Genomic DNA, 49,417 nt, shown 5'->3' on the forward strand with positions numbered 1-49,417 from the left:
AGGTGTTACGGATACGGCGATAAGCGTCTGCAGAACGTTTCAGGATTTCATCCGAAACCGTCATTTCGCCTGAATAGTCGGTTGACGCAACCCATAAACGTAAGATGTCACCACCGAGTTTATTCATCACTTCTTGCGGAGCAACAACGTTACCCACCGATTTCGACATTTTGCGGCCCTGACCATCAACGGTAAAGCCGTGCGTCAGTACTTGGTTATATGGTGCTTGTTGGTAAATCGCTACACCCGTCATCAGCGACGACTGGAACCAACCACGATGCTGATCGGAGCCTTCCAGATACAGGTCTGCCGGCCAACGCAGAGCTGACCAACCCGGTTGCTCTGGGCGGCGCAATACGCAATGGTGAGTAACCCCAGAGTCAAACCATACATCCAAGGTATCGGTGACTTTGCGATAGTCTTTGGCGTCTTCGCCCAACAGCTCTTCAGGCTCCAGATCAAACCATGCTTGGATGCCACTTTTTTCAATTCGCTGGGCGACTTGTTCCATCAACTCCAAGGTATTGGGGTGTAACTCATCGGTCTGACGGTTAACGAACACAGCAATCGGGTTACCCCAAGTGCGTTGACGTGAAATACACCAATCCGGACGGCCTTCGACCATTTGTTCAATGCGGCTTTGTCCCCAACTGGGTACCCAGCGCACTTTATCGATTTGGTCCAATGCTTGTTGCCGTAAGCCCTGCTGTTCCATGCTGATAAACCACTGCGGCGTAGCACGGAAGATAATGGGCGTTTTGTGGCGCCAGCAATGCGGGTATGAATGGCGATACGCTTCGTGGTGCATTAAGCGCCCATGAGCTTGCAGAAACTCGATGATGGCGTCGTTGGCTTTGAACACATGCTGACCCGCAAAGTGTTCGACATCGGCTTTATAAACGCCGTTATCGTCCACCGGGTTATACACGTCAATGCCATAGCGTTGACCCACTAAAAAGTCATCCACACCATGACCTGGCGCGGTATGGACACAGCCAGTACCAGAATCGGTGGTAACGTGATCACCTAAGATCATCGGCACATTCATATCACTCACGGGATGCTGTAGCTGCACGCCTTCAAGGTCTGCTCCCTTGCAGAAGCCGAGTTTATGATAGTGGTCGATATTCCACCGTTCCATGCACTCGGTCACCAGATCAGAGGCAAGAATCACCCGTTCTGCCGGGCGTTCATCCGTCGCTTCGATTTGCACTAACGCATATTCCAAGCCTTCAGCCAGCGTCACTGCACGGTTTGCTGGAATCGTCCATGGTGTCGTGGTCCAAATAACTACGCTTAACTCACCTTCACCAACGTGACCTTGGGCGGTGCTAAAGCGCTCAACGGTATCCGCCGTTGCGGCGACCGTTAACCGAACATCAATCGCCGGCGAGGTTTTGTCTTGGTATTCGACTTCCGCTTCGGCCAGTGCTGAACCACAGTCGGTACACCAATGCACCGGTTTGAAGCCTTGTTGCATGTGGCCGTTATCGATGATTTTTGCCAGTGCCCGCACGGCATCGGCTTCTTGTTGGAAGTTCATGGTGAGGTAAGGGTTATCCCACTCACCCAATACGCCCAAGCGTTTGAAGTCTTCGCGTTGTTGGTCGATTTGGCCTTGCGCGTAGCTGCGACATTTTTCACGGAATTCGGCGACTGTGAGCTTTTTGCCCGGTTTACCATGCTTCTTCTCAACTTGCAGTTCAATCGGCAAGCCGTGACAGTCCCAACCCGGCACGTAAGGCGCGTCGAAATCGCTGAGCGTTTTCGCTTTTACGATCACGTCTTTAAGAATTTTGTTGACCGCGTGACCAATGTGAATTTGTCCGTTCGCATACGGAGGGCCATCGTGCAAAATGAAGCTTGGTTTACCATGTTTGGCCTGACGAATCTGTCCATACAAATCGTCCTGATACCATTGCTTCAACATTTCTGGCTCGCGATTCGCCAAGTTCCCACGCATCGGGAACGGCGTCTCGGGCAAATTCAGCGTGTGCTTGTAGTCACTCATGGGTTCTCTATTCCGCCTTCTCTGTCTCACTGGCTGCCAGAATCTCTCTGGCGACTCTCGCATCTTTATCGATTTGCTTGCGTAGCTCATCAAGCGACGCAAAACGTTGTTCATCACGAATTCGGGCGACCGGGTAGACGGTTAACCGTTTCCCGTAAAAATCGCCCTCGCGATCAAAAATATGTACTTCTAATTGCACTTCATCGCCATGCAATGTAGGGCGAACACCTAAGTTTGCCACACCCTGTGCCGCTTCACCTAGTCCGTCTACGCGCACAGCAAAAACACCATGCAGCGGTGATTTAATCCGTTTTAATGGGATGTTAACCGTGGGAAAACCGATGGTCCGGCCATTTTTCCGGCCATGCACAACCCGTCCAGAAAAACTGAAAGGCCGCCCAAGCATTTCCTCAGCGCGGGCAAAATCGGCCGCAGCTAAGGCTTCACGAATGGCGGTACTGCTCACCCGCTGTTGTTTTTGGCGATAACTGCGGGTGTCGACCACGGTAAAACCAAACCGCTCTCCGGCTTGTTGCAACAAGGCGAAATCCCCCTCGCGTTTGTAGCCAAAGCGGAAGTCATCGCCGACCACGAGGAATTTTACCCCAAGCTTACCCACCAAAACGTCCTCAACAAAGGTCATTGCTGGTTGGGCAGCAAATTTACGATTGAACTCAATACACACCAAGCGATCCAGCTTGGCTTTACGCAACTGCAGATATTTCTCTCGCCATTGGGTCAAGCGCGCCGGCGCTTGCTCAGGCTGAAACAGTTCTTGGGGTTGCGGTTCAAAGGTCATCACGGCGGCGGGTACAGCAAGTGCCTGCGCCTGTTGTTTAACCTTTTCCAGCACTGCCAAGTGGCCCAAGTGCACACCATCGAAATTACCAATGGTTAACACACAGCCCTTGTGCTCCGCACGTAAATTGTGGATCCCGCGAACCAATTCCATGGGTGAGAAAATGCCCGTTGCTAAAAAACCGTCAGTATACCCTATGCGCACCGCAGAATCAGTAGCTTCAATGGCGGAAATGACGAATTCTCATACCAACCAGCAACAAACTGCCGACAAATGCCAGTAACGCCACCCCGATCACTTGCGCCAATAGCCACGGTCGGATTAGTACATCGGTCTGACGCCATTCCGCCAATCCCGGCGCAAACCAGATAATTGCGCCTACCATCACCGCTGTTGCAAAGACGACCCGACTAATGAAAAGTATGGTTCCAGGCTGCCATTGCAGGACTTTTTCGCGGTGTAATGTCACCCCTAACAACAACGCATTCAATGCCGCAGAAGCCACGGTGGCAATCGCTAACCCCACGTAACTAAAAGGAATCGCCAAAATAATGTTAAATACCATATTACTCAGCATGGCAATGATGCCGAATTTTACCGGGCGCTTGGTGTCTTGTCGGGAGTAGAACCCAGTTGCTAACACTTTTACTAACATAAAACTGAGCAAACCACTGGCGTATGCCATCAAGCTGTAGGATGCCATTTTTGCATCTTCGCTAGCAAAGGCGCCATGCATAAACAACACCATTAACAGCGGTTCAGCGAGCACAAACAAGCCCGCCATCGCCGGTAATCCTAACAGCACCACCATGCGAATGCCCCAATCTAAGGTTTGGGTAAACTCGGCGGTAGAGCGGTCACTATGGCGCGCAGATAAGGCCGGCAAAATAACCGTAGCAATAGCGATGCCAAATAAGCCGAGGGGAAATTCCAACAAGCGGTCAGAATAATATAACCAAGAAATAGAACCGGTCATTAGGAAGCTGGCAATCAGGGTATCTAACAATAAGTTGATTTGGCTCACCGACACCCCAAAAATGGCCGGCAGCATAAGTTTGCGGATGCGTGTGACGCCCTCATCACGCCAACCCCAGCGCGGTTTCATTAACAGCCCTGCGCGTTTTAAAAAAGGCAGTTGAAACAGGAACTGAATCAGGCCACCAAAAAATACGCCCCAAGCGAGGCCGTATTCAGGCTGAGACAACTGTGGCGATAGCCAAAGCGCCGCGGCAATTATCGCCACATTAAGAAATACCGGGGTAAATGCTGCTACGGCAAACTTTCCCAAGGTGTTCAAAATGGCTCCGGAAAGCGCGGTAAAGGTAATAAACCACAAATATGGGAAGGTAATGCGCAGCAACTCACTGGCTAATTCAAACTTTTCCGCTTGCGGACCCCCTTGCCACCAGTCCACAAACCAGCCCATACCGAATAACGCGGTCACTACCGGCGAAGCAATCATTCCCAGCAGGGTAACCAACGTCACCACTGTACCCAGCGTTCCCGCCACGCGGGCGATCAATAACTGGGTATCAGGCAACGCTTTGCCTTGCTTATATTCCACCAACACGGGAACAAAGGCTTGCGCAAACGCGCCCTCGGCAAATAAGCGCCGCAGAAAATTAGGGATTTTATTGGCAAAAAAGAACACGTCTGCGGCTGCACCAGCGCCCATCAGGTTAGCAATAACCACATCCCGTACTAAACCGAGCACACGGGAAATAAGGGTCATAAAGCTAACAATGAATCCTGATTTGAGTAGTGCTTTTGACACTGAGCCGTCCTATCATGGCGTGTGAATTGAGGTCGATTGTAGCGTGGCAAGATAAAACGGTCTATGGCGGTTTTTTTAACCCTCGACAGTTGACTTTTGCCGCGAAAAAGGGATAATCGGCGACCTTTATAAAAGAAGCGTTCAGTTAACGAATTTTAGGAGTTCACCTTGGCTAACATTAAGTCTGCGAAAAAGCGTGCGGTTCAGGCCGAGAAAAATCGCCGCCACAACGCAAGCCGCCGTTCTATGATGCGCACATACTTGAAAAAAGTATCTGCGGCTGTTGAAGCAAAAAACAAAGAAGCAGCGCAAGAAGCGTTTGCGAAAGTTGTTCCTTTGTTGGATCGCTACGCGACCAAAGGACTTATCAGCAAAAACAAAGCGGCACGTCATAAGAGCCGTTTGAACGCGAAAATCAACGCACTGTAATAGATTGCGTTATCGCGCTCGCTGAAGCATTTATGAAAAACCCGCCAATCGGCGGGTTTTTTAATGCTCATAACCTGTTACTTAATGATATCTCTAGTAACGGCGGTATTCTTCTGCACATCTTGAGAAACACTTTTGCCGATAAGTTCATCATAGTATTTCGGCGCCAAACCATAGCCCGGGCGGACTGAGCGAATGGCATCTGCGGTAATCGTATCTCCAGCTTTCAGCGCTTTAACGAAATACAACGACCGTCGAAATTTCACATTACCTTGCTCGCTAGACTTACGGCCATAATCGACCTGACCAAGAGCCTCCCAGGCTGTTTTCGCACCGACACAAAGTTGCTCTAATTCTGCTGGCTCCAGGGAGAAACTATCATCAGGGCCACCGCCACTGCGATCTAAGGTCACATGCTTTTCAATGATAGCAGCGCCCAATGCCACACTCGCGATAGCAGTGGTGTTATCTAGGGTATGGTCAGACAGCCCAGTCAGCACATTAAAGCGCTTCTTCATATCGGCAAGTGTGCGCAAATTATAGTCGGCTGCAGGTGCTGGATAACCGCTCACACAATGCAGTATCGCTAACTGGGTACATCCGCCCTCTCGCGCAGCTTCGATAGCTTCGCCAATTTCCTCTGCATCGGCCATTCCCGTGGAAATGATCATCGGCTTTCCGGTACTGGCAACGTAACGAATAAGCGGCAGATCGACAGCCTCGAAAGAAGCAATCTTGTACGCTGGAGCATTCAAATCCTCGAGTAGATCAACCGCTGTGTTGTCGAACGGTGAACTGAATAGCGTTAAACCGATTTTCCGTGCATGCGCAAAAAGTGCCTCGTGCCACTCCCACGGCGTAAAGGCTTTTGCATAAAGGTCATAAAGTCGTTGCCCGTCCCATAACCCGCCACGAATCATGAAATCTTCGGTATCTGCGTCCAATGTAATCGTATCGGGCTTGTAAGTTTGAATTTTCGCTGCACTCGCCCCGCGCGCCTTGGCCATATCCAATAGTTTAACAGCGTTTTCTATTGAACCATTGTGGTTTGCCGATAACTCTGCAATGACGTATGGAGCCACTTCATCACTGATCTCTCGACCATCAATTACTAGTTTCATTGTTGGCTTCTCCAAATAAATTGATCGCTTGCTAAACGCTTAAACTTGGCTTTTTCGAAGAGTCGCTGAGAAGCAATGTTTTCTGGTTTAACAGTTGCGTAGATTGTTATTTCCCTGTGCAGTTGTTGTACCGCGCGGATAGCAGTAATTGCGACACCTCGTTGATAAAATTCAGGTGCGACAAAAATCGATATTTCATAACCGCCATTGGCTAAACGATCTAATCGAATCATTCCCGCAGGATCGTGCTCTACATCTATCCGATAAAAGTAGTTAAATGGTTGAGCCAGCTTTTTTTTCATCCACATTTGATGCTCTGACCAACTAGGGGCGGCCGGGTTACGTGCATACCGCCGCGTCTCAGGAAGGTTCTGCCAAACAAATAACTGCTGTATATCAGCCTCGGTGATCTTTCGTAAGTATAGGCAGTCACCCGATGTGGTTTGCGCAGGAAAAAGTTCTTGAAATACTCTGCGGGTGCCATGAGCATCACATAACCTCAAGCTGTTTTCTTTAAGGCTTTGGTAAACATCTGGATGAGAAAACACGCGTGTTAACTGCTGATGCAGTAACTCAGCCGTTAACGACTCGGCAGGCCCTAAACTCAACGCACACCCGTTTCCGACAAGTTGCTTGGCAATCGTTTTTTGATTTTCTGCCAGAGTGACAAGTAACGTTGGTATACCACATGCGCAGCGCTCCCAGCTCGAACCTCCGGGAGCACCGATTGCAATACTATTCGACAGTAAAAAGCCACTGATGTTTTCGACGTGATCAACAATACTAACCTGGTGATTACGGATACCCTCAGCCTGTTTCGCGAGTTCCTGCTTGTGGGCATTTACTGCACCAACGATTACCGTAATATGAAGTGTCCGCTCTGAATACTTTTCCAGCATCGTCAACAACTTACCGCTGACATTATCGCTATCAGCCCCGCCCATGCTAATCAACAACGAAGGTTCAATTGCTCTGACGTTCGGTGATGCAATTGCCGTGTGATGTGCCCGAATGAATTCCTCTCTCAGTAGTGCGTATTGAGTGCCCAGCAATGGCCTACAGGTAGCGTTCAGCAAACCTTTGTAATCCGCTATGCATCGCTGAAAGGTTTGATCTAAGAGTACCGATGCGGAGTGAGGGCGATCAGCTAAATCGTCAATCGCCATAACCCGACTGTGCCTAGCCAAAATTTTTTCCCACGGTTTTGCGAGCGCGTAGTGGTCTACAACAATCCACTCTACGTTATGCTCCCACGCCGCCAACTCAGCTTCAAACTGTTGCGCGTCTTGTGTTTCTGATGTCGGCAACCAGTGGCTGTGGAAATAAGCTGCCGGAGCCAATGCCGTGTTTGGTACTGCGGATTGTTGCCAGCACACAACAGTTATCCCCGCCTGCTGCAGTGACACACTCAAAGATTCAGGGAAGCCATAACCTGCTATTAATACGGGAGACCCTTGCTCCGAGCATTGCAACGCTAATGTCGCACAGCGCATAAAGTGGCCCAAACCAATGCGCGGACCGGCATCAACACGAAAAGCAATGCCTCCGCGCGCTATGGATTGAGACGCTTGAACATCCATTCTGCTATTTCCCAATCTGCTTCAGTATCGATGTCCTGCACCCGCGTTCTAGGTAGCTTATAGCCATAGCTATGACTGCTCATGATAGGTTTGGCTTGCAACCAAGCCTCAACACGGCCCCAATAAAATTGTCCAGCATCGTGGTACGCCTGCGGTAAATCTTGTGATCGTGTTTGCTCAAAATCGGGTTGTAGCAATCCTACGCGGCTGTCAGCGTTCATGGTCACCGCTCGTTGAACCGGAAATGCGTACTCAGCGACCGAAAATATATAGTCCGCAAGCTGTCTCTCAACTAACTGTTGATAAGCATTTTCAAGATCTTGTGAACGAACAAATGGCGCTGTGGCATATAAACAACAAACATTATCAAACGATTGGCCTAACTCAGCCATGCGTTTTATTGCATCGGCAATCACCGGCACTGTTGGAGTGTGATGATCCGCTAATTCCGCGTTCCGCAGAAAGGGCACGTTGGCACCAAATTGCTGGGCAATCTCGGCTATTTCAGCATCATCTGTCGAAACAATTACTTGGTCGACCGATGGCGTCGCTAGCGCGGCTTCAACTGACCATGCAATCATCGGCTTACCACCAAACTCTCGAATGTTTTTTCTTGGAATTCGTTGGCTACCGCCACGGGCGGGAATAATTACCGCATTTATCATGCTAAGAAAGCCCCGCCGACAGGATCGCCACAACCTGTCCTTGCTCAGCCTCTGTTAGCTGCGCGAACAGCGGAATACTGATTGCTCGTTGATAGTAGCGTTCGGCATTTGGAAAATCGCCCGCCTTAAACCCTAACTTTTGGTAATACGGTTGTAGGTGAACGGGAATGTAATGCACATTCACACCAATATTATTAGCGCGACAATGCTCGAATAACGCTTTACGAGATATATCCGTGCGCTGGTCGTCAATTTGCACAACGTACAAGTGCCATGCCGACACTGCCTGCGGCTGACGTCCTGGCAAAATTAATGGAAGCGTCGCAAGTTGTTTGTCATAACGCTCAGCTAAACGATTTCGAGCTGCAACAAACGTTTCCAGCCTTGCCATCTGCGCCACACCCAATGCCGCCTGTAATTCCGTCATTCGATAATTGTAGCCCAAACTGATCTGCTGGTAATACCAATCGCCCTCAGTTTGCCCTTGCATACGGCTTGGGTCGCGAGTTATGCCGTGGCTTCTGGCTTCTCGCATGCGTTCAGCAAGTGTTTCACTTTGTGTGGTTGCTACACCGCCTTCTGCCGTCGTCACAATTTTTACGGGGTGAAAACTGAACACGCAAATATCACTGTATTGGCAACGACCAACGGGCGTATTTTGGTAGGTTGCGCCAATCGCGTGGGAAGCGTCTTCGATCACTCTAACGCCATATTTTTGCGCCAGCTGAGCAATCCGCTCCATATCGCACGATTGGCCACTAAAGTGCACCACAACAATAATTTTAGGTAAACGCCCCAGACGTTCAGCCACCGCTAATTTATCTGCTAAAGCCTCAGCAGATAAATTGTAGGTAAGCGGGTCAATATCTACAAAATCTACATCCGCACCACAATATCGTGCGCAATTTGCGGATGCGACGAAGGTGTTAGGCGTTGTCCAAAGCATGTCGCCTAGGCCCAAACCCAATGCCATACAAGCAATGTGGAGCGCAGACGTCGCACTATTAACAGCTACAGCATGACGAACATCACAATGCGATTTAATCGCTTCTTCAAACGCTGGAACTTGCGGTCCTTGAGTTAAAAAATCCGACCCAAGAACCTCGACTACTGCGTCAATATCGGCTTGTTCGATATTTTGTCTGCCGTATGGAATCATCTTTACTCTCGCTATTTTGACGCTAGTTCGTCAAATTCAAGAATTTCCTCGACTGATAAAAAGTTAGGGTTATTGCCTGAATGGTATTCATAACCCATTGCTACTGGCTTACCCTCTTCGCCGATTATATTGGTGCGATAATTAATTGAGCCACTGAAAAATTTGATTGTTGGCTGAATAACATAATGATCATCAAATTCTAGCGTCAAATGTGAATCATCGGCGGGGCACATGATTTCATGGAGTTTCTCTCCAGGTCGAATTCCAATGATTTCGACATCATGATTAGGAGCATAGGCTTTCGCCAAGTCCATAATATGTACTGAAGGAATTTTGGGGATGAAAATTTCACCACCCTGCATACGCGTGAAATTCTTCAAAACAAAGTCAACACCTTGCTGCAGGGTAATCCAAAACCGTGTCATCTGTTCATGAGTAATAGGAATCGGGCCGTTGCCTTGCTTGGCTATTTTCTTAAAGAACGGCACAACAGATCCTCTAGAGCCTACGACATTTCCGTAGCGGACCACTGCAAAGCGCGTTCTTGCCTCACCTGTCATATTATTTGCCGCCACGAATAACTTGTCGGAGGCTAACTTCGTTGCTCCATACAGGTTTATCGGGTTAGCAGCTTTATCGGTAGATAATGCAATCACCTTTTCGACATTGTTCGCTATGGCTGCTCGCACGACGTTTTCAGCGCCATTGACGTTAGTCTTAATACATTCCATTGGGTTGTATTCTGCTGCTGGTACCTGCTTTAATGCGGCAGCATGAATAACGTAGTCCACCCCTCTCATCGCTTGCATCATGCGTTCGGAGTCACGCACATCACCGAGAAAGTATCGCATGCAAGGAGCATTGAACTCTTGTTGCATTTCATATTGTTTCAGCTCATCCCGAGACAAAATAATTAAGCGTCTCGGCTTATAACGAGACAATATTGTCTTGGTATATTGTCTGCCAAATGATCCTGTACCACCTGTGATCAAAATTGATTTATTATCAAACATACAGCGATGCTCTCCTCCAGCTATTACGCTTGTTCGCCGAAATACTGGCGCAGGTTATCCTTTCCAACCCATGGTGCATTTTTCAAGCCAACTTGTGCGCAGGTCTGTTTTTGCTGTTTTAACAAAATTCAACCACTCGGACATCGCTTTCTGAAATGCTTGTAAACACCGATCTTCATCTTGATGAGCATATAAAATAGACATCATAGGACAATGGAAATACAGCATCTCCCCGTCCAACACGTAGAAAAGGTGGGATAACTTAGTGCCTCTGAACGAGTATAGATATCGAGCTTGGCGGCGCAAATTATCCAGAGCCTCGGCACGAGTGGTTATTGACTCAGAACCGATGCTGACGAGGTGATCGCAGATTTCTTCGAACAGCTCGAATTGCATATAGGGTTCGAAATTATCAAACTGGAACGATTGAAATTGCTCTTGTTTAATAAATTCAACGACGTTTTCTTTATTAATATCGACAAACTCAGGCAGTACGTGCTCGGCTCTTAGCGGCAGCGCATGAGCAATTCTCGCACCGGGTCCAACGTTGTAACATTCAACACCACGAGCTTCTGGAAACTCAAGTAATCGCCCCATCTGACGGCAGGAAATCGCTAAAAAATCCGTAGCCATCACGTCCTCATCGAGGTTTCCGGCTAAGCGGTGTTTAGCTGCTGGGTTTTTGTGACTGGCGAGTTTACCTTTGTAATAATCGCTGTCTTCTGAATGGTGCTTACCATCTAAGGTATATCCGTTATCAACGCCAAATAAATAAACTTTTTTAAAGCCCAAACTTACGGCATACGAAAGCGCAGTATTTGACACTAACGGGTTGCAGGCCATCGGGAACCGTAACGATTGACCCACCTCACTAAGCATCACATAATTGAGCAAGTCACCTGCTGCATCGACACCTTTGCCTCCCATACCAACCCAACCGTACAAATCCACTACATCTGGATAAATCAAGTTCATGGTAAGCAGATTCAATGATTTATAGGCTTCCAGCGGCAATGTAGCGACAAGTACGTCGTAGGTATTCTTTGGTCGCTCAATCAGCACATGGAAATCTGGCTGGATATCATTCTTAAGCAACGTTTGCAGTGCTGTACCTGCCGCAATGATAATCGCTTGCTGCTGCGTGTCTCTTATAAAATCCTTCGCTTCATCCAATGATGGTCCATTACCAACAATATACACAGGCACATCAGCGTATGGGTTATTCTTCTCAGTACCAAACTTGAGTAGGTTCATACCTCGCTTCGCATTTAATACCGTGTGCGCTAACGCCGTGGTAGCATCATTATAAAAGCCATAACCACCGTGAATCTCGAATAGGCGCTCTCGAAACTCTTTTATCACTCGATTCGTTTGTGGTGTCGGTAAATGCTGATAGCAAAAACATTTGGTCAGACAGAATGCGCCAATATTTTTACTAATATTCCAAAGGTCATCCATAAAGTCTTTGTATGAGACGCCCAGATGAAAAAAGAAGCAACCGCCAGCATCATCCACCTTTTTAATCAACGACGCCCAGTCAATACAAAATAGACTTAAGTAAAAATTCTGAAAGCTCGGCTCTAACAGAAAAATATAGTCAAATTGCACTCTATCTAGCAGTTCAGGCAAATGGTAGCCAAGCCCGATCCCGAAAATCACCGCAGTGGGAAAGCGTTCACCAATATCGGTAACGGGGGTTGGGTAGCCAAGATCTTTGACGATATGCCCTAGCTTATTTATCGCAATGGCATGTAAACGTGTGTCACTCGCATCATCGTGCGCATATCCGGCAAAATGTATATGCGTAATTGATGGCTTTGATAACTGCGTATCGACTTGCTGCTGGGACTGTTTAACAGGATCGTCATTGTAAATGGCAATACCGGTCTCACCGTCCATTATGTTGCCGTGCCCCGACTGGGTAACAAAAAGTGGTAGCGCATCGTCAGTCTGGAACTCCGTAATCGCCTTCGCAATATTGGGGTAGTATTTTTCAAACGCCTCTACATTTTGCTGAAAACGTTGTTGAGCGTGTTGGGCAAACACTTGCTCGCGCTCCAACTGTGATTGTGCACTTTGCAATTTTTGCATCGCTTCATTAAGCGATGATCCCACAGATGCCATAGTGAAATACCTTGAGAGCTAAACAGATGCTTAAGCAATTACTATACCGCAATGCGCGGCACTAGCAACTTAAGGCAAGAGAGAGAATTACCGAGATAGGTCTTTTTGATAGGCTTTTACGCCCTGCTGTCCTTTATTTATTTGCCGAAGTGCGTCTTGGGCTTGTTTTTTTTCTTCCTCTACCCTATGCATTGCGGCTTCAAGCGCTTGTGCTAACGCTGAAATAGCCTGTGCTTTTTGTTCATCTGTCCACGAGGCATGAGCGATAATGTCATCGCTCATGCTTGGAAGCTTTTCCACCCAATGTGCCAAACTATGGTCTTCACTACTTAACGTTTGCAGTTGCTTAACCGCATCCTGCACATCCTGTTCGGTGACGCTCATTAAGCACCACTAGCGGCGGCGGGTTCCAACTGTCCCAGTGCTTCATCTCGGTTTGCCTGAGGAATTGCATCCCAAGCAGATTTAATTTGTTGAACCAAGCCTGAAACCTCGTCCAGAATCTCGATATTGCTCGAAACAGAAACATCCGCTAAACGGTCAACCATATAGAGGTATAGGTCGTTTAGGTTTTGCGCGACTTCACCGCCCACATCAAGGTTCAAGCTAGTGCGTAGCGATTCGATAATGGCTTGCGACTTACTTAAATATTTCGCCTTATTTTCCAACTCGCCACGCTGGATTGCCCCTTTCGCGTAGTTGATATTAGCAATCGCGCCCGCCATCAACATTTGAATCAGTTGGTACGGATCTGCACCCGCCACTTGCGTGCGCAAAGAGTCTTGGGTGTATGCTTTAAGTCGATTATTCATGGTTTACTACCTTTAAACGTAAAATTACTCTTTACCACCACCGAAGCCGGGCAGGTTACTTAACTGCTGTAATAAATACGATTGCGTGCTTTTCATTTGTGCGAGCATCACATCTAAACCCGAGTATTTTTCCCGTAATCGAGCTTCTAATTGCTCCATCCGGTATTCATGATCAAGACGATCTTCGTCAATTTGGTCCAAACGCTGGTTCAAGTCTTCTTCACGAAATGTGATAGCACCATTGGATTCGATATAATTATCTAGCAGCGACGAAAATTTTGTCGCAATACCGCCAGAGCTAGAGAAAATATCCGCTACCGCGTTATAATCCTTGTCCAACGCCTCGTCAAAACTCCGCACTAAATTAGACTTTTCCAATTTGCCGTCTTTATTTAGGCTTAAGCCAACATCGAACATGCTTTGGAATGCACTGGTTCCAACTGTCGAGGACAACGCATCAACCATTTGCCGTTGCAACCCCCGCATTGTGGAATCAAATTGCAAAATATTACCTTCACTGGTGGCTTTATCCATAATATCCACCACACCGTTATATGCGCTGACAAACTCATCCACCAGCTTGGTTATTCCCTCGCGGTCTCGAGCAATGGTCACATTCGCTGTTTCGCCAGCTACACTCTCTTTTACGGCGGTAATCGTTGACCCTTGAATAACATCAGCAAATACATTCGAGTCATTCGTTGCAGTGATGCCATCGATGGTAATAATGGCATCTTGCGCTTGGTCTGCCGCAGCAATCGTCATGCCTCCTGCGCCACCAGCGTTAGCTACGGTAGAGAGTGCATCAAGTTCAGCATTATCGTTAGTAACAGCTAAATCGTTTCCACTGCCGGAAACATTTGATGTATACACTAACTTCGCTTCAGAGCCGGTGTTGATAATGTTTGCGGAAACGCCGAAATTATCCGACGCGTTATTAATCGCTTGCCGAATATCTTCTAGTGTCGCATTCGCGGCTACCGCTACTGAGAACGACTTACCGCCGGCACTGAACGAAAGGTTACTATTCGCCGTGGTTATTACCTGACTAGAAGAGGTAAATGCGCCAGCCGTTGAAACGGCTCTCGAGCCTTGAGCTAATTGATCCACGGAAATATCAAAATTTCCCGCGGTCGCATCGGTACCGCTGCTGAAACGAATGATATCACCCGTATCTGGCTGGGTTAGTGTCGCCACACGTTTTTGAAACTGCTCGGGATCCGACAGTTTAGCCAATACATCATCGAGCTTAGACAATGCCGATTTAACTGCACCTAATGCCGATAGCTCCGTTTCGTAACGAGCTTCCAACTTAGCGAATTGTGCTTGTTTGGGTTGGTTTGCGGCAGCAACCGTAGACGAAATGATGGCTTCTAAATCTAGCCCTGAACCAACCCCAGCAGAGGTAAATAACGGCATGCTCTACTCCTTAATTACGCTTGTTGGTCAAGTAAAATACCTGACGAACTCTCTTTGTTATCGACATAATCTTCAATAGCTTTAGCGATCTTCTGCACAACCTCTGAGGGGATCTGACGAATCTCCTCACCGCTGTTTTTATCTAAAACACGCACCACAGGGGGTTCACCCTTTTCGTCGAATAAAAACTGCAAGCTCGTTGAACGCACCAGACTGGATTCGTTTAATTCTTTCACGGTTGCCTTAAGCTTAGAAATTGACTGCACACTCTGTGCCATTTCAACGTCCTTACTGGCATTTTTTGCTTCTGAATGATTTTTTATCGTGCTTACTACATTTACCAATTGCTCACGCACCAAACCTGCATTGTGGGTTTCGGTTTGTTCAGAATGGCCTGCTGGCGGTAGCTGGCTATGAAGCGACGCTGCTGCACTGTCCGTTAATGTGATGTTTGCCATAGTTGTACCTACTTGGTCCACCTTCCACGTGTTGTTACCACGACCTTAGCAACCTGAAACCACTAAAAAGACTGCTACGTGTAGGTTATCGACCTCGCCAAATAGAACTTTAGTCATTTTTTTGGTTTTTTTTGAGCAAAAAGAATTTTAGGCAAAAAAAAACGGTGCTCGAAGCACCGCTTTTTTAACAGGGAGTAACGTTCTATTAGCCAAGCAACTGAAGTGCTGCCTGAGGACGTTGGTTCGCCTGCGCCAAGATGGTTTGGCTGGCTTGCTGCAGGATCTGTGCCTGAGTTAACTTAGCCGTTTCCGCTGCAAAGTCCGCATCTTTGATACGTGATTTCGCTGCCGACAAGTTCTCAGATACGTTTCCTTGGTTACGAATCGTTGATTGGAAACGGTTCTGCACCGCACCCAGTTCCGCACGTTTCTTATCAACCACGGCAATCAATGCATCCATACCCGCCAATACCGCTTGCGCATTATTCTGCGATGATACCGAAATACCTGTTGCAGAGAATACACCTGAGAACGAGTAGCCGCCTCCAGCTGCTGAATAACCGTTAGCAGTTCCAAAGCCATTACTTGAGCTGTAGATTTGGCTCGCATTATCAACAACGGCCGTTGCGATACCGGCGATACCTGACAATGTAAAGCCGCCATCGGCTGTCAAGCTGTTTGTCGCTGCTGTACCACCAACGTACTTCATTGAGAAGTCGATGGTCTGGTTAGCATCAGCACCCACTTGGAATTTGGCATCATAAGAGCCATCTAACAAGTTTTGACCACCAAAGGTGGTGTCGCCTGCGATACGGTTAACTTCGTCCATCAATACGCGAATTTCTTCTTGGATTGCCAGACGGTCTTCGTCAGTGTTGGAACCGTTAGCCGCCTGCTGTGCAAGAGTACGTACACGCTGGAACGAGTTAGTGATCTCATCCAATGCACCTTCAGCAGTCTGTGCAAGTGAGATACCGTCGTTGGCGTTACGGTTACCCTGGGTTAAACCTGAAATCTGAGATTCCAAACGGTTTGAAATTTGCAAACCGGCGGCATCATCAGACGCACTGTTGATCCGGAAACCAGATGATAAACGCTCAAACGCTTCATCCAATTTGTTACCCGAACTAATCAACTGACGCTGAGCATTCAACGAGCTGACGTTGGTGTTTACATATAATGGCATATTATGCCCTCCTCAATTAACGCTGTTGCATCGTTCGGAACTGAACACATGCTCTGGGGGACTCCAACCCCATTAATCAAGTTAACGGCAGGCTTAAAATAAACTTTAGGATTTTTTCAAAAAAAAAGCGGCACCAGAGTGCCGCTTTGATAAATTGAACGTTAATTATTAGCCACCCAGTAACTGAATAGCAGCCTGCGGACGTTGGTTCGCCTGCGCCAAGATGGTTTGGCTGGCTTGTTGCAGGATCTGCGCCTGGGTTAACTTAGCCGTTTCTGCTGCAAAGTCCGCATCTTTGATACGTGATTTCGCTGCGGACAAGTTCTCAGATACATTACTCTGGTTACGAATCGTTGATTGGAAACGGTTTTGTACTGCACCCAATTCCGCACGTTTCTTATCAACCACAGCAATCAGCGCATCCATACCGGCTAATACTGCCTGCGCATTATTTTGTGATGATACCGAGATACTGGTGGCAACGAAAACACCTGAAAATGAGTACGATGCTGTACCAAAACCGTTGGTAGAGCTAAAGCCGTTTGTCGATGAATAAATTTGACTGCCGTTATCAACAACAGCCGTTGCGATACCCGCGATGCCTGACAATGTGAAACCGCCATCGGCTGTTAAGCTATTTGCCGCAGCCGTACCACCCACGTTCTTCATTGAGAAGTCAATGGTTTGGTTAGCGTCAGCACCAATCTGGAATTTGGCATCGTAAGAACCGTCCAACAAGTTTTGACCACCAAAGGTGGTGTCGCTTGCGATACGGTTGACTTCGTCCATCAATACACGAATTTCTTCTTGGATTGCCAGACGGTCTTCGTCGGTATTGGAACCATTAGCTGCTTGCTGAGCTAGCGTACGTACACGCTGGAACGAATTAGTAATTTCATCCAATGCACCTTCAGCAGTCTGTGCAAGTGAAATACCGTCGTTGGCGTTACGGTTACCTTGGTTCAAACCCATGATCTGAGATTCAAGGCGATTCGAAATTTGCAAACCCGCAGCATCGTCTGATGCACTATTAATCCGGAAACCAGAAGACAGGCGCTCAAAGGCTTCGTCCAACTTGTTTCCTGAACCAATTAACTGACGCTGAGCATTCAATGAACTGACGTTGGTATTTACATATAATGGCATGACCTGCCCTCCTAAAACTGTTGAATCAAATACCCTTTAACCTTTTGTTTAATAAAGAGTTATTTGAATTCCCTATACATTCATCCTTCAAATAATGTATCGGCGGTCATGCCATTTTCTTTAGTAAAAAAAGTCTGTTTTAACGCAAATAATCAAACAACGATAAATTGCTGACACGGCTAAAGGTTGACTGAATGGCTTGCAGTCGAGTTTCGGTTTGCGTGAGGTTACTAATTCCCTCCGCAAGGTCTAGTCCCGCCACATCTTCCATGGTTTGTTGGTCAGCAATGTTCTGCGCACCAATAGCACTTTGAATAGATTCTGCTAAATTCTGGCGGGAACCAATTTTTGAACGCGCTCCCGAGATCTGATTTAGTGCCGATTCTGCATGTTCACCAAAGTCTGCGTTAAACTGCTGAAGTTCATCGGCGCTTTTATTACCAGACATTAATGCCTGCGATAGTGCCCGCAAAGAACTCAATACGTTACCTTTAGGTTCACGGAAGCTAAAATTCACCGATTCACCGACCGCGTTGTTCAAGGTAATTTCTGCACCTTGAAATTGAATCGGCTGACCGTCGGTATAATTACCGGTTGCCACCGACACACCATCTTGGAAAATTTCATAGGTATCTGGCGCGCCTGCGGTAATGTCGATTTGGAAATCGTTGTTACCGTTATCACTCGCCACATAGTTATTATCGTAGAAACTATCGAAGGTATTACGGTCGGTAATTTTCACAGATTCAACCGATGCTGCACCAGTGGTTGTTGGTGCAGTGAATCCAGGGCGTAATTCCGCGCTCTCGAAAACTTCTTGTCCGCTGGTAGACACCGCCAGTTTTAAGCTTTCAGAAACTTGTAGTTCCCGCGAACCGTCGTCGCCACCATAAACGTATTGACCGTAGGGGAACTGCCCAGTGCCGGTGCCAGGTACGAATTGCACCGTCTGTTTATCCCCTTGGAAGCCGGAGAACAAATAGTTACCAAACTCATCTTTGGAATTCATTAAATCAAAGACTTCTTGCTCAATCCCCGCTAACTCAGTTCCTACGGCGTTTTTATCTTGCTCTGACAACGCTCCGCTACCCGCTTGAACTGCCAGTGTCTGCGCACGTTGCAGTGCAGAAGTAATACCTTCAAGCACGGCCTCTTGACGACCCAATGAACTCGTTACCTTGTCCGCGTTCTCGCTGTACTGTTCGTTCAAGGCTACCCGTGCATTAAGTCGAAGCACAGTTGCCGCCCCAGCAGGATCATCTGCTGGCGTTAAAATTTTGGTTTGCTCTTGCAGTTTCTGCTCGTCGGTTACCAGCTGCTGTTGCGTGCGTAATAACCGCTGCAAACTACTATTAAAGATTTGGTTAGTACTGATTCTCATACTATCTCACCGACTGTAGCAGCGTATCGAACACCTGTTGCGCGGTAGTAATAATCCGCGCAGCGGCGGCATACGCCTGTTGATATTGAATTAAATTTGCGGCTTCTTCATCAAGGTTGACCCCAGAAACCGAATCGCGCCAGTTTGTTGATTGCTCCAATAAATTCGCTGAAGCTTCCGAGTCGGCTCGTGCCCGTGCCGTTTTCTGACCAACTAAACTGACTAAATCTGAGTACGCGGCATTGAAGGTTTTGCCATTACTCGCCCCGGGCGCTTGTTGCCCACTACGACGAACCACATTTGCATTTTGCAATTCTGCGAACGCAAGACCGTTTTGGTTATCGGTGTAACCGTCTTGGTTATATTCGATGGTAAATTCATCACCCGTTTGCGGCACACCGCTGATCGAAAACTCAAACCCCGGATCGGTAAATAACCCGGCGGTCACCCCCTGATTCACTACATCATCCAACGATGTCGTAGTGAAGGTCCCCAAGTCAGTATTGCTAGCGTCGTATACACGCACCGTGTATTGGCCAGTCGCTGAGTTGTAGGCATCAATGGTAAAGCGCTCGGGCGCGTTAGCATCAAAGCCATCAGAGGTTACATTCACTGCAGAGGTGGCTGGGTCCGTATTGGTCATTTGCAGACCGCTGATTTCGCCACCGCCTAAGTTGTTGGCGTTCTCGATACCACGTACTGGCGATGCGTAGGCTAAATCTTCAGGGCGAATATTCAACAACTGTGCTTTCGCCGCCGCCTCTTTGTTGGGTCGCAGCACATAGGCATCACCGTCGGCATAGTCCGCAGGTGCTGAATCAAAGGTCATGGTACCGCCCAGTTCAGGACCGAAATCCACGCTTGTTCCAGGGCCAGCCATGGTGACCGTTTGGGTAGAGTTAACCACTGGATTACCAGCGGCATCAGTATTCTGATAGCTACCATCGGGATTCAGCAAATACACATTCACGTTATATTCATTGGGGTTACCGGTTGCTTGCAATTCCACGCGCATATCTTCTTGCACAATATTCTGCGACTGGCCTGGATTCACATCAAAACCCAAGTCACCAGTTCCGGTATTAAAATCGTAGTCATAACCACTAAAACTAAATTGGCTGAAATCAAAAATATCACCGCCAATCTGGCCATCGAGGTCCATTCCTAACTTATTTTGCTGATTAAGTTGGTCTGCCAGCGTCATTACAATTTGGCCCAACTTGGCTTGCGATGGTTCTAATACCTCATCGCGGAAATTTAATAAGCCGCCCAGTTTACCGCCCAAGCGATCATTGTCAGGGAAGGCTTTGAGTTCTTTGCCACCTGGCGCAACAATGGATAGCTGCACTTGATTAAGCTGGTTTACCGGATTGCCGTCGGCGCTAATAACGTTAAAAGCACCGTCTTTCATGACCAAGGCTTCGCCGGTTTTGGTGAACACTAGTGATTCACCGCTTTCGCTTTCAACAACATTGACTGATATCAGTTCAGATAGCTGGCGAATTTTCTCTTCCCGTTGATCTAAAAGTTCTAACGGCTCGGTGCCATCGCCTGTGGTTTTCGAACGCGAGGCGATCGTCTTGTTTAACGTCGAAATATCCTGAATCAGTGAATTTGCATCATCAGCATAGATTCGAATCTGTTCATTGACGGTTTCGGTTTGGTCCAGAACTAACTTGGATAGTGTTCCGGCTCGCTCATTCAATCCACCCAGTTCCGATAAAACCAGATCACGACTGGCTTCGGATGTGGGATTGCTGATCGATTCCTGCAACTGGTTAAAGAAGCTCGTTAGCGACGTCGACAGGCTGTTGGCATTTTCGCTGAGCAAACGGTCAATCACGCTCGCCTGTTGTAAATAGGCTTCATCAAACGCGGCATTGGAGGTATCGCGCAATACCAGTTTGCGCGCAAACATATCGGTGACACGGTCAGTGGTTATACGTCCCACGCCGCCTTGCTCTCGCGCAAAATATTCATTGCGCTGACGCGAATAGCCCGGCGTATTAACATTAGAGATGTTATTACTGGTGGTCTGCAAATTCCGGCTTTGCGTTAAAAGCCCTGAAACCCCAATAGAATATAAGTCACTCGACATCTAATCGCCCCTTCACTACCGCTTTCTGGCACTCAGTTTATTGCTCACTGAGCTGCCGCTAATTGTGGTATCGGCAACTGAGCGGCAAAGTTTAGCCGCTTTTTGCCAATTGCTTCTGTCACTTGCCCGCAACCGCGGGGTTGGCCATGACCTTTCTAATCTTCTGTGCATACTGCGGGTCGGTTGCATAACCCGCATCTTGTAACGCCTCTGCGAACTTATCCGGTTGTTTAGCTACGGCTAATGCCGAGGCGTAGCGCGGATCTTTACGCAAGAAGTCCACATAGTCTTGCAGGCTTTGTTCCACATCGTTATAAGAACGGAACGCCGCCTGCTGTTTTTGGGTAATGCCATCGATATGTTCGAGTGTGGTGACGTGTGAACGGTCACCCTCCCAGCGCGGGTCAGCTTTAATGTTGAACAAGTTATTGCTAGAGCCGCCGTGGCGACCCGGCACAATATGTTTGCCCCAACCAGTTTCCAGTGCTGCCTGAGCAATCAGCGCGTCAGCCGATAGACCATTTTTCTCTGCCACTTTCTCTGCGGCTGGACGCAACGATTCAACAAAAGCTTCAGGGCTGGTAAATTGTTGTGCTTGTCCTGAAATCCGCGCTTGGCTAACCCGCTGGCTGCCATAAAACAATCCCGCATCGGTGGGTCGCGCCACGCTCGCTTGGCGCACATCGCCAAGTTCTGCGCCTGGTCTAATATTGGCGCGCGTATTTTCCACCACTCCGCCTTTGAGCTGCTGCACAATCAGGTCAGCTAAGCCTAACGCTTGGGTGTTGGAAAGCTCTGAGGTCAGTTGCTGATCGCGCATGTCACGATACATGTCGGTGTAGCGGCTGTGCATCGGGTTACCCTGCTCGAACACCGCATTGGCTTTGCGCATGCTACTCATCAGCATGTTCATGAATACCGCTTCAAACTGTTGCGCCGCCTTGCGCAATGCGGCCTCGTCATTTTTGTTGGCAAACGCTTGGCGGCGAAGCTGTTCAAGCCCCTGCCCATCCATGACCGATTGCGCTTGCTGTAATGTCTGCTTGCTGAAACTGTCCATTATCAAGCCATCCTAAATAACGATAAGTTCCCCAGTAATGGCTCCAGCAGCCTTTAATGCTTCCAAAACAGCAATGATATCGCCCGGAGCAGCACCGATAGCGTTCACTGCTGAGACTAAGTCATTGAGGGTGGTGCCCGGTTGAAAAACAAACATCCGCGCATCGTCTTGCTGTACATCAATAATGCTGTTTTGGGTGGCCACGGTATCGCCTTGCGCCAGCGGATTGGGCTGGCTTACATTGACGTTTTCCGCGATGGTCACTTGCATATTGCCATGCGCCACCGCCGCTGGTCGCAACAACACGTTTTGCCCAACTACAATAGTACCGGTACGGCTATTCACGATAATCTTCGCCGCCGCTTCGGCAGGCGTTAAACGCAAGTTTTCCAATGTTGAAAGGTAGCTCACCCGTTGATTTACGTCGCGCGGCGCACGAACCTGTATCGACGTAGAGTCTAGCGCTCGCGCGGTTTCTTCCCCTACTAACTGATTAATACTCTGGGCTACGCGCTTCGCCGTCGTAAAATCGGGTTGGTGCAGGTTAAAAGTCACGTAATCCCCCTGAGCAAACCCCGTAGGAACAGACCGTTCAACCATTGCTCCATCTGGAATTCGTCCGACCGTTGGAGTGTTGATGACAATTTTTGAGCCGTCGTCGCCTTCAGCCCCTAGCCCACCGACAATCAAACTACCCTGGGCAATGGCATACACTTCGCCATCAACACCGCGTAGGAAGGTTTGTAACAGCGTACCGCCTGTCAGGCTGTCGGCACTTCCCACTGACGACACAGTTACGTCAATTTTCTGTCCCGGCTTGGCAAACGCCGGAATAGTCGCGCTTACCGCCACCGCCGCGACGTTATTAATTTTCGGGCGTTGGTTCGGTGGAATATTGATCCCGAAGTTGCCGAGCATGGTGCGGAAGGTTTGGTCGGTAAAGGGGGTTTGTTCACCGGTGCCGGGTAAACCGACGACAAGACCATAGCCAATAAGCTGGTTTTCGCGAATCCCCTGAATGTCAGCTAAATCCTTTATCCGCACAGTCTGTTGTGCTGCAGCGGACTGCAACAACAAAGCAAAAACCGCGAACACTGCAGAAACTACTCGAAATTTCATTATCGCTCTCCTAGAACGGCCAGATAGGGCTATTAAAGAATCGGGTTAACCAGCCCTGCTCTTGCACCTGTGCCAACGCTCCCGTGCCACTGTATTCAATCCGGGCATTCGCCACTCGGGTAGAGGGAATAACGTTGTCAGCGGTGACGTCTTGCGAGCGAATAATGCCGGTCAAACGAATAAATTCGTCACCGGTATTAATCCGCATCCACTTCTCACCACGCACTATCAAGTTGCCATTAGGCAGCACTTTAATCACGGTTACTGTGATGTCACCGATCAACGAGTTACTTTGGTCGGCAGCACCATCGCCTGCCGACGTTCGGCTACCGCCGAAATCCGCCGACAATGGATTGCCGCCGACGGTCACTGGACGACCAAACAACGTTGGCGTGGGTAACTGCACACTACTGTCTTTTGTTGTTTCCATAGTGGCCGATTTACTTGCCGTAGTTTGCTCTTGCAGTTGCACAGTAATAATGTCGCCCACTCGACGCGCCTTTATATCGGAATACAGGTTGTCGGAATATTGGTCGCTATAAATCGACCCCGTGGGCCGAATCGGCATAGGCCGTTCTTCGGGCACCACTGGCGCATAATAGGGATCATCAGGCATTGGCTGATAAGGGCGCGAAGCGCACCCGGCGAGTGTTAAAACGGCCAACACTAAGCTGATATTCGATAATTTAGCCATGCCTTAACCCCTTACTTATAGCTGCTGACTAAGGTAGCCAAGCATCTCGTCCACCGACGAAATCACTTTTGAGTTCATTTCATAAGCACGCTGGCTTTCAATCAGGTTCACCAACTCTTCGGTAACGTTCACGTTAGAGGTCTCAAGCGCGCCCTGTACCGTAGTACCCATGCCATCAACACCAGGAACCGCCTCTTGCGGTGCACCACTGACCGCTGTCTCTTGGTACAAGTTCTGGCCAATCGGTTCTAACCCGGCTGGGTTGATAAAGCTGGCGAGGTTCAATTGGCCAACAATGGCGTTATCGGCATTACCTGGCTGGGTAACGGTCACTTCGCCTTCTTGGGAAATACTGATAGACGTCGCATCCTCAGGAATCTGAATGGCCGGTTCTACTGGGAAGCCTGCACCTGAGGTCACTAACTGGCCTTCTTCGTTTAACGAAAACTGGCCGTTGCGAGTGTAAGAAAGCGTGCCGTCAGGCATTAGCACTTGGAAAAAGCCCTTGCCATCAATCATCACATCCAACGAATTATCGGTGGTCTGCACATTACCTTGAGTGTGACTTTTTTGCGTCGCTACCACTTTAGTACCGGCACCTAACATCAAGCCATTTGGCATTTCTGAGTCTTGCGCAGATTGGCCGCCGGGTTGGTTAATGTTTTGGTACAACAAGCTTTCAAAAATCGCTCGGCTTTTCTTAAAGCCAATGGTGCTCGCGTTAGCCAAATTATTAGAAATCACTGAGATATCGCGTTGTTGCGCATCTAGTCCTGTTTTAGATATCCATAGTGCCGGATTCATAGTGTATTCTCCTCACTAACCGAGCCGCATCAGCGATTCTGAACGCTGCGCATTTTCTTCGGCGGTTTTCATCATCTTCACGTTCATCTCGTACTGCCGTTGCAGTGCGATCATGTGCGTCATTTCTTCCACGGTATTGACGTTACTGCCTTCAAGTGCACCTATTTCTAACGTCACCCCTGCATCAGCCAGTGCTGGCTGACCGTCTTTGGTTTGGAACAGACCCGAGTTGGTCTTTTCCAAGTTATTCAATGGCGGGTTAACCAACTTCAACCGATCAACGACTTGCATAGCATTAGCTGGCGCGCCTTGCGGTCGTACCATAATGTTGCCATTTTCGCCGATGGCTAATTTTTCAACGGGGATAGGAATAACAATCGGCCCTGCTTCACCTTGCACTGGATGGCCTGATGCGGTCGTCAATAACCCGGCATTAGAAACGTGCAAGTTGCCGTTGCGGGTATAGCGTTCATTGCCATTTTGATCTTGCACGGCAAGCCAGCCTTGGCCTTTAATCGCCACGTCAAGATCTCGACCGGTGGTTCTGATGGCACCCTCGGCAAAGTTTTGCCCTGGACTCTCGGTCATCGCAAATACCCGGGTAGGAAGTCCTTCACCGTAGGCTTGCATTGAACGAGCTTGCTCCAGCTCAGCGCGAAAGCCGGTGGTATTGGCGTTGGCTAAGTTGTTCGCACGCACGGCTACCGCGTTCATGTTCTCTTTGGCGCCGCTCATCGCGATATACAGCATCTTGTCCATCATTCACTCCAGACAAAAAAATGTCGTTTAAGAATCTATCTGAAACAAATGCAAGGGGTATGCCAAAAACAAGATATAAGAAAAAAGAAAAGGGCGCCGAAGCGCCCCCGATCCGCGTTAATTGAGGAGGAGTCTATTATTAACGGATCTGTAAAATGGTCTGCTGCAGGGTGTTGTTAACTTCTAACGAACGCGAGTTCGCTTGGAAGTTGCGCTGAGCAGAGATTAAGTCCACTAACTCTTTGGTAAGATTCACGTTGGAATTTTCCAATGCCGACGCTTCAATACTGCCGTAGGTACCGGTATTTGCTTGACCCGCCAAAGGCTCACCAGAGTCAATACTTTGCCGCCACTGGGTGCCGCCAATTTGGGTTAACCCTTGCTCATTCGCGAAGCGTACCAAGGCCACTTGCCCTAAGTAGCGCACATCACCGTTTGAGTAAGTCGCCGCAACCAAACCTGATTTATCGATATCAACGTTGGTTAAACGCCCAACCGTTGTACCATCTTGGTCTAGCGTGGTGACCTCAAAGTCCGACGCGAACTGCGTAGGAGGGGTCGTGCCAGTGCGGTCCTGGAAGTTAAACTGAATAGTTTGCGTAGCATCAGCACCGTTTTCTAAATATGGGGTTCCCGTTGGGTCGTTACCCGCTAGAACAAATGATACCGGGGGAAACGTCACATTTGGTGCAGCAACATTCGGTGTACCATCGGGGTTAAACTGAATACGGCGTCCTACACTGCCAGCTACAGACGTCGCACCACCATTGGCATTTGCTGCGGTTCCCATATCGATTTCTTTACCGTCAAACGTCGCGTAGATGTCCCAAGTATTCGGCGCACGTTTAACATAATAAGTGGTCAAAATGTGGGATTCACCCAGAGAATCGTATACCGTTGATGAAGTAGACGAGTTATAACTTGATGGTGCATTTGGATCGAAATTGGACCCGCCCGCACCATTATCCGGAATAGGTGATAAGCGGGCATCTACGTTAAAGCTCGTGTAAATATTCTGCGTGCTTTGTGGCGCACCAGCAACATCCGGAATTCGAATCGGCTGTGTGGTTGCCAAGCTGGTCGAAGAAGTTGAACCACTGTTTGGGTCAACCTGATAGCCCTGCAAAAAATTGCCTTGGTTATCGACAATAAAGTTGCCATTATTTAATTTAAAAGCACCAGAACGGGTATAGGTCATATCACGAGAGGCTAAATCGTCAGTGGTGGCAAAAAAGCCATTGCCGCTGATTGCCATATCCAAGGCATTTTCCGTAAAATCGAGCGTACCTTGCGAAAACTGTTGGGCTACCGCAGAAGTTAAAACACCGTCACCCACTTTTGTATTACCCGCATTAAAAATGCTTGTCGCATAAACATCAGCAAATTCAGCGCGTGACTCTTTAAAGCCAGTAGTTTTAACGTTAGCGATATTATTCGCGGTCACGTCTAAGTCTTTCTGAGACGCGTTGATTCCGCTTAGTGCAATATTAAATGACATAAGTCACCTCACTTATTAGCTAATCTCGGTTACATCGGACAAGCCAACGCCACCTAGACCTTTCAGATTCAATACAATGCCTTGACCATTACCCATGCTCACGCTCTGTACGCGGGCATTCATTTGTAAAGGCATTTCTTCATTCGTTCCGCCGATTTGGCCAGAAGCGGTAAATTGGTATTTGCCGGCCGGCACAGGATTGCCGCTCGCATCCAAACCGTCCCAGCTAAACTCCGTCATTCCCGCAGTGACATCACCTAACGAGAAGCTATCAACCACTTCGCCAACCTCGTTTTTTACCGTGATCTTCACATTTTGCGCGCTTTGGCCGGTGGCGATGGCGCCGTTAGCCGGCCCTGAGCCATCTACATAGGCTTTACTGGTTGGTACTAGAACATCTCGACCTACCAGAGTTGAAGCTTGTAACGCTTGGTTCGAGGTCATACTCTCAGCAAATTGGGTAAACTGGGTGGACAAATTACTGATCCCCTCAGCCATACTAAAGCTGGTCATCTGCGCAATCATCTGGTCGTTATCAACCGGCTTGCTCGGATCCTGCATGTTTAGCTGCTCGGTCAACAGCTTGAAGAAGTCTTCCTGCTCCAACTTCTGGTCAGCAGACCCCGCTTTCGCAGTCTCTTCTTTCTTCCAGTACATGTCCTGGATGGCTGAGTTGTTGTTTACGTTATCCATCTATCTCTCTCCAACAGGCCAAGATATTTCGGCCAATTAGCTACCTTGTCCTAGCTACCTTGTCCTAATCTAAGCAAACGCTGTACCATGTTTTTCGCAGTGTCTGCGACTTGGACATTTGTTTGGTAGGAACGCGACGCCGAAATCATGTTCGCCATCTCCTCTATGGTGTTCACGTTAGAGCGGTATATATAGCCGTTCGCGTCTGCCATGGGGTGGTTCGGTGCATACTCAACAGTAAGCGGTTTTTGGCTTTCGACAATACCTAAAACTTGTACACCTTGAGCCTCACCTAAGCGGTTATAGGAACCATCTTTGCCGTCTAAAGCGGCTTGAGCTTGCCGCATTGCCGTAGCAAACACTGGACTTCTAGCACGGTAGGTTTCCCCTGCACTGCTGCTCACCGAGTTTGCATTCGCCAAATTACTCGCGGTGGTATTCAAGCGCACGGACTGTGCGCTCATCGCCGAACCGGAAACATCAAAGATTTTAAATAAGCTCATGACTCATTAACTCCCAGAACCTAGCGCTTTTTTCACCGCACCAATCCGACCATCAAGGAATCCCATGGTCATTTGATACTCCAAAGCGTTCTGCATATAGAGGTTTTGCTCCAACTGGACGTCGACAGTATTACCGTCTCCAGTATCCGGTTGTGTCGGAATGCGATACATTTCTTCGCCTTGCGGTTTTATATCAACAGCAAAATGACGCTCGTGAGTGCGCGCAAGATGAAAGCCGTCCATACCACGCTGCGCTTGTTGCAGTGCCTGCTGGAAATTTAAGCCTTTAGCTTTAAAGCCAGGGGTATCGGCGTTAGCAATGTTGTTGGCAATGGTTTCAGCACGCTGACTGCGCACACCGAGGGTGTATTGCTGAATGCCCATGACCTTGTCCATCGAAATAGCCATTTTTTTGTCTCCAGAAAAATGCTTTTCGAAACTTTTGCAAGGTATGTGCCAATTTCTTAGGTGAGGTTAATTTTTCTTCTGATAAATGATGCCGGGGTTGCAGCGGATCATCTGAAAGTCTTCGGTTAATCCAGAGATGGATTCCGAGGCGCCTAAAAATAGGTAACCGTCTGGCGTTAGCGACTGGCGGAATTGGGCAATGATTTTCCGTTTTACTTCTGGGGCAAAGTAAATCAGTACGTTACGGCAAAAAATAATATCGAACTTACCTAACAATGAATAACTGTCCAACAAATTAAGGTGACGGAACTGGACCAGGTTGCGTACAGGCGGTTTTAATTTCATCGAGCCTGGCTTTTCCGCCTCTTCAAAAAACTGGCTGCGACGCTCTTGCGACAAACCACGTGCCAACGACAAGCTATCGTACTCGGCCTTGGCACACTGCTCTAAGACTTTATTAGAGATATCCGTCGCGGTAATTGAAATGCCTGCACTTAACGCGCCAGGGTTCTTTGCTTTGTATTCGAGAAAGGTCATGGCGATAGAGTACGGTTCTTGGCCGGTAGAACTTGCCGCCGACCAAATTTTCAACGGCGTGCGTGAGTTTTTGTACTCAGGAAAGATCTTATCGCGCAGTAACTCGAATGGATAAGTATCGCGGAACCACAGTGTTTCGTTGGTCGTCATGGCATCAATCACCGCCGCGCGCAAGGCACGCTCGTGAATCTGCATAGAACGCTTCACCAATTCCGATAAGGTTTCGACGTCAAACTTCGCCATTAATGGCGCGAGTCGGCTTTTCACCAGATACATTTTACTCTCGCCCAGCACAATACCGCACTGGCGCTCGAGAAACTGCCGAAAAACATCGTATTCTTGTTGACCGAGTTCGCGTTCTGACACTATATCCGCACTACTCTTATTGGGTGATTCGTCAATTAAACGTCTTCTACAACGTCATTAAGCCATTTTTTTACCGCTGTGGCTAACTCATCGGGATGAAATTTTGCAATAAAATCATCCGCTCCCACTTTTTTTACCATGGCTTGGTTAAACACGCCACTTAACGACGTATGCAAAATCACGTGAATTTTTTGCAGGTCAGGATCGGCTTTCATTTCCGCGGTTAAGGTGTAACCATCCATCACAGGCATTTCGACGTCAGACACAATGACGGGCACATGAGGGTGTACCGGTCCATCCACTTCTTTGGCTTTACCCTTTAACCAGTCCAACGCTTCTTTACCGTTTTTGAACACTTCCAGTGGAATATCTAATGATTGCAGTGCGCGTTTTATTTGGTTACGCGCCACGGAAGAATCGTCGGTAATCAGAATGGAAATGTTTTCTTTATTTACGGTAACCGGCTGATTCGCAACTTCTTCACTGACATCGGTATTTACCGGCATAATGTCCGCCAGAATCCGCTCCACGTCGATGATTTCGACCAACTCGTTATCGATTTCTGTGACCGCTGTTAAGTAGGCATCTCTACCAGCACCTTTCGGTGGTGGCATGATGTCTTCCCAGTTAACGTTGATGATACGTTCCACGCCGCCGACCAAGAAGCCCTGCACGGTACGGTTATACTCAGCAATAATGATAAAACGGTTGTTGATGTCAGTAATTGCGGGTCCGCCGGTTGCCAGGCTTAAATCGATGATTGAAATCGCTTGGCCACGAATATGGGCAACGCCCCGAACCAAACGGTTGCGCTGCGGCATGGCAGTGAGTTTTGGACACTGGAGTACCTCACGAACTTTGAACACGTTAATGCCAAAGCGTTGTTTGCCGCTTAAGCGGAATAACAGCAGCTCCAGTCGGTTTTGCCCCACCATTTGGGTGCGCTGATTGACTGAGTCGAGAATACTCGCCATCGAAAACTCCTTGTAAACTCACAAACAGGCATAAGGCTTGCATCATCCCTCTTAATTCAGGGTCGTGCCTGTTTATTGAAACGCTTGCTTTTATTGGCTTACAGCACCATTGCTGTGGTCCTGTAGCGATAAGCAAAGCTGGAAAACAGAGTATAGCTAATTTTTGCCAATCACAACTGTCGATTTATTGACGCGACAGAAACGGTGGCGGCTGACTCTTATTTCGGCGCGGCGAAGAAAAACCTTAGACCACTCTGTGATGATTAATGGAAAAGGATAATACTATGTCTCTGCGCAATTTGCTGGTTTTCATCGTAGCGACAACGATATTTTTGCCTGCGGCGAGCGCAGCCGAAGCCGTCAAACAGCGGCGCTTTGACTATAAAAGCTTACAACAGCGAGCAGCCGATTTTGTTCAACAGCAAGTTACGGCGCCAGAAAACGGACGCATCGAAGTCATCGCCTCGGGTTTAGACCCGCGCATGCAGCCCAAGCTGTGTGCCAACGATTTACAATTGAGTATTGCAGGGAACAACGAGCTGGATAGTTATTCCACCGTGGAGATCCGCTGCGAGGGGCAACAGCTTTGGCGTACCTATGTACCGGTCCGCATTTATGAATACCGCCAGGTGATCACCGCAGCAGGTAGCATGATGAATGAACACGTGATTTCAGCGGGCGATTTGCAATTGCGTGAAGTGAATGTGAATAACTTGCGTAGCCAGTATTATACTGAGCCCGACCAGCTTATCGGGGCACGAATTAAACGCCGCGTTTCTGCGGGCGACGTGATCAGCGCCCGCGATACCTGTTTGGTTTGCGAGGGCGAAGCGGTTACAATTACTGCAACAAGTGGTAATCTTACCATTACCGCTACCGGAGTTGCCCTAGCCGATGGACTACAGGGAGAAGCTGTCACGGTACGTAACCAACGCTCAAACAAAGCGTTGCAAGCGCATGTTTCAGGACTCAATGAAGTAAAAGTAGGAAATTAACTTTATATAATTCAATAAGTTGTAAAAAAGCGGCAATTTTTTTCCGTTTTTACTAAAGTTCTGCCACAGCGCGCCGATAGAAAGGCTGGGTCAATAAAAAGAGCGAGGCAAATCATTATGCCAATTAATATTACTAACAATGGTGTGAAAAATACCACCGTTGATACCAAACAAAGCACACGTAAAGAAGACGTTGCTGAGAAATCTTCAAGCGCCGTTGCTGGTAAACCGAACGACGCAGTGTCGATTACTGACGAAGCGCAACAACTGCAATCGCTGCAAGCAAAAGCGAAAAACAGCAGTGGCGTTGACCAAACCAAAATCGACCAGATTAAACAAGCCATCGAGAATGGTTCATACAAAATTGATGTGGAACGCTTAGCGGCTAAATTAGCGAAGTTTGAGTCGGACTTATTCGACCCGCAAAGCGAAAGCTAATCCCCTAGCGTATGACCCACTCGCTCGATACGTTATTAGATGATCTCTGCACAGCCTTAATTGACTTACAGGCTGTGCAAAGTCGTGAACTAGAAGCGGTAGTGCAGCACCAGCACAAACAAGTCGCCGCCCTAGCTGCAGAAAAAGCCTCTCTCACCGATAAAATTCAAGCACTCGATAACCAAGTGGCGCAACACTTTACCCAACAGAGCGTGAAAGACGACCCCGCGTTGCAAGGCAAAGTAAACCGCGCACAAGAATTGTTGGATACCTGCAAGCAGCAGAATGCCGTAAACGAACAAGTCGTGAACACCACCTTGAATAATATCGAACAGCTAAAACAACAAATCCTCAAATCGGCTCGTGGCGATACCATGACCTACGACAGCCAAGGTAAATTCCGTTAAAGATTTCCGCTCTGCCGCCGTTATAAAGCTATACAAAGTAAGCGTTATTTAGGAGCGGCTATGCGACGCCTTGCATACAAACTGGCACTGATTGGCATGATGGCAATGCTGTCTGGCTGTAGCACATTCTACGACCAGCAATATGTAGAGTGGGAAACGCAAACGCCTGATCAATTTCCTGTGCTAACCGCTGTCGGTTATGCCCCAATCGCCAAACAACCCGGCGACAGTGACTCAGAAAAAATGCTGGCGGCGATGCGCGCATCGAAACTCGCCGCTTACCGTGAACTGGCTGAACAAGTGTATGGGCAACGGATTAACGGTAACAGCGCAGTGTCCGACTGGGCGCTGCAGTCCGACAGTTATGAAACCTCGATTGACGGCGTCATCCGCGGTGCTGAGGTGGTGAAAACCTATTCCGTCGGCGAGTTCTATGCCACCGAACTGAAACTCGACTTTGCTCGAGTTCACCGCTTGTACGAGAGCATCAGTCGCCCTCAGAAAATCAAAAATGTGACGTATTACTAAAACAAGCGACTAAATCAAGCACTGGCAAATATCTTGCATAACCGTGAAGCAGTAGATGTTTCACGGTTTTTTTGACGGACTTGATCATGCGAAGCTTAGTTGCGCTAGTAATTGTTACCCTCGCTGGGCTTTCCAGCCTATATGCCAGCCCCGCCTCCGCGCGCTGGGTTGAAGCCCATGGCAGTGCTCGGATCATTAACGGCGACTTCCAAGCGGCACGGCAAAAAGCCATAGAAAATGCCCTCCAGCAAGCGCTGGTGTTGTCCGGTGGTAACCTTCAAAGCATGCAAAAAGTGGTTGATGGTGTACTACAACAACCGCAAACGGCGTGGCGCAGCGACGGTGATATCGATCAAGTCTCCATTGTTCGTGAACAAACCCGTGGCGGCCGCGTTGAAGTCACTATTCGCGCCGATATCTGGCTGCGCAGTAAACAATGCAAAGAAGCCAGCTATAAAAAGTCTTTAGTGGTCGTACCGTTCGAATTGAACGACCGTCAACAAGCCCGTTACGGCCAAATCTGGACGATTGGCGAAGTCAGTGCTGAACGCTTTGCCCGGGAAATGGGCTCGACCCACGATAGCCTTTATGTGTCACACACCCTGCAGCAACCGGCCGGCATGCAACAAGCGCTGCGCCAAATTAACCTTGAACAGCTCGGTGAGATAGCTCGCGAGCTAGGCCGTGCAAACGATTCTCAGTTTGTATTAATGGGCTTTTTTGACGACCTGTCTATGACCCAGCAAGGCACCACTGGCTGGTGGTTTTGGGGCAATACCCGCGGTCAACGCCACTTTGCACTGACGCTTTATTTACTCGATGCCTATAGCGGCGAAGTGATTACTCGGGCCCGCGTAGAAGACGATCAACCCTGGACCTTCGAGCGCAATGCTAGCGTGGATGTGGGTGCGGATTACTTTTGGAAAGAACCGTTCGGCATGTCCTTACAGCAGGGTTTAGATGACTTAAGCCAAGGCATTGCCGCTAAACTCCGTTGTGAAGATATTCGCGGGCGTATCGTGCGTACCGACGACAACAGCATTCAAATCAATTTAGGTCGAGTACACGGTGTAAAACCGGGCGACACCCTAACGGTCGTGCACGAAGCCAACTTTATTGATGATCAAGGCCAGTTCCGGCAAAAGTGGAACATCACCGCTAGCCAAGTAAAAGTGACTCAGGTGACCCACCAGACCGCGACTGCGACCCTGCCGGATGACGACTACCTAGGCAATATCCAAGTGAATGACTGGGTGATCCCGGCTTCATCTTCTGGCATAATTTCGCCTCGCTAATGCGTGAGACGCGTCCTCGTAGCTCAGTTGGATAGAGCATTCGCCTCCTAAGTGAAAGGTCGCAGGTTCGACTCCTGCCGGGGACGCCAGTGAACTCAGCTGAGAGGTGCGCGCCAGAGGCAAATCTATTGATTCAAACACAATAGAGCTAATCAATAAGCTCAAGCAATTTTACGCTACCATGAGTTTTAATGGTAACTCGACAATAATCCACATCAATATGCAAGTTGCGACACTCACAAAATCCTGCCTATCTTATATTTACAGTTGAAAGGCGAGTGCCGCATAACTCACATTCATAGTATAGGCTTTCGCCTATCGGGAAACCTTTTGATTCATCAAAATAAATTTCTACAAATTTCATTCCGTTTTAAAAAGGGGGCTAATACAGGCGCGTCGATTACTCTGCTTTTACTCCTAACCTCTTTTACAATCTCATCAATACTAACCATATCAATTCTTCTCTTTTAGATAACCATTATCAATATCCCCCTATCGCGCAAATTTGGTAAAATTTGTTTGCCTTTACTAACGGCTGGAGCGTAAATGTCGCAGCGCGGCGTTTATCTGACCGTTTTCGCGCTACTCAAAAGTGCTGCTTAAAATGGGGGGATTACAGTTTAAATTTCAAAAGAATTCTTTGATATTACAAGCTATACCACTGCTCTTTTCGGTGCGAGTCTCATAGTCAAAAATTGATTAAATTATCAATATGTTACAATTTTAAATTTTCCAGAATCTCTTTTACTGACTCATCAGTCAGCTCCACTTTTTTAAGAATAGAACGGACCTTTCCAGTATTTTTATTCCTAGATTCAACTAATAACTGCAACACTCGCTCATAGCCTGTTGCAATTGCTCTTTAAAAATTATGTCTGGCTGAATAAACCCCAAAGTTTTCCTGGGTCTTAAATTCAAACGCTGTTGATATTTAGCCATCAGTTTGTTGGTTACAGTGCGTAAGTCAGTGCCTTTTGGCACGTATTGACGCAATAACCCGTTCGCATTTTCGTTCGCGCCCCGCTGATATGAAGCATACGGATCCGCAAAATAAACGTCGGTATCGAGCTCTTCTGCAATTCGCTCGTGGTCTGCGAATTCTAAACCATTATCGGCCGTGATGCTGTGAACCAACGCCTTAAAAGGCTGCAGCATTTCTATAGTGGCGTCAGCAACGGCATCAGCGTGTTTGCTTGTGACTTTTTTCACAAGGTAAAAACGGCTTTTACGCTCTAACAGCGTGACAATAGCACCGGTTCCACGCTTGCCGATAACAGTGTCGATTTCCCAGTCGCCGTAGCGTTCCCGGTCATCAATAATTGCTGGCCGGTCGTGTATCGAGCGACGCCCTAAAATCCGACCTCGTTGCTTATGCAGGCGCTTTTTATAGCGTCTTAACCGGTGGCGAAGGTGAGTAAATAAACCACCGCCGCCGTGAAAATCAGCCAGAACATATTTGTAAATCCACTCGTGACTGACTGGATAGCCTATTCGCGTGCAGACAGCCGATACCTGCTCCGGGCTCCAGTCCATCTCGAGCATAAGCTCTACAGCGTTGCGAGTATTCTCGCAAACCCGTTTGGGCTTTGGCTTGGAGCGCCGTTTTAACGTGCGCTCTTGAGCTTTTTGAGGGTCATAAGACCCGCATAAATTGTTGTTACGTCGCAACTCTCGATGGACGGTCGAGGGCGCAATGTTCAGCTTTCTTGCAATCTCTCGTTGTGAAAATTCTTCTGAGAGCAACGCAGAAATCTGGTATCGTTGCCCCTCGGTCAGCTGCCGATAACTCATGTTGGAACTCACTTTTTTTGGTCGAAAAGTAAGACTACCACATGTTGGTAGCTGACCTCCTTCCGACCTATCCCATTACATGAGTGTTGCGGTTATTATCTGAATTCAGGATTCTCAACGGCTTCATCGAATTCATTGAGCAATCCGCTCACATAAAGACGCTCATTTACTGTCATACCTGAATATTTATTTTCCATCGGTTTAACCTAAGGTTTAATTACTAAAAAATCAGTTATACTTACGTTTTTTGGGTCAATTACAAATTCTGGAAGGCCACCTTTATTTCCATTTAACGGAAGTGCAGACCTTGACTTAATAATATCTGAAAGCTTAGCCTCACCTTTAATAAGAAAGTCAGCCGTATTTGTTGATCCGCTCGTTCCGCCAGATGGCAAGCCGGCGGCATCTCTAAAGTTACTCACTGTCTGAGGATCTGCAGTTGTCCACGAAAACCCTTGTGCTCTCGCATCTCCACCAAAAACTCGAAAAATATCAACGTTGTCATTTTAGCTCTTAACAGCATACCTTGCATTATCAGCTTTACTGTACAAGTCCAGCTCCCCCTCGATTTTCGTACTTTCATTTACAGTGGACGTCTCCGAACCTTTCTCTTTGACCAGTAGATTCTTCAGTTTTTGGTAAATCGGCCTTATGACTTCGTTACCGCCTTCTACAATGTCCTTACTCGCCGTAATAACCAGCTTACGCGTTGCAACCGGTAAACCTGCCATACCTAGCGCATCGGATAGCGCCGTTATTAATCTGAAAGACTCAACTCCCTCTTCCTGTGAAGCCAAGATTTAGATTGTCTTCTAATTACGCTTACATGCGAACAGGGCTGTTACCAGTCGCCAATAAAAAGTATCCCCAAAAAAGCAATCACAGCCATTACAAAGATGCAGGTGCGGCCTACTTGACCTTTTATATTCTCTACTTCGAACTCCACATTTAAAGGATTCATAGGAATCGTCCTATTAAATAAGTAATTCCAAATAACTATCAATGGATAGAGTCCAATTAGTTGAAGTATCCCACCCACATGAAAAACAACGTATTTCAAATACGACAAAATAAGCCATAAAACCCAGGCAACAATAACCACTGAAACCCTAACTCCAAAAGACATCCATTTATCCGGCCAAATAAGATCACTCGCTTTCATTGTCATCCTTATTGATCAAATTATTTGCACCCTCTGACCTTTCCCCAAAAGCAAAGCAGATTTTATCTTACGGTATAATATAAATCTGTCATATAACTCTTAGCTGAATCAGGGAGCTTCTTTAAGCAAACTTGTTCATTAAGCCAAACAAAAATCACCTTGGCATCCCCTTGGCTAAATAAGCTATAAAACTTATCTAACAAGGGATTATTTTCCTTTTCTAACTCTAATTTTATATCTAACAGTATCTTTCTCTGCATACTATTCATATCAATCACCACCTTGGCCTTTTCCCAATAAACTGACATCTTCCGGATTGACTTTAATTGGAGAGTTTGTGACTGCTTGACTTGCTCCTCCTGGACCCCACTCTGGGAATGTTATCGTTATTGGCTCAGGAATATTGGTAGTGTTCCATCGCCCTGTTGGTATCGAGATATCGTCCAAAATCTGCCCTGTGCTAAACTCAACAACATGCCTAGGAAGATAATTTGGATCCGTTTGCAAAAATTTTTGAGCTTCTTCAGATGTTAAATTACTTACATTATCAAATGTAAAATAAGTTGGATTCCTAGGAGCTATTTCACCTGCCATACCTAGCGCATCGGATAGCGCCGTTATTAATCTGAAAGACTCAACTCCCTCTTCCTGTGAAGCCAAGATTTAGATTGTCTTCTAATTACGCTCACATGCGAACAGGGCTGTTAACAGTCGCCAATAAAAAGCATCCCCAAAAAAGCAATCACAGCCATTACAAAAATGCAGGTGCGAGCAGCTTGAAGTCTCACATTATTAGCATCAAAATATGCACTCCCAGGAGCCATTGAAAGCGATCTATTAAACAAATAAGTCCAAATAATTAAAATAGGATAAAACCCAACAAGCTGAAGCACACCATCCACATGAAAAACAAAGTATTTCAAATACGACACAATAAGCCATAAAATCCAGGCAACAATAACCACTGAAACCCTAACTCCAAAAGACATCCATTTATCCGGCCAAATCAGATCACTTACTTTCATCGTCATCCCTACTGATTAAAGTATTTGCGTCCTCAATTAACTTTGAGTCTTCAGGAATAAAGTCTGTGTTCTTGTCATGGAAACCGGATAAGTCGAGCAACGTATTCACCCTAGTTCCTGTGCGTTTGCCTAACATGCTCTCCAGTCCAACCTGAAATACTTCCGACAAACCATATTCTCCCGCTTCGTTTATCAATTCCCCTTCTAAGTATGCCGAGCCAAATCCTGTTGTTACACTAACTCCATTAAGCAGTGCGGCCGTACCACCAACCGGGTTGAGAAGAAGCCCCGCCGTAGCAGCCGTAGACGCATCATCCAGAGCTTTTGCATTCAACGCTTTCTGGTACAACTGGGCTTCTGGTGTGCCCCAGCCTATATTGGCACCCACAGCTATATGGACATCACGCGGAACCTCAACAGCAGTCGAATCCTGAATTCATATAAAAGCACCGAGACAATACCAAACAATTCATATAAAAACCGCATTTTGAGTAGCACAACGAACAATCAATCTATGTCGCATTTTGCTTCATCATTCGCTTTCTCCTTTTGCGGTTCCAGGACGCTTTGAGGGAATTACGAAGCAGGCTACGAGAAGCGAAGAAAAAACACCAAGAAGAAACGATAAATCAGTCTCAAATAAGCTTTTATGATTGCTACTCCAGATAAACTCCCATATATGGGCATTTACTCCCCCTAAAAGCATTACAAATAGATAGCTATACCATGTCTTATAAAGTCGAAGTCTGGCATAAATAAGAGCAGCAATACTTGCTGGGATACAAAAAACAACGAAACCTACTAACGATGTAAAAATTGGCCCCACTAAAGCGAACCTCATAATATCTGAGACCTCATATGCTTCGTCAGACGAAAGCCCTTCAAAAATTATTACCCCCCCTAGAAAAAATCCAGCAACCGCAGGGCAGAGTGTAAAGCCGATAATGACTTTCCAATATGGGTAATTAACCTTCATGGTTTACATCCTTGGCTTTCTGAATAGCCCATTAGCTTACATCCAAACTTAATCCGCGATTGTCGATCAAGTATATCAATACCTCCTGGCTGCCCCTGTTGCTCAGATCCCCAAGGAAGTGTCTCTACATTAATGAAATTATCTGTATCCGTTATCGATTTTGAGAACCCGGTGAAAAAAGTACGTTCTCCCAAATACTTCTCATTAACCGGTTGCAATACTCGTTGTTCACTTTTCAACTGATTAATATCCTAGGCAACCGGGTCTGACACGTCTTGATTATACAAACTTTTAAAGTTATCAAAACCAGCATTCATAAGGGTATTCCCGGCTTCACTTCGCCACTCATATAGCTCGGAGCTCGTTAACGGGTTATACGTGGATGGAAATAAAGCCGCACCAGCGGCAAAACTTGCCCATGAGCCATTCTCATCAGCTCCTAGCCCTGTCCAGGCTGCCCGACTCACAAACTCAGCACCACCGAACCATTGCGCCCCAAGACCAATATTCTGCTCGTATTGGTCACTCGCGCCAAAGAAGTCAGCTCTGTTATCAATCGTATTGTAATACACGTCAAAGTTCTCTTTTGCGCCGTCACTGTTATACACATAGTCAAACGTATTTTTGGAAGAGCGGCTAACATCGTCTTCCAGAATATCCCACGCATCTTCCATACCAATATACTGAGTCGCTGTATTAACAGACGTCCGGCACGCATCACTGGTTGGATTGTCGCGGCAAACATTGTTGAGTTCATTGTCCAGCATAACACTCAAATTCTCCGCGTCTGCCACAACGGCAGCTTTTTGCTCTGCGGTGGTACAGGTTATACCGGCTAGGCAGTCTTTTACTTTGTCGACGGTTTCTTTCGTTAAATAGTAATCGAGTGCCTGCTCATCCTCCTGACGGAAGCTGGTATTATTTCCATTAACCAGAGCCTTATTTCTGTCTCTCTCTTCTGTCGTTGCTCCCCAATTGTGGCTATTCCCGTCCGCCAGGCTGGTGCCATTCTGTGAAAAGTTAAAACCGAGGTAATCTTCCGTCGCATCGCCCATTATCCCGGCGTATTCTTCACGGTTATCATGGTAGGTTTCGGTCTGCTCTGCGTCTGGGTTTTGTTGGTTATCCAGATAATGCTGGGTTTCATGGCCCACGATGTTCACGGCATCTGACGCGTTGTCGTGAGCGGCGTCGTTCACATAAACCGTGTCGGTGTCGCGCGAGTGGGCACCGGCTACCTCAGCAAAACGTGGGTCTTTCGCCATCAGCACTTTAGCTTCGGTGGGGTCAACGCCCATCTGGACGTAAGTATTGTCAAAATTACGAGGCAATCAAATGAATGGCAGATAGTGAGTCCTTCTGATCAAACTCTAAATTCATATAGATTCCATCAAAATTATATCTCACCCATGGGTTGATATAACCACTGAGTGATACCTCTCCTCCTCCCTGAGATTTTGGTTCCCCGAGTAAAGAACGGATAAAACTCCAATCTAGTCTTTCAGGTTTCTTAATATCAAATACCTCGCCTCTGAACGACCCATATTCACGAAATGGCGTTAAATATATCGAAATTTGAGTTAAACAATCTTTTTCAAAGTTAAAAGAAACGCCTTCAGTAAAAAACTCGAAAAAATAATTACCTTCAATCACTGATGGAGTCTCGACAAAACCCGCTCCAATTACTTTAATACCCTCAAGTATTTTAGGTGAAGGGTGGGCCTCCCCAAGAGCATCATTCAATATTTTTAATGTGTCAGAAATCAAGCTATTCTCCTAAACCTTCATTTCTCTTAATAAGAGTTTTAATTGTCTCATTTACGAGATCAGGGTTATATCCTTTATTAAGTAGATTTTCTTTCAAGGCATCGGTGTCTCTACAGACCGGCCCACACAGATCCTGAGCATCTTGAGATATTTGCTCCTTTGTATTCTTGCCTCCATAGGTACGTCCGGCTTGATGGACATCACGCGGAACCTCAACAGTAGTCGAATTGTTATATAACGTTCGCTCTTCATTCGGAGTCAACTTGCGACCAAGTTTCGTCTCTTCTGCTGCTATCAATGCGGCATAAATATTCTATGATATGACTGTGTTATAAATGGGGTATTTACAAGGGGAGTCTACATAAAAAACAGGTTGTATAGACGCCTCTATATTCTCATTGATCCATATTTGATTTTCTCTAAGAAGATGAAACCGAACGACAGCTCCAAACTCATCACATGAAACTATCGCTCTTATACTTCTGTTATCAAAAGTATGCCAAAAAGAGAATAATCTATCCACAAAACATAATGAAAATATTAAAAAATCATTATCTATATAATCATCAATATGAAGACTATTCACAAAGCACTCGTATCCGGTTTTATCTGGAAATTCATTTTCCGAGCTATTACGATTCGCAGAATACAATCCGGACAAAAACACACATCCATTTTCATATGTAAATCCTAGTTCAATAAGATTCTCAAGCTTTCTAGGTAACTTTTTAAAATTAAAGTTTATGTTTTTTAAGATGTTTTTCATTTTTTTATTAGCTGAAATCAAAGTCATTCTCCTAAGTATCTCATGCCTTTATTAATAGCTTTTTTGAAATTATTATTTAATAGATCATTAACTGCTCTTGGAGCATTAGGGAAAGAATCAGTTTCTGGGTCATATATATATTTGTTTCCCTTTTTATCTTGGTACTGGACTTAGCCTGGGCGTTGTCCTGGATTAGCATTTTCTACGTCAATTCTTCCCTTATCTTTTCCTTTACTATTCCACAAAGTTAGTGACGGGATAGTCGGACCATTCTCTCCAAGCACCCGGCTATGAGACGAGTTATTTGAGCCCTCTACTCCTTTCCCTTCAACTTTTTTTGCGACCCCTATCCCCGTCCCAAGGCCAATCACCTCAAGCCCAAACTCGGAGCCTGTCTGCAAATCCGTTGAGAACCCGTTGCCGCTCTCAACCTCGATTAAGCCCTCATGAGTGCCAACGTCAACACCGGTAGCTCCGGCCGCAACAACTTTCGCTACGTTTTGCTGCAAATCTCTGATTTGTGCACCGAGTGCGGTATCCACAACGGTATCTTTGGCCACATCTACAGCGGTTTTAACCACGCCACCAGTCAGTAACCCCAGCCCTATCATGGCCGCCTGTGCTTCTTCAGCAGGCAACCCGGAGACGAACCCTTCTACGTCTTTCAAACCAAGCAGGACGTTTTGCACCGGCGTGGGACTGAGACCTTTTGTAATGGTGATGGTAAGCGGCTGCCCAGGAGTATAAGACGACTGCCCAGTGTTATCAGAAGTATCTGAAAGTCGCTGATTCCCCTCCCCTAGAGCATCGCCATTGGCTAGAATGGAAGCAACCGTGTTGTAGAATTCCGGATTCGTTAACAGTGCCTTTGCTACCGCCGGGTCAACATCTGAAGCAATCAGCAGGTCCAGCGTTTCTTCAGCATTATCTTTAAGGGCTGCGGAGATATTCGCATCGTCAATGTCGTACAAAAACTGTGTAACATCATCAGCGCCTAAGCTATATGCCACATCCCCAGCCGTCTCCTGAACAACTTCAGCATCTTTGGCTATTTGCTCTCGCCCTTCTTCACTCAGCAGCCGGTGGTCAACCGTCAGGTCAATGTTGCCCTGCTGGCGGTCCACGTCGTAAATCTCTTTGTTCACTTGCGCGACATCACGGTTAACACCCTCGGATGAGGTCTCTTCGCCATTGACTGAAACACTGCCTTCGCCGATGGTGGCTAAGCTTTTGTCCAGGCTTTGGCTGCTTTCATTCTGATAGCTGTAATTGCTGCTATTCAGCGCAAGATTTGTATCACTCTGGTTGGGATCTGCTGGGTTGGCAGCCTCGCTGATACCCACACTGGTATTCACACCGAAGCTTTGGTTACTGCTGTAGCTGTGGTTGTTTAGGTCGGTGGTGGTTAAACTGCCAGTGCTCAGGCTTAAGTTACCGGTGTCGTTGCCTTCAGCATCCACAGCGGCCAGTAAGGCACCGGTTAACCGCGTATTACCGTCAACAGAGACATCAACTGTGCCGCCGGTAAGAATGTTCAGGTTTTAAAAGAGCGGAGAGCAGTCAAAAGGAAAGAATTTTTTAACCGCCAGAAACTTAGCTTTGCTTAAATAATAAACAAAAATAAGCTGGTTTTTAGTGCATCCCCATGCGAACGATGTGAATGGGACATCAGGTACGACTGACTAACGGAGCCTTTCTACCACGCAAGTATTCGTAAGATTCCAGTACCGCTTTAATATCCAAGCTTGAAGAAGTTTTTACCGCTTCTTCACAATGGGTAATTAACCAATCTGTATCGCATACCTTCAAAAACGCCTTCTTATCGTCAGACAACAATTGATAAGGTCTAAAACTGCCACCAACACCTGCCATACCTTCCCCTTCAGTCAGCCCTATCGGAGAAGTTTCATTTTCCGTATTAAGAAGTACTTGCAATAAAACCTTTTTATCATTTTTAAACCCTTGCCCTAAAAGATACAACATAATCCCTCCTAATCATTAGTAGCCTATCCCCCCAACTAAAAAATCACGATTTTAGAAACCTGCCCCGCACTCTATTAACATCAAGAAAAAAAAGGCTCTAAGTAAAATTTAACACCATCGGATTTAATAAAATTAACGTTATTTTGATCATCTTTAACTTTCAGATAATCAAAGGGAGGCTCGATAGATAAAGCATTCCCATTTTTTGAGATAAAGCTCAAAAACAAATACTTATTTTCACTATTGAACTGACTACACATAATCTTATGACTAGGGTTAGTACCAGTCTTTTTGTATCGATTACTAGTGTCTGCTTCATAACCATACGATGGCAATAGCACTCCATCCACACCAAGATGCTTTTCCACTAAAAGCTCCCAGTTTGCTTGTAACCAATCCTCAATAAAATATGGCTCATTATCCCAATCCAAATCCCGCATTATGCAATTTAGATGAGGCCAGCATGAGACAATGAAATTTTGAAAATTTAAAATTAGACCGGTTTCGGACATATTCAATTATACTCTTTTTTATATGATAATTTTCTCTTATCCAATTGAACTTTATAAGTTTTTAATCTATTAACGTCGATATGATTAGGCTCAGGGTATTGTAGTGGTCAAGAAAAACTGGCCACCGGTTTATAGTTAATCCAATATTTTTGCTCTGCCTGATTCGGACTTAAACCGTTGTTATGCTGATGCGGCCGAAGCTGGCTGTAATATCCGATTAAATACTTCAATATGTGATTTTGCGCCTGCACAAATGAACGATATCCATAAGTCGGCATCCATTCTATTTTCAGACTTCTGAAAAAGCGCTCCATTGGTGCATTATCCCAACAGTTACCACGTCGACTTAAGCTTTGCTTTATCTGGCACTTCCAGAGCGTCTGGCGGAACTTCCTGCTCGTATAATGGCTGCCCTGATCGCTATGGAACATCACGCCTTTAGGACGTCCACGGCTTTCATAAGCCATCTTTAATGCGTTGCTGGTTAACGTACTGTCCGGTGACAGCGACATTGCCCAGCCGACGGGTTTACGGGCGTATAAATCAATCACCACAGCCAGGTTGCCCAACGGCTACCGGTCCAGATATAGGTCACATCGCCACAGGCGGTTCGGTGCACTAACGCCAAATTGACGCTCTAAATGATTCGGTATCTCAACATGTTCATCGCCTGTCTTTTTGTATGTATGTCCGGGAACCTGACAGCTGATAAGCCCCAGTTTTTCCATGAGCCGACCGGCACGGTAACGGCTTAATGGTGTGCCCTGGTTGGTCGCCATCTCTGAGATACTGCGGGCTCCCGCAGAGCCTTCGCTCTTGCCGAAAAGCTCCTTAACAAGCGCTATTTCAGCGGTCTTTTTCGCACATACTGGCTGCTTTGAACGTTGTTTCCAGTAACGAAAGCTGCTGCGGTGTATGTTAAACACCTGACTTAACTTCTTTACTGAATAGCTCGTCTTGAGTTTCTCGATTATCGAGAATTGTTCAGAGAGTCCGACATCAAGAGAGCTGTAGCCTTTTTTAAAATGTCTTTTTCCGTTTCGACATCACGAAGACGCTTCTCAAGCTCACGTATTCTCAGCTGATCGGGCGTCATAGGTGTCGCTTTGGGGCGCTCACCACCGCGCTCCTTTTTTAGCTGTCGAACCCACTTATCCATGGTCGAATTACCGACATTCATTGCTTTTGCAGCTTCCCTGACACTGTAGTTTTGATCGACGACTAATTGTGCTGCTTCAAGCCGGAACTCAGGGCTAAAATTACGTTTTGGTCTTCTGGTCATGTTGTCACCTAATTGTCTCTTGGTGCATGATAGCACCTCTAATTAGGTGGCCAAATTTAGTTTGCCACTACAAAAGTAAAAGCTTGATTCTAAAAGAGCGGGGAGCGGTAAAAAGCAAAAATCAAGCTAGCTGAATTTATATCTTTTGCTTAAGTCATTTAGTGTGACCTCCCCGAGGTGTGCTTCTTCAAAATCTTTTTTAGAAACCTCAACACTTTTTATAGCCCCTTGTAAACCACCGGATACATAACGAAGGATATACTTACCTTCCTCACGTTTAATCGACCAGCTTTCTCCCACATATTCGGTGGAGCTACTTTGTCGTTTTTTCTCTGGGTATGCTCCCTGTTTAACCTGATAGTATTTTGACATCAATTATCTCCCCCGCTAAATTCAATCACTCTATAAGCTGGTTTTTCGCTAAAGTCTACTACAGCTTCAGATATTCCTCCTGAGGTCAGCCCCCTAGGTCTCCAATTAGAGTTTGCTCCACTTTCATTCCCTGAAGGCATCCGCAAGGTACTCAGCTCTTTGCGTTCTATATGAACAATAACAGTATCACTCCCTCCTAAGTAACCTTTTGATAGACCCAGGTTTTCTTCTACAGTCCTCAATACCAGATTTAGATGTAAATCTGATTACTCCCTCATCAAACTTAGCTAAATGTTGGTCAATCTGAGTTTTCGTCATATATTCTGATGATTCGGGCCTGCTTCCTTTAAGCGCCATAATAATACTTTCTAAAGTTTCAGGGGGTAAATTAGTCTGATTACTTAGTTTGACGTAATCTACCAATGGTCCTGAATTCTTATTGTCAACCCCTTCATAAAAGTCAATTTCCCCACTTTGCGAAACGTCTTTAACTTTCGCACCCGGAACTTTATTCACCGAGTTATCTCGGGCGGCCTCGCTCAGATTATCCAACGTCTTCACAGAGCCAGCCAGTCCTCCACTAACAGGTAAGGTAATAGCAGCTGTCTTAAGGCTTTGGTTTAAGTTGTCCCAGGCCAGCATTTGCCGTGCTTCACCGTTTTTACCGGTCAGGTCATCTTCAACTTCCTGAAGTCCTTCTTTCAGCAGCGCCGGGTTGTCAGCTACGGCTTTTAAGCCCTCGTAGCTTTCTTCCAGCATGCTGCCGATTGCACCCTTAATACCCTCTTCTCCGACTCTATCGAAAAAGGCGCCGACGTCTTCTCTCTGCAGCTGGTCATATTCCTGCAGAGCACTGTAGATGCGTTCACCCTCAGCCTGCTTTTCAGGGTCATCTGACCGCCATAAGCTAAGCATGTCGGCTTCAGCCTGGTCTCGGCTATTACAGATATTGGCGTAAAGACATGCATTGTTGTATTCAACGTCTGCCCCGCCCACAGAATGGGACTGTTGCGTCCCTAATTTCACTGTGTTGGTATTGGCAAGGTCGTCGGTCCTCACATGACCTAGGGTTTCATTCAGATCGAGTGCATCACCGATGTTTTCCGCATCAATAAAGATGTTACCGTATTCTTCATGCCCTTCTTCAGAAACCGTTGCTCCCTTAACTTCCATTGTCAGGGAGCTGGTAAGTGATTTACTGTCTGTTTCCAAGCCTGCATAGAAGTGAATATCACTCGGGTCGATACCAAACTTTTCTTGCGCCATATGGCCCAGCTCGGTCTCAGCCACTGGCGGTGTAGTTGTTGCCGGTATTAAGGTTTAAGTTCTTGGGTCGCTGGATGCAATGTGGCTCTTACTTTCCCGAGTAGAAAATGAAAGTTCTCAGGCAGAGGAAACAGCGTTCACACCGAGTGCTGCACTTGCCTGCCCGCAAAGTAATAAGCCTGATTTTAAAAGGGCGGAAGCAATTAAAAAGTTAACCTTCAAACTTTCCGGCATAAGGCATAAAATCAAATCGCCCCTCACTACGCGTGAGTATGTGATGACAATATTTATCAATCGCCTCTACAGGCTCATTCAATACCATTAAGTTATCTATATCACCGTCACGAATGTAGTAGATAACACCATCCTGAATATGGTTTTTCACAAAAAAAACATCACCTTCTTTACCACTGAGTGTCGGTCGGGTATCTAGGAATATCATCAGCTTGATGTAGGGGTCAGATTTATTTTTTGGCTGACAGTCAGGGAACCATTCATGGATGAGCGCTAACTTCTTTTTTAAGCGCAACTGGCCTAAATACCCATCAATAGATTCCCAGGGCCTGCCCACTGGAAAGGGTAATAGTCGAGTATAAATTCCTTGTGAAGCCGTCAAAGGAACATTAAGTCCATCAAACCGGCTGTAATAGGCCTGTCTGAGTTCGAAAGGGAGACTAAGGTGTCTTTCTTCCATCACCGTCGGCTTTCCCCACGTTTTCGTCAGTTTACGATTGCCTCTTTCAATAAAATCTCGATACCCCTCGTCATCGGGATTCTTTCCCAATACATTACGCTCTACTCCAACAAAAAAACCATTAATCTCGAGTCCAAAATGTAGATAATAATCGTCGTCAGGGTTTGTTTTATCCCACTTTTCGGCTGGGCGACCGTATAGCACCAATTTTCCATCAGATAACATATTGCCGGTTAGCGGTTGATATTTTCTCGTATATTCAAACAACCATTCCGGACCTCTTTGAAGTGCGGTTAAGTAGTCAGGCTTTCGACTTCCCAGGATTCCCTTTTCTAAAATCTCTTTCACACGGGTAGGAAGTTCTTCGACGGTCATGGCAATAAAAGTCGACTCCTTCTCAATGTCGGTTCGGTTGATCATTATTAGCCTTCTCCTCTAAATTTATCAATTAATTCCTGTAATTTTGTCTTTGACTTATTTTGTTCGAATTCTAACCATGTTCGATATTTAGAAGACAAACCGCCAGGAACCACTTTTTCGCTAGGATTCCACGGTTTATCCGTTCCTTCAACTGTACATCCTTTTGAACAATTGAGTGAGACTGGCATCAACTGTAAATTATCCGGGTCGTTTAAAACCATTTTCTTCTGCTCTGGTGTTAACATATCAAATCTCGGTAATCTCCTTATTTCCTTTTTCGGGAATATATGATCTTTATGTATTTTCGTACCTTCCGGTAACGGCTCACTTTGATTAGTCGCTGGGTTACGCCAAGTATCTCCGTTCCCTTTCTTTGCGACTCCTCCTTTCAGAGAGCCAACCCGACCAACCGGCAATAACTCCGCATCCAGCGTAGAGCCTAAATCCGTACTCTCATTTACAGTGGACGTCTCCGGACCCTTCCCTTTAACCAGCAGACTCTTCAGTTTCTGGTAAATCGGCTTCAGCTTTGCGTTCAGGGTTAGAAATATCTGACGAGGGGATTGAGTTAATGTCAGCTTTTAGCTTTTCTAACGCCATTATTGCTCTAACAGGGTCACCCCCTTCCTCCTGAGAAGCCAGGATAAGAGAGCGAATTTCACTAGTGGCGCAGTTTGCCTGCGCTTTATCGTGGTCGCTGTAATTACCACTTACTGTATAGTTTGTGCCGCTTTCCGTTTGGTTGGTGCTGTTGTCATCACCCATGGTGAAGCCAACGTTTAGGTAGGTGCTTTCTTCTTGGTCATGGTTTTCAATATCGCTGTAACCGAGCGTGCCGGTGTCCAGGCTTAAGTTGCCGCCGTCGTTGCCTTCTTCATCGATATTGGCAATAACCGCGCCGTCTATCTGCGTATGGCCTTCGGTGCGTATATCCTCCGAGCCGCTGGAGCCGTCGGTTGGGCTCTCCCCTGTTAACAGTATTCGTTTACGACAGTAGTTTTACCGTTATTTACCGAATAATTTTTCTCTTAATTGGTTTTGGAGCTCCGCCTCTTCGCCTACTGAACTTTGAAAACAGTGCTCCTGCGCTTCTATTTTGAGAACTCTTCCCAAATCCTCGACTTTACATATGTTTTTTTCACGCAAAC

Annotated in this window: 52 protein-coding genes, 1 tRNA gene and 1 pseudogene (1 of these 54 running past the window's edge); 7 read left to right on the forward strand and 47 right to left on the reverse strand. The window is 46.9% G+C overall.

Annotated elements, in window-relative coordinates; translation table 11 throughout:
- From ileS to murJ, 3 genes are all read right to left on the reverse strand, one after another.
- Positions 1–2,011: the 5' portion of an isoleucine--tRNA ligase gene (gene ileS, locus CWI84_RS09305; RefSeq protein WP_126842325.1), read on the reverse strand. The gene continues 830 nt to the left of window position 1, outside the view; the window shows 2,011 of its 2,841 coding nt (coding positions 1–2,011); it begins with the start codon at positions 2,009–2,011; its stop codon lies off the left edge, out of view.
- Positions 2,012–2,018: 7 nt separating this feature from the next.
- On the reverse strand, positions 2,019–2,963 hold the full coding sequence (ribF, locus tag CWI84_RS09310) for a bifunctional riboflavin kinase/FAD synthetase (RefSeq protein WP_126842326.1): 945 nt from the start codon (positions 2,961–2,963) through the stop codon (positions 2,019–2,021).
- Between the two features lie 67 nt (positions 2,964–3,030).
- Positions 3,031–4,584, reverse strand: a complete 1,554-nt coding sequence (gene murJ, locus CWI84_RS09315; protein WP_126842327.1) for a murein biosynthesis integral membrane protein MurJ — start codon at positions 4,582–4,584, stop codon at positions 3,031–3,033.
- Between the two features lie 168 nt (positions 4,585–4,752).
- Between murJ and rpsT the strand changes: the two genes are divergently transcribed.
- A complete protein-coding gene (gene rpsT, locus CWI84_RS09320) occupies positions 4,753–5,013 on the forward strand; it encodes a 30S ribosomal protein S20 (protein ID WP_126842328.1) in 261 nt (86 codons plus the stop codon).
- A gap of 77 nt (positions 5,014–5,090) precedes the next feature.
- On the opposite strand, the gene pseI is transcribed toward rpsT, so the two are convergent.
- From pseI to CWI84_RS09445, 25 genes are all read right to left on the reverse strand, one after another.
- Positions 5,091–6,134 carry a pseudaminic acid synthase gene (gene pseI, locus CWI84_RS09325; RefSeq protein WP_126842329.1) on the reverse strand — a complete coding sequence of 348 codons (1,044 nt, stop codon included), beginning with the start codon at positions 6,132–6,134 and terminating at the stop codon, positions 5,091–5,093.
- Entirely contained in the window at positions 6,131–7,714 is a 1,584-nt protein-coding gene (gene pseG / locus CWI84_RS09330) for a UDP-2,4-diacetamido-2,4,6-trideoxy-beta-L-altropyranose hydrolase (RefSeq protein WP_126842330.1), read from the reverse strand. The genes pseI and pseG overlap by 4 nt, the downstream gene beginning before the upstream one ends.
- Positions 7,687–8,379: a pseudaminic acid cytidylyltransferase gene (gene pseF, locus CWI84_RS09335; RefSeq protein WP_338034264.1), complete on the reverse strand. Its 693-nt coding sequence runs from the start codon at positions 8,377–8,379 to the stop codon at positions 7,687–7,689. The genes pseG and pseF overlap by 28 nt, the downstream gene beginning before the upstream one ends.
- A gap of 1 nt (position 8,380) precedes the next feature.
- Entirely contained in the window at positions 8,381–9,538 is a 1,158-nt protein-coding gene (gene pseC / locus CWI84_RS09340; protein ID WP_126842331.1) for a UDP-4-amino-4,6-dideoxy-N-acetyl-beta-L-altrosamine transaminase, read from the reverse strand.
- A gap of 11 nt (positions 9,539–9,549) precedes the next feature.
- Entirely contained in the window at positions 9,550–10,551 is a 1,002-nt protein-coding gene (gene pseB, locus CWI84_RS09345) for a UDP-N-acetylglucosamine 4,6-dehydratase (inverting) (protein ID WP_126842332.1), read from the reverse strand.
- Positions 10,552–10,605: 54 nt separating this feature from the next.
- Entirely contained in the window at positions 10,606–12,675 is a 2,070-nt protein-coding gene (locus CWI84_RS09350; RefSeq protein ID WP_126842333.1) for a motility associated factor glycosyltransferase family protein, read from the reverse strand.
- Positions 12,676–12,762: 87 nt separating this feature from the next.
- On the reverse strand, positions 12,763–13,059 hold the full coding sequence (locus CWI84_RS09355) for a hypothetical protein (RefSeq protein ID WP_126842334.1): 297 nt from the start codon (positions 13,057–13,059) through the stop codon (positions 12,763–12,765).
- A complete protein-coding gene (gene fliS, locus CWI84_RS09360) occupies positions 13,059–13,487 on the reverse strand; it encodes a flagellar export chaperone FliS (protein ID WP_126842335.1) in 429 nt (142 codons plus the stop codon). The genes CWI84_RS09355 and fliS overlap by 1 nt, the downstream gene beginning before the upstream one ends.
- Positions 13,488–13,511: 24 nt before the next feature.
- Positions 13,512–14,906: a flagellar filament capping protein FliD gene (gene fliD, locus CWI84_RS09365; RefSeq protein ID WP_126842336.1), complete on the reverse strand. Its 1,395-nt coding sequence runs from the start codon at positions 14,904–14,906 to the stop codon at positions 13,512–13,514.
- Between the two features lie 14 nt (positions 14,907–14,920).
- Positions 14,921–15,364, reverse strand: coding sequence for a flagellar protein FlaG (locus tag CWI84_RS09370; protein ID WP_126842337.1), 444 nt, complete (start codon positions 15,362–15,364; stop codon positions 14,921–14,923).
- Positions 15,365–15,569: 205 nt separating this feature from the next.
- Entirely contained in the window at positions 15,570–16,550 is a 981-nt protein-coding gene (locus tag CWI84_RS09375; RefSeq protein WP_126842338.1) for a flagellin N-terminal helical domain-containing protein, read from the reverse strand.
- Between the two features lie 168 nt (positions 16,551–16,718).
- Positions 16,719–17,696 carry a flagellin N-terminal helical domain-containing protein gene (locus tag CWI84_RS09380; protein WP_126842339.1) on the reverse strand — a complete coding sequence of 326 codons (978 nt, stop codon included), beginning with the start codon at positions 17,694–17,696 and terminating at the stop codon, positions 16,719–16,721.
- Positions 17,697–17,835: 139 nt separating this feature from the next.
- Complete coding sequence (gene flgL, locus CWI84_RS09385; protein ID WP_126842340.1) at positions 17,836–19,077, reverse strand: flagellar hook-associated protein FlgL; 1,242 nt, start codon at positions 19,075–19,077, stop codon at positions 17,836–17,838.
- Between the two features lies 1 nt (position 19,078).
- Entirely contained in the window at positions 19,079–21,175 is a 2,097-nt protein-coding gene (gene flgK, locus CWI84_RS09390; RefSeq protein WP_126842341.1) for a flagellar hook-associated protein FlgK, read from the reverse strand.
- A gap of 118 nt (positions 21,176–21,293) precedes the next feature.
- Positions 21,294–22,235, reverse strand: coding sequence for a flagellar assembly peptidoglycan hydrolase FlgJ (flgJ, locus tag CWI84_RS09395; RefSeq protein ID WP_126842342.1), 942 nt, complete (start codon positions 22,233–22,235; stop codon positions 21,294–21,296).
- 12 nt (positions 22,236–22,247) lie between these two features.
- A complete protein-coding gene (locus CWI84_RS09400; RefSeq protein ID WP_126842343.1) occupies positions 22,248–23,354 on the reverse strand; it encodes a flagellar basal body P-ring protein FlgI in 1,107 nt (368 codons plus the stop codon).
- Positions 23,355–23,364: 10 nt separating this feature from the next.
- Positions 23,365–24,048 carry a flagellar basal body L-ring protein FlgH gene (flgH, locus tag CWI84_RS09405; RefSeq protein WP_126842344.1) on the reverse strand — a complete coding sequence of 228 codons (684 nt, stop codon included), beginning with the start codon at positions 24,046–24,048 and terminating at the stop codon, positions 23,365–23,367.
- Positions 24,049–24,063: 15 nt separating this feature from the next.
- On the reverse strand, positions 24,064–24,852 hold the full coding sequence (gene flgG / locus CWI84_RS09410; protein ID WP_126842345.1) for a flagellar basal-body rod protein FlgG: 789 nt from the start codon (positions 24,850–24,852) through the stop codon (positions 24,064–24,066).
- A gap of 15 nt (positions 24,853–24,867) precedes the next feature.
- Complete coding sequence (gene flgF, locus CWI84_RS09415) at positions 24,868–25,611, reverse strand: flagellar basal-body rod protein FlgF (protein ID WP_126842379.1); 744 nt, start codon at positions 25,609–25,611, stop codon at positions 24,868–24,870.
- Between the two features lie 139 nt (positions 25,612–25,750).
- The gene (gene flgE / locus CWI84_RS09420) at positions 25,751–27,109 is read right to left on the reverse strand and encodes a flagellar hook protein FlgE (protein ID WP_126842346.1); all 1,359 of its coding nucleotides are present in this window, start codon (positions 27,107–27,109) and stop codon (positions 25,751–25,753) included.
- A 15-nt stretch (positions 27,110–27,124) separates the two neighbouring features.
- Positions 27,125–27,802 carry a flagellar hook assembly protein FlgD gene (locus tag CWI84_RS09425; RefSeq protein ID WP_126842347.1) on the reverse strand — a complete coding sequence of 226 codons (678 nt, stop codon included), beginning with the start codon at positions 27,800–27,802 and terminating at the stop codon, positions 27,125–27,127.
- A 50-nt stretch (positions 27,803–27,852) separates the two neighbouring features.
- Positions 27,853–28,305, reverse strand: a complete 453-nt coding sequence (flgC, locus tag CWI84_RS09430; RefSeq protein ID WP_126842348.1) for a flagellar basal body rod protein FlgC — start codon at positions 28,303–28,305, stop codon at positions 27,853–27,855.
- Positions 28,306–28,311: 6 nt separating this feature from the next.
- Positions 28,312–28,713: a flagellar basal body rod protein FlgB gene (gene flgB / locus CWI84_RS09435; RefSeq protein ID WP_126842349.1), complete on the reverse strand. Its 402-nt coding sequence runs from the start codon at positions 28,711–28,713 to the stop codon at positions 28,312–28,314.
- Positions 28,714–28,779: 66 nt separating this feature from the next.
- On the reverse strand, positions 28,780–29,616 hold the full coding sequence (locus CWI84_RS09440; RefSeq protein WP_126842350.1) for a CheR family methyltransferase: 837 nt from the start codon (positions 29,614–29,616) through the stop codon (positions 28,780–28,782).
- Positions 29,617–29,651: 35 nt separating this feature from the next.
- A complete protein-coding gene (locus CWI84_RS09445) occupies positions 29,652–30,590 on the reverse strand; it encodes a chemotaxis protein CheV (protein WP_126842351.1) in 939 nt (312 codons plus the stop codon).
- A gap of 284 nt (positions 30,591–30,874) precedes the next feature.
- Between CWI84_RS09445 and flgA the strand changes: the two genes are divergently transcribed.
- The 6 genes from flgA (at position 30,875) to CWI84_RS09475 (ending at position 34,342) form a co-directional block, all read left to right on the forward strand.
- On the forward strand, positions 30,875–31,585 hold the full coding sequence (flgA, locus tag CWI84_RS09450; protein ID WP_126842352.1) for a flagellar basal body P-ring formation chaperone FlgA: 711 nt from the start codon (positions 30,875–30,877) through the stop codon (positions 31,583–31,585).
- A 117-nt stretch (positions 31,586–31,702) separates the two neighbouring features.
- The gene (gene flgM, locus CWI84_RS09455; protein WP_126842353.1) at positions 31,703–32,023 is read left to right on the forward strand and encodes a flagellar biosynthesis anti-sigma factor FlgM; all 321 of its coding nucleotides are present in this window, start codon (positions 31,703–31,705) and stop codon (positions 32,021–32,023) included.
- Between the two features lie 11 nt (positions 32,024–32,034).
- Positions 32,035–32,430 carry a flagellar export chaperone FlgN gene (gene flgN, locus CWI84_RS09460; RefSeq protein ID WP_126842354.1) on the forward strand — a complete coding sequence of 132 codons (396 nt, stop codon included), beginning with the start codon at positions 32,035–32,037 and terminating at the stop codon, positions 32,428–32,430.
- Between the two features lie 60 nt (positions 32,431–32,490).
- A complete protein-coding gene (locus CWI84_RS09465) occupies positions 32,491–32,958 on the forward strand; it encodes an LPP20 family lipoprotein (RefSeq protein WP_126842355.1) in 468 nt (155 codons plus the stop codon).
- A gap of 86 nt (positions 32,959–33,044) precedes the next feature.
- Positions 33,045–34,253, forward strand: a complete 1,209-nt coding sequence (locus CWI84_RS09470) for a flagella assembly protein FlgT (RefSeq protein WP_126842356.1) — start codon at positions 33,045–33,047, stop codon at positions 34,251–34,253.
- 12 nt (positions 34,254–34,265) lie between these two features.
- Positions 34,266–34,342: transfer RNA gene (locus tag CWI84_RS09475), tRNA-Arg, on the forward strand.
- 730 nt (positions 34,343–35,072) lie between these two features.
- Here the strand turns inward: CWI84_RS09475 and CWI84_RS09480 are convergent.
- The 19 genes and pseudogenes from CWI84_RS09480 to CWI84_RS09570 form a co-directional block, all read right to left on the reverse strand.
- The gene (locus CWI84_RS09480; protein WP_126842357.1) at positions 35,073–36,044 is read right to left on the reverse strand and encodes an IS30 family transposase; all 972 of its coding nucleotides are present in this window, start codon (positions 36,042–36,044) and stop codon (positions 35,073–35,075) included.
- Between the two features lie 841 nt (positions 36,045–36,885).
- Positions 36,886–37,206, reverse strand: a complete 321-nt coding sequence (locus tag CWI84_RS09485) for a hypothetical protein (RefSeq protein ID WP_126842358.1) — start codon at positions 37,204–37,206, stop codon at positions 36,886–36,888.
- Positions 37,207–37,268: 62 nt separating this feature from the next.
- Complete coding sequence (locus CWI84_RS09490; protein WP_126842359.1) at positions 37,269–37,475, reverse strand: hypothetical protein; 207 nt, start codon at positions 37,473–37,475, stop codon at positions 37,269–37,271.
- 1 nt (position 37,476) lies between these two features.
- On the reverse strand, positions 37,477–37,800 hold the full coding sequence (locus CWI84_RS09495) for a hypothetical protein (RefSeq protein WP_126842360.1): 324 nt from the start codon (positions 37,798–37,800) through the stop codon (positions 37,477–37,479).
- A gap of 110 nt (positions 37,801–37,910) precedes the next feature.
- Positions 37,911–38,231 carry a hypothetical protein gene (locus CWI84_RS09500; protein WP_126842361.1) on the reverse strand — a complete coding sequence of 107 codons (321 nt, stop codon included), beginning with the start codon at positions 38,229–38,231 and terminating at the stop codon, positions 37,911–37,913.
- A complete protein-coding gene (locus CWI84_RS09505; protein WP_126842362.1) occupies positions 38,218–38,580 on the reverse strand; it encodes a hypothetical protein in 363 nt (120 codons plus the stop codon). Before CWI84_RS09505 ends, CWI84_RS09500 begins: the two co-directional genes overlap by 14 nt.
- A gap of 183 nt (positions 38,581–38,763) precedes the next feature.
- On the reverse strand, positions 38,764–39,207 hold the full coding sequence (locus CWI84_RS09510; protein WP_126842363.1) for a hypothetical protein: 444 nt from the start codon (positions 39,205–39,207) through the stop codon (positions 38,764–38,766).
- Positions 39,208–39,458: 251 nt separating this feature from the next.
- On the reverse strand, positions 39,459–40,505 hold the full coding sequence (locus tag CWI84_RS11765; protein ID WP_198674506.1) for a hypothetical protein: 1,047 nt from the start codon (positions 40,503–40,505) through the stop codon (positions 39,459–39,461).
- 22 nt (positions 40,506–40,527) lie between these two features.
- Positions 40,528–40,974: a P-loop NTPase family protein gene (locus CWI84_RS09520; RefSeq protein WP_126842364.1), complete on the reverse strand. Its 447-nt coding sequence runs from the start codon at positions 40,972–40,974 to the stop codon at positions 40,528–40,530.
- A 1-nt stretch (position 40,975) separates the two neighbouring features.
- Positions 40,976–41,272 (reverse strand): hypothetical protein, encoded by a 297-nt coding sequence (locus tag CWI84_RS09525; RefSeq protein ID WP_126842365.1) that lies wholly within the window; start codon positions 41,270–41,272, stop codon positions 40,976–40,978.
- Positions 41,273–41,910: 638 nt separating this feature from the next.
- Positions 41,911–43,200 (reverse strand): hypothetical protein, encoded by a 1,290-nt coding sequence (locus CWI84_RS09530; protein WP_126842366.1) that lies wholly within the window; start codon positions 43,198–43,200, stop codon positions 41,911–41,913.
- Between the two features lie 208 nt (positions 43,201–43,408).
- The gene (locus CWI84_RS09535) at positions 43,409–43,723 is read right to left on the reverse strand and encodes a hypothetical protein (protein ID WP_126842367.1); all 315 of its coding nucleotides are present in this window, start codon (positions 43,721–43,723) and stop codon (positions 43,409–43,411) included.
- Positions 43,724–43,803: 80 nt separating this feature from the next.
- A complete protein-coding gene (locus CWI84_RS09540) occupies positions 43,804–44,235 on the reverse strand; it encodes a hypothetical protein (RefSeq protein ID WP_126842368.1) in 432 nt (143 codons plus the stop codon).
- 107 nt (positions 44,236–44,342) lie between these two features.
- Positions 44,343–45,517: pseudogene (locus CWI84_RS09545) on the reverse strand (IS3 family transposase).
- A gap of 126 nt (positions 45,518–45,643) precedes the next feature.
- Positions 45,644–45,889 (reverse strand): hypothetical protein, encoded by a 246-nt coding sequence (locus CWI84_RS09550; RefSeq protein WP_126842369.1) that lies wholly within the window; start codon positions 45,887–45,889, stop codon positions 45,644–45,646.
- 186 nt (positions 45,890–46,075) lie between these two features.
- The gene (locus tag CWI84_RS09555) at positions 46,076–47,155 is read right to left on the reverse strand and encodes a hypothetical protein (protein WP_126842370.1); all 1,080 of its coding nucleotides are present in this window, start codon (positions 47,153–47,155) and stop codon (positions 46,076–46,078) included.
- A 211-nt stretch (positions 47,156–47,366) separates the two neighbouring features.
- Positions 47,367–48,269 (reverse strand): hypothetical protein, encoded by a 903-nt coding sequence (locus CWI84_RS09560; RefSeq protein WP_126842371.1) that lies wholly within the window; start codon positions 48,267–48,269, stop codon positions 47,367–47,369.
- 2 nt (positions 48,270–48,271) lie between these two features.
- Positions 48,272–48,685, reverse strand: coding sequence for a hypothetical protein (locus CWI84_RS09565; protein WP_126842372.1), 414 nt, complete (start codon positions 48,683–48,685; stop codon positions 48,272–48,274).
- Positions 48,686–48,755: 70 nt separating this feature from the next.
- Entirely contained in the window at positions 48,756–49,034 is a 279-nt protein-coding gene (locus CWI84_RS09570; RefSeq protein WP_126842373.1) for a hypothetical protein, read from the reverse strand.
- Positions 49,035–49,417: the final 383 nt, after the last annotated feature.

Origin of the sequence: Idiomarina tyrosinivorans (assembly GCF_003987475.1) — a bacterium.
In the GTDB taxonomy this organism is placed as follows: domain Bacteria; phylum Pseudomonadota; class Gammaproteobacteria; order Enterobacterales; family Alteromonadaceae; genus Idiomarina; species Idiomarina tyrosinivorans.

Excerpts from the sequence above, each read along its gene's own strand:
- pseI (WP_126842329.1), bottom strand. The coding sequence starts at position 6,134 with ATGAAACTAGTAATTGATGGTCGAGAGATCAGTGATGAAGTGGCTCCA.
- flgH (WP_126842344.1), bottom strand. The coding sequence starts at position 24,048 with ATGGCTAAATTATCGAATATCAGCTTAGTGTTGGCCGTTTTAACACTC.
- pseG (WP_126842330.1), bottom strand. The coding sequence starts at position 7,714 with ATGGATGTTCAAGCGTCTCAATCCATAGCGCGCGGAGGCATTGCTTTT.
- CWI84_RS09355 (WP_126842334.1), bottom strand. The coding sequence starts at position 13,059 with ATGAGCGTCACCGAACAGGATGTGCAGGATGCGGTTAAGCAACTGCAA.
- CWI84_RS09470 (WP_126842356.1), top strand. The coding sequence starts at position 33,045 with ATGCGAAGCTTAGTTGCGCTAGTAATTGTTACCCTCGCTGGGCTTTCC.
- CWI84_RS09445 (WP_126842351.1), bottom strand. The coding sequence starts at position 30,590 with ATGGCGAGTATTCTCGACTCAGTCAATCAGCGCACCCAAATGGTGGGG.
- flgN (WP_126842354.1), top strand. The coding sequence starts at position 32,035 with ATGACCCACTCGCTCGATACGTTATTAGATGATCTCTGCACAGCCTTA.
- fliD (WP_126842336.1), bottom strand. The coding sequence starts at position 14,906 with ATGCCGTTATTTACCTCTGCTGGGGTTGGTTCAGGGCTAGATTTAGAA.
- CWI84_RS09510 (WP_126842363.1), bottom strand. The coding sequence starts at position 39,207 with ATGAAGGTTAATTACCCATATTGGAAAGTCATTATCGGCTTTACACTC.
- CWI84_RS09485 (WP_126842358.1), bottom strand. The coding sequence starts at position 37,206 with ATGAAAGCGAGTGATCTTATTTGGCCGGATAAATGGATGTCTTTTGGA.
- CWI84_RS09560 (WP_126842371.1), bottom strand. The coding sequence starts at position 48,269 with ATGATCAACCGAACCGACATTGAGAAGGAGTCGACTTTTATTGCCATG.
- CWI84_RS09535 (WP_126842367.1), bottom strand. The coding sequence starts at position 43,723 with ATGTTGTATCTTTTAGGGCAAGGGTTTAAAAATGATAAAAAGGTTTTA.
- ribF (WP_126842326.1), bottom strand. The coding sequence starts at position 2,963 with ATGGAATTGGTTCGCGGGATCCACAATTTACGTGCGGAGCACAAGGGC.
- pseF (WP_338034264.1), bottom strand. The coding sequence starts at position 8,379 with ATGATAAATGCGGTAATTATTCCCGCCCGTGGCGGTAGCCAACGAATT.
- flgA (WP_126842352.1), top strand. The coding sequence starts at position 30,875 with ATGTCTCTGCGCAATTTGCTGGTTTTCATCGTAGCGACAACGATATTT.
- CWI84_RS09495 (WP_126842360.1), bottom strand. The coding sequence starts at position 37,800 with ATGGCAGGTGAAATAGCTCCTAGGAATCCAACTTATTTTACATTTGAT.
- CWI84_RS09375 (WP_126842338.1), bottom strand. The coding sequence starts at position 16,550 with ATGCCATTATATGTAAACACCAACGTCAGCTCGTTGAATGCTCAGCGT.
- CWI84_RS09350 (WP_126842333.1), bottom strand. The coding sequence starts at position 12,675 with ATGGCATCTGTGGGATCATCGCTTAATGAAGCGATGCAAAAATTGCAA.
- pseB (WP_126842332.1), bottom strand. The coding sequence starts at position 10,551 with ATGTTTGATAATAAATCAATTTTGATCACAGGTGGTACAGGATCATTT.
- flgM (WP_126842353.1), top strand. The coding sequence starts at position 31,703 with ATGCCAATTAATATTACTAACAATGGTGTGAAAAATACCACCGTTGAT.
- flgC (WP_126842348.1), bottom strand. The coding sequence starts at position 28,305 with ATGAGCTTATTTAAAATCTTTGATGTTTCCGGTTCGGCGATGAGCGCA.
- CWI84_RS09555 (WP_126842370.1), bottom strand. The coding sequence starts at position 47,155 with ATGGCGCAAGAAAAGTTTGGTATCGACCCGAGTGATATTCACTTCTAT.
- CWI84_RS09465 (WP_126842355.1), top strand. The coding sequence starts at position 32,491 with ATGCGACGCCTTGCATACAAACTGGCACTGATTGGCATGATGGCAATG.
- flgG (WP_126842345.1), bottom strand. The coding sequence starts at position 24,852 with ATGAATCCGGCACTATGGATATCTAAAACAGGACTAGATGCGCAACAA.
- CWI84_RS09550 (WP_126842369.1), bottom strand. The coding sequence starts at position 45,889 with ATGTCAAAATACTATCAGGTTAAACAGGGAGCATACCCAGAGAAAAAA.
- CWI84_RS09540 (WP_126842368.1), bottom strand. The coding sequence starts at position 44,235 with ATGTCCGAAACCGGTCTAATTTTAAATTTTCAAAATTTCATTGTCTCA.
- flgJ (WP_126842342.1), bottom strand. The coding sequence starts at position 22,235 with ATGGACAGTTTCAGCAAGCAGACATTACAGCAAGCGCAATCGGTCATG.
- flgB (WP_126842349.1), bottom strand. The coding sequence starts at position 28,713 with ATGGCTATTTCGATGGACAAGGTCATGGGCATTCAGCAATACACCCTC.
- CWI84_RS09380 (WP_126842339.1), bottom strand. The coding sequence starts at position 17,696 with ATGCCATTATATGTAAATACCAACGTCAGTTCATTGAATGCTCAGCGT.
- CWI84_RS09570 (WP_126842373.1), bottom strand. The coding sequence starts at position 49,034 with ATGGGTGATGACAACAGCACCAACCAAACGGAAAGCGGCACAAACTAT.
- CWI84_RS09500 (WP_126842361.1), bottom strand. The coding sequence starts at position 38,231 with ATGAAAGTAAGTGATCTGATTTGGCCGGATAAATGGATGTCTTTTGGA.
- flgL (WP_126842340.1), bottom strand. The coding sequence starts at position 19,077 with ATGAGAATCAGTACTAACCAAATCTTTAATAGTAGTTTGCAGCGGTTA.
- flgK (WP_126842341.1), bottom strand. The coding sequence starts at position 21,175 with ATGTCGAGTGACTTATATTCTATTGGGGTTTCAGGGCTTTTAACGCAA.
- pseC (WP_126842331.1), bottom strand. The coding sequence starts at position 9,538 with ATGATTCCATACGGCAGACAAAATATCGAACAAGCCGATATTGACGCA.
- CWI84_RS09425 (WP_126842347.1), bottom strand. The coding sequence starts at position 27,802 with ATGGATAACGTAAACAACAACTCAGCCATCCAGGACATGTACTGGAAG.
- flgF (WP_126842379.1), bottom strand. The coding sequence starts at position 25,611 with ATGGACAAGATGCTGTATATCGCGATGAGCGGCGCCAAAGAGAACATG.
- CWI84_RS11765 (WP_198674506.1), bottom strand. The coding sequence starts at position 40,505 with ATGGGCGTTGACCCCACCGAAGCTAAAGTGCTGATGGCGAAAGACCCA.
- flgE (WP_126842346.1), bottom strand. The coding sequence starts at position 27,109 with ATGTCATTTAATATTGCACTAAGCGGAATCAACGCGTCTCAGAAAGAC.
- CWI84_RS09490 (WP_126842359.1), bottom strand. The coding sequence starts at position 37,475 with ATGAATAGTATGCAGAGAAAGATACTGTTAGATATAAAATTAGAGTTA.
- fliS (WP_126842335.1), bottom strand. The coding sequence starts at position 13,487 with ATGAATAATCGACTTAAAGCATACACCCAAGACTCTTTGCGCACGCAA.
- CWI84_RS09400 (WP_126842343.1), bottom strand. The coding sequence starts at position 23,354 with ATGAAATTTCGAGTAGTTTCTGCAGTGTTCGCGGTTTTTGCTTTGTTG.
- CWI84_RS09480 (WP_126842357.1), bottom strand. The coding sequence starts at position 36,044 with ATGAGTTATCGGCAGCTGACCGAGGGGCAACGATACCAGATTTCTGCG.
- CWI84_RS09370 (WP_126842337.1), bottom strand. The coding sequence starts at position 15,364 with ATGGCAAACATCACATTAACGGACAGTGCAGCAGCGTCGCTTCATAGC.